This is a genomic window from Herbaspirillum sp. C9C3, from assembly GCF_013359625.1.
Lineage (GTDB): Bacteria > Pseudomonadota > Gammaproteobacteria > Burkholderiales > Burkholderiaceae_D > Herbaspirillum.
In genome coordinates this window covers 1-57,671 of the sequence record NZ_JABFMQ010000024.1, presented here as the reverse complement: position 1 = coordinate 57,671, position 57,671 = coordinate 1, and the positions used below count along the sequence as shown (strand labels likewise).

The window sequence follows — 57,671 nt, the reverse complement described above, 5'->3', positions numbered from 1 at the left end:
GCAGTGAACCGGCGATGTCGACCTGGGCCATGATCCAGCCACCGAAGACGTCGCCATAGACGTTGGCATCCGACGGCATGGGCATGACGCGCAATTGCGGCGCCTTGCCCGGCGGAAGTTGGGGAACGGTGGGTGACATGGAAGGCTCCTTTGCAGGTGAGCCCCGGCAGGGCGCCGGGATGGCTCTTATAATTCGGTTTTGCGCCCGCAGGCGCGGCAAGAGGCTAGTGTATCGGATGTTGCGCTTTTGCTGGTCTGTGGTGCACGACCTTCTTCCTTTGTGATCCGCCCCATGCGCCGCTATCCGAATTCCTCGTCCCCGACCCAAGCCCCCATCAAACGCCAGCGCGGCGACTGGGAAGTCGTGCGCACGCTGCTGCCCTACCTGTGGACCTACAAATGGCGCGTGATGCTGGCGCTGGCCTTCCTGGTCGGTGCCAAGCTGGCCAATGTAGGCGTGCCGCTGGTGTTGAAGAAGCTGGTCGATGCCATGACCATCACGCCCGCCCATCCGCAAGCCCTGCTGGTGTTGCCGCTCGGGCTGCTGGTGGCCTATGGCGCGCTGCGGCTGGCCACCGCACTCTTTACCGAATTGCGCGAACTGATGTTCGCCCGTGTCACCCAGCGCGCCGTGCGCACCATTGCGCTGCAGGTGTTCCGCCATCTGCATGCGCTGTCGCTGCGCTTCCACCTGAACCGCCAGACCGGCGGCATGACGCGCGACATCGAACGCGGTACGCGTGGCGTCTCTACGCTGGTGTCCTATACGCTCTTCTCGATCTTGCCCACCATCATCGAGATCGTGCTGGTGCTGGCCTATCTCATCACGCATTACGACATCTGGTTCTCATTGATCACCGCCGGTGCGCTGGTGCTCTACATCCTCTTCACCATCACGGTCACCGAGTGGCGCACGCATTTCCGCCGTACCATGAACGAGCTGGATTCGCACGCCAATACGCGCGCCATCGATTCGCTGCTCAACTACGAGACGGTGAAGTATTTCGGCAACGAGGAATTTGAGGCGCGCCGCTATGACGAAGGTCTGCAGCGCTATGAGCGCGCGGCGGTGAAATCGCAGAGTTCGCTCTCGCTGCTCAATACCGGGCAGTCCGCCATCATCGCCATTGCGGTCACGCTCATCCTGTGGCGCGCCATCGCCGGTGTCATCGATGGCAGCATGACTCTGGGGGACATGGTGCTGGTCAATGCCTTCATGATCCAGTTGTACATTCCACTCAATTTCCTCGGTGTGCTCTATCGTGAAATCAAGCAGAGTCTGGCGGACATGGAACGCCTGTTCTCGCTGCTGGAAGAAAACCGCGAAGTGGCCGACCGGCCCGGTGCGCAGCCGCTCAGGACGCAAGGTGCGGAACTGCATTTCGAGCATGTGGACTTCAGCTACGAGCGCAATCGCCAGATCCTCTTCGATGTCGATTTCAAGGTGCAGGCCGGCACCACCACCGCCGTGGTCGGCCACAGCGGTTCGGGCAAGTCGACGCTGTCGCGTTTGCTGTATCGCTTCTACGACGTCGACCAGGGCGCCATCCGTATCGACGCGCAGGATGTGCGCAATGTCACGCAAGCCTCGCTGCGCCAGGCCATCGGCATCGTCCCTCAGGACACGGTGCTGTTCAACGACACCATCGAGTACAACATCGCCTACGGCAAGCCCGGCGCCACGCGAGAGCAGATCGTGGCGGCGGCCAAGGCGGCCTATATCCACGACTTCATCGAATCACTGCCGGAAGGCTATGCGAGCATGGTCGGCGAGCGCGGACTGAAATTGTCGGGCGGTGAAAAGCAGCGCGTGGCGATTGCCCGCACCCTGCTCAAGGATCCGGCCATCCTCATCTTCGACGAAGCCACCTCGGCCCTCGACTCGCGCGCCGAGCAGGCCATCCAGCAACAGCTCGAAGAAATCGCCCGTGAGCGGACCACGCTGGTCATTGCGCATCGCCTGTCCACCATCGTCAATGCCCACCAGATCCTGGTGATGGATCACGGTCGCATCGTCGAACGTGGTACGCATGCAGGACTGTTGATGGCCAATGGTCTGTATGCGCAGATGTGGCTGCGCCAGCAGGCCGGGGCCGAGGACGAGGGTGGTTCGGCGCTGCCGCAACCCGAGGGCGCCGTGCCGGCAGGCGAGCCGGACGCCGAACCCACGGTGCTGATGCCGGCCGGACGGCGCTAAGACCTCCATACGCGCGTGCAGCTTGCGCCGGCGCGGGCGCAGCGGCACAATTCGCCCATTCGACCTGGAAAGGGAAGTGGGCGGGCAATGGAAAGCAAATGGCTTGAGGATTTCGTCTCCCTGGCGGAGACGCGCAGTTTCAGTCGCTCGGCGGAGTTGCGGCATGTGACGCAACCGGCCTTCTCGCGGCGCATCCAGTCGCTGGAAGCCTGGCTGGGCACCGACCTGATCGACCGCACCTCCTATCCCACGCGCCTGACGGCCGCCGGCGAAGTCTTCTATGAACAGGCCGTGGCCATGCTGGGCCAGATCAACAACACCCGCGCCCTGCTGCGCGGCAAGCGGCCCACGGCCCAGACCACTATCGACTTCGCCGTCCCCCATACGCTCTCGCTGACCTACATGCCCAAGTGGTTGAGCGCCCTGGAGTCGGGGTTCGGCTCCATCAATACCCGCCTGATCGCGCTCAACGTCCACGATGCCGTCATGACCATCGTCGAAGGCGGCTGCGACCTGCTGCTGTGCTATCACCATCCGCGTCAGCCGGTGCAGCTCGATGCCAGCCGCTACGACATGCTCACCATGGGCACCGAAACCCTGCGTCCGTATTCGCGCTGCGACCGCAATGGCAAGCCGGATTACGTCTTTCCGGGCAGTGCCAAGGCGCCCGTGCCGTTTCTTTCCTACACCAGCAATGCCTACCTGGGCCGCATGGTGGAACTGATGATGGCCGACACCAAGCGCCCGCTGCACCTGATGAAGCACTACGAGACCGACATGTCGGAAAGTCTCAAGATGATGGCGCTGGAGGGGCACGGGGTGGCCTTCCTGCCGGAATCCTCGGTGGTGCGCGAGGTGCGCAATCGCCAGCTCGCCCGCACTGATGGTCCGACCGGGGAGTGGGAAGTGGAGATGGAAATCCGCCTCTATCGTGAACGTCCGACCGCGCAGCGTACCGGCAAGGCGCTGGTGGCGCGGCTGTGGGAATACCTGGTGGATCTGGATGCGCAGCGGCAAGAAAAGACGGGGCGCAGCGAGCGTCCCAGGCCGGCTCCCGCCAGCCCCGCAAGGGCTGCGGGTGCAAAGTCGGCACGCACTACTGAAAAACGCGAATCCTGATCAAAAATTAACAGGCTAGAACGGCGCAATCCCTTTGTGACAGAGGGTTTCCAAAGGTTATGCAGGCGCTGCATAATTACATGCTCACAAAGCATTAGCCTTGTTTTGGCCGGCTGGCTACGATGGCGGCGCTGAATCGGACAGGCACGAATTTCCAGCTGGCGCACCAGGGCCGGGCTGGCAGGCGCGCCTCCGTCGCCGCCTTGGTGCGCGCCCTGCCGGCGCGACTTGCAGGCCGCTGCCGACGGAGTAACATGCCCTGGCGAACTTCGGAATTTGCAGGCCTCTCGTCTTGAACAGCACGGCTATCCAAAGGAGCGATTGCATCATGTCGAACGTACCTAATCACGAAGTGCCTTCCTATCTCGTCCCGCACGGCATCGGTCCGTGGGGCGTGTATCTCGAACAGATCGACCGCGTGACGCCCTACCTGGGCTCGCTGGCGCGCTGGGTGGAAACCCTGAAGCGACCCAAGCGCATCCTGGTGGTTGATGTCCCCATCGAACGTGACGATGGCACCATCGCCCACTTCGAAGGCTACCGCGTGCAGCACAACACCTCGCGCGGCCCCGGCAAGGGCGGCGTGCGTTTCCACCAGGATGTGACGCTCTCCGAAGTGATGGCGCTGTCGGCCTGGATGACCGTCAAGAATGCCGCCGTGAACGTGCCCTATGGTGGCGCCAAGGGCGGTATCCGCGTCGATCCCAAGACTCTCTCCCGTGGTGAGCTGCAGCGCGTCACGCGCCGCTATACCAGCGAGATCGGCATCATCATCGGCCCCAACAAGGACATTCCGGCTCCCGACGTCAACACTGATTCGCAGATCATGGCCTGGATGATGGATACCTATTCCATGAACCAGGGCAGCACCTCTTCGGGCGTGGTTACCGGCAAGCCCATCTCGCTGGGCGGTAGCCTCGGCCGTCATGAAGCCACCGGTCGCGGCGTCTTCGTGGTCGGTTGCGAAGCCGCTGTCAAGCGCGGCATGGACATCAAGGATGCCAAGGTCGCGGTGCAAGGTTTCGGCAACGTCGGCGGCATCGCTGCACGCCTGTTCGCTGAAGCCGGCGCCAAGGTGGTGGCCGTGCAGGATCACGTGACCACGGTCTTCAACGCCGCTGGCCTGGACGTGCCGGCACTGCAGGCGTACGTCGCCAGCAATGGCAGCGTCAAGGGTTTCCCTGGTGCGGACGAGATCACCGATCGTGCCCAATTCTGGTCGGTTGACTGCGACATTCTGGTGCCTGCCGCACTGGAACAGCAGATCACCGAAGCCAACGCCAATCAGATCAAGGCCAAGATCATCCTGGAAGGCGCCAACGGCCCGACCACGCCGGCTGCCGACGACATCCTGCGTGACAAGGGCGTGCTGATCGTGCCCGACGTGATTGCCAACGCCGGTGGCGTGACGGTGAGCTACTTCGAATGGGTGCAGGACTTCTCCAGCTTCTTCTGGACCGAAGACGAAATCAACCTGCGCCTGACCCGCATCATGCGCGAAGCCTTTGCCGCCGTCTGGCAACTGGCCGAAGAGAAGAAGGTGTCGCTGCGTACGGCGGCCTTCATCGTGGCCTGTACCCGCGTGCTGCAGGCGCGCGAGATGCGCGGTCTGTATCCGTGATGCAGTGATGCCTTGAAAGATCGGTCCGGCGAGCACCGGACCACCACGGCCCAAGACGGCGGCGCAGTGCGCCACAGATCGTCGGCCATGATTCCAGAACACTCTGGTTCGGAGGAGACGTGGTTGCAGTGCGCATGCGCACCGCAGGCCAACCAGCCTTGCGGCGCAATATCTTCAGTACGGGACCCGGCATCGACATGCCGGGCGCTGCCGCATGTGCGTCCGGTTCGGCGTCTGCCTCGCAGGGCGTGCCGGCCGATCTTGCACTCTGGACGAGGCGACGTGTTTTTGACACATCCCTTCACTCCTGCCGCACTCGCATTCGCCCCCAGGACGCTGCGCTCGCTCCTTCCTTGCACTTTTCTTCATATCGCCTCGCAAGCCGCCTCCACACGGGCTTGGCGCTGCCACTTCCGGATTCTCTCGAAGCCCTTGCCCGTCGCCTCGACAGAGCGTGTCGTCGGCTGCGCCCGCACGCTCGCGTGTGGCCTGCGCAGTTGGTTTCTGGCATGGATATTGCTGACCGGAACGGGGGTGCTGTCGTGGCGTCTGTGGCTGGGCCAGCGCTTCCTGCGTGGTGCGAAGCCGTCCTCAGCGCATCGGATCGTGGTGTTGCGGCCATGAGGGTTTTTGCGGATTGCCTGACCGGGCGGCATATGTCGTACAATGCGCCCGCCGCCAGTTGCGCTTGGGTAATTTGCCAGCCTGTGGATCACCGAGGGGGTGGTCGTTGCAAGACGTCGCCAGTGGTGCATCAAACAAAGCTGGCAAAGAACTGTGTTAGCACACAGAATAGGCGACACGGCAGAGAACAATAACAGGTTCGTCAATACGGCCGGCCAGCCCGATGTCGGGCTCCGCGCAAGCGGATCCGCCAGCGGGTCATTTGATACGTTACGTAAAAAATTTTTCCAGGAGGTCACACAATGAAGTTATTGAAGCTAGCAGGGGTTTTGGTTGGGGCAAGCGTACTGATGAGCTCGGTGCATGCTGAGGAATTCACCGGCCGTCTGAAGAAGATCAAGGACTCGGGTACCCTGACGCTGGGTGTGCGCGATTCGTCGATCCCCTTCTCCTATCTGGACGACAAGCAGTCCTATCAGGGCTACTCGATCGACCTGTGCCTGAAGGCCGCGACCGCGATCCAGAAGAAGCTGGGCCTGACCTCGCTGAACATCAAGATGGTGCCCGTGACGTCGGCCACCCGCATTCCGCTCATCGCCAACGGTACCACCGACATTTCCTGCGACTCCGCGACCAACAACCAGGAGCGCTGGAACCAGGTGGCCTTCTCGATGACCGAGTTCGTGACCGCCAACAAGTTCCTGTCCAAGAAGTCGGCCAACCTGAAGACGCTGGATGACCTCAAGGGCAAGACCATCGTGTCGACCTCCGGCACCTCCAACCTGAAGCAGATTACTGCGCTGAACGCCGAACGCAACCTGGGCATGAACATCCTGGCTGCCAAGGACCACGCCGAAGCCTTCCTGATGGTGGAAACCGGCCGTGCCGCTGCCTTCGTGATGGACGACATCCTGCTGTCCTCGCTGGCTGCCAACTCCAAGGCGCCGGGCGACTACCAGGTGTCCTCGGAAGCCCTGTCGGTCGAGCCGTACGGCCTGATCCTGCCCAAGGGTGACAAGGAGTTCAAGAAGGTCGTGGACGATGCGCTGACCGTGGTCTACAAGGGTGACGACATCAAGAAGATCTACGCCAAGTGGTTCCAGTCGCCGATCCCGCCCAAGGGTGTCAACCTGAACGTGCCGATGAGCCCGCAGCTGCAGGCCGTCATGGCCAAGCCTACCGACTCCTACGATCCGGCTGCTTATGCTGCCGTGCCGGAAGCGCAGAAGAACATGGGCAAGAAGAAGTAATCAGCACATTGCTTCGTGCAATTGGATGAAACGGGGGCCTGTCCCCCGTTTTGTTTAGCCGGAGCCGCCCCGCTTGCCCGGCAGCAAGGCAGGGGTGGCGCCGGTGCTGACCCAACAAGAAGCGGCGCGGCATTTGCCTGGTGACCGCGCCCGAGAACACAGACTTCGAACACAGACGAGGCCATTTATGCATTACAACTGGAATTGGGGAATCTTCTGGGAGATGTCTCCCGATGGCATCCCCTACATCGATACGCTGCTGGCGGGCCTGAAATGGACCCTGGCCACGGCCGCCTGCGCCTGGATCATGGCACTGGTCCTGGGCACCATCTTCGGTACCCTGCGTACCACCACCAAGCCCTGGGTCGTGCGCATTGCCAACGGCTACGTGGAACTGTTCCGCAACATCCCGCTGCTGGTGCAGATGTTCCTGTGGTATTTCGTGATACCGGAACTGCTGCCCAAGGCCCTCGGTGACTGGATCAAGAGCCTGCCGGATGCGTCCTTCGTGACCGCGACCCTGGCCCTGGGCTTCTTCACTTCCTCCCGTGTGGCCGTGCAGGTGACCACCGGCATCCAGGCGCTGCCGCGCGGCCAGCGCATGGCCGGCGCCGCACTGGGCCTGACGCCCACGCAGACCTACCGCTATGTGCTGTTGCCGATGGCTTTCCGCATCATCATTCCGGCGCTGACCAACGAATTTGCCGCCATCATCAAGAACAGCTCGGTGGCGCTGACCATCGGTCTGGTGGAACTGACTGCGGCGACCTACTCGATGCGCGAATTCACCTTCCAGACCTTCGAGGCTCTGACCGGCGCCACCATCATCTACGTGATCATTTCGGTCATCGCGCTGTTCCTGGCGCGTCTGCTGGAAAAAGTCACCGCCGTTCCCGGCTATATCACCGGCGGCAGCACCAGCGCAGGAGGGCATTGATCCATGTTCAGCAATTTCGATTTCGACGTCATCCAGCGTTCCTGGGTCTACCTGTTCACGACCGGCCTGAAGTTCACGCTCATCCTGACCTTCTCGGCCATGCTGGGCGGGATCATCCTGGGGACGCTCCTGGCCATGATGCGCCTGTCGTCCAACAAGCCGCTGTCATTCGTCGCCACGACTTACGTCAACCTGATCCGCTCCATTCCGCTGGTGCTGGTGATCTTCTGGTTCTACTTCCTGGTGCCTTTCATCGGCGCCTGGATCATCGGTGCCTCCGAGCCTATCCAGGTCGGCGCCTTCGAATCGGCCCTGATCACCTTCATCCTGTTCGAGGCGGCGTATTACTGCGAGATCATGCGTTCGGGCATCCAGTCCATCCCGCGTGGTCAGGTGTTCGCCGGCTATGCCATCGGCATGAACTACTGGCAGATGATGGGCAACGTGGTGCTGCCGCAGGCCTTCCGCAACATGACCCCGATTCTGCTCACGCAAACCATCGTGCTGTTCCAGGACGTGTCGCTGGTCTACGTGCTGGGTTCGGTGCCCGACTTCGTCACCAGCGCCTCCAAGATCGCGCAGCGTGATGGCCGTCTGGTGGAAATGTACCTGTTCGTGGCCGTGGTCTACTTCATCCTCAGCTTCGGCCTGTCGGCCTTGGTGAAGCGCTTCCAGAAGAAGATCGCCATCATCCGCTAATGCCTTTGACGGCCGCCGCCCGTGCGCTGTTGCGCTAGGTGGCGGCCAGTGAATCCAGAATTCAGAAATCCAGGAGAATCCAATGATTGAACTCAACAACGTCAGCAAGTGGTACGGCAGCTTCCAGGTCCTGACCGACTGCTCGACCTCCGTCAAGAAGGGCGATGTGGTGGTGGTGTGCGGCCCGTCCGGTTCGGGCAAGTCCACGCTGATCAAGACCGTCAATGGCCTGGAGCCGTTCCAGAAGGGCACCATCACGGTCGATGGTGTCTCGGTGGGCGACCCCAAGACCAACCTGTCCAAGCTGCGCGCACGCATCGGCATGGTGTTTCAGAATTTCGAGCTGTTCCCGCACCTCTCCATCCGCGAGAACCTGACCATCGGCCAGATCAAGGTGCTGGGTCGTTCCAAGGAAGAGGCTACCGAAAAGGGCCTGAAGTACCTGGACCGCGTGGGCCTGCTGGCACACAAGGACAAGTTCCCCGGCCAGCTCTCCGGCGGCCAGCAGCAGCGCGTGGCGATTGCCCGCGCACTGTCGATGGACCCGATCGCCATGCTCTTCGATGAACCGACCTCGGCGCTGGACCCGGAAATGATCAATGAAGTGCTCGACGTCATGGTCGGCCTGGCCCAGGAAGGCATGACCATGATGGTCGTGACCCACGAAATGGGCTTTGCCCGCAAGGTCGCCAACCGCGTGGTCTTCATGGACAAGGGCCTGGTGGTCGAAGATTGCGCCAAGGACGAGTTCTTCGCTTCGCCGCGCTCGGAACGCGCACGTGATTTCCTGGCCAAGATCATCACTCACTGATCGCCGTAGCCAGTGTCAATGCAAGGGCCGCTCCGGCAACGGGGCGGCCCTTGTCGTTTGTGCCAGGTCAAAAGCGGGTCAGGGCTTGCTCCCGGGGTGCTTGACGGCTACGGTAGAATGTCGCCCTTGAAGACATCGCGGCTGGCTCTCCACAGCCCGCATCCGCCGGGATGCCTTGCCAGACACTGAGACTGCCCCCCACTCCAAGACCGAAAGAGCATCGCAATGAGCAACGTATTGACCATCACCCGCCCGGACGACTGGCACCTGCACCTGCGCGACGGCGCCACCATGCAGGACGTGCTGCCCCATACTGCACGCCAGTTCGCCCGCGCCATCGTCATGCCCAACTTGAAGCCGCCGGTAACTACCACCGCGCAGGCCGGTGCGTATCGCGATCGCATCCTGGCAGCCTTGCCCGCCGGCATGGACTTCGAGCCGCTGATGGTGCTCTACCTGACCGACAATACCCCGCCCGAGGAAATCCGCCGTGCCAAGGAAAGCGGCTTCGTCAAGGCCGTGAAGCTCTATCCGGCCGGCGCCACCACCAATTCGGATGCCGGCGTGACCGATCTCTCCAAGTGCTACAAGACCCTGGAAGTGCTGCAGGAAGTGGGCATGCCCTTCCTGGTCCACGGTGAGGTGACCGACCCCGAGATCGACCTGTTCGACCGCGAAGCCGTCTTCATCGACCGTATCATGAAGCCGCTGCGTCAGGCCATGCCGGAGCTGAAGGTGGTCTTCGAGCACATCACCACCAAGGAAGCGGCCGACTACGTACTGGCCGGTGAGGGCCCGACGGCGGCCACCATCACCGCGCACCACCTCCTGTTCAACCGCAACGAGATCTTCAAGGGCGGCATTCGTCCGCACTACTACTGCCTGCCGGTCTTGAAGCGCGAGACCCATCGCAAGGCACTGGTGGCGGCAGCGACCTCGGGCAATGACAAGTTCTTCCTCGGTACCGATTCGGCTCCGCATGCCAAGGGCGCCAAGGAGCACGCCTGTGGCTGTGCCGGCTGCTACACCGCGCTGCACGCGCTGGAGCTGTATGCCGAGGCCTTCGACAGCGCCGGTGCGCTGGACAAGTTCGAGGCCTTCGCCAGCTTCAACGGTCCGGACTTCTACAACCTGCCGCGCAATACCGGCACCGTCACCCTGAAGCGCGAGACCTGGGCCATCCCGGCCGAGCTGCCCATGGGCGAGGCCACCGTCGTGCCGCTGTCGGCGGGCGAACAGATCCACTGGAAGATGGTCTGACAGAGTCTGGTCTGCTTCGCGGACCAGCCGTGTTGCTTCGTCCCCGGCCCCGGCTTCCGACTGCAAGGGCCGGGCTGTCCATCACAACGAAAGAAAGGCGAGCTGTATGCAATTCGTCGATGAACTGATTACCGATTTCGACAAGGCGCTGCGCGTGATCAACGGCGTGGTGTTCGAGAGCCGTCCCAACCCGGGGCGCGGCCTGCCGGACGGTGTCATGAACGAGGCCGAGAAGCGCCACGCGGCCGGGCTGATGCGGGTCAACAATGTGGGTGAGGTGTGTGCCCAGGCGCTCTACGATGCCCAGGGCCGGTTTGCCCAGACCGAGGATATCAAGCAAGCCTTCCGGCGCGCAGGCATTGAGGAAGAGGATCACCTGGCCTGGACTGCCGAACGCCTGCGTGAGCTGGGTTCACATACCAGTCTGCTCAATCCGCTGTGGTATGGCGGGGCCTATGTACTGGGCAGTATTGCCGCACGCCTGGGGGATGCGCGCAACCTGGGCTTCGTCTCCGAGACCGAGCGCCAGGTCGAGCACCACCTGCTGGGCCACCTGGACAAGCTGCCGGCCCAGGACAACCGCTCGCGCGCCATCGTCGACCAGATGCGCCTGGATGAAATCGAACACGGCCAGGCCGCACGTGATCTGGGCGCGGCCGAAGTGCCGGCCCCGGTGCGCGGGATGATGAAGGCCATGGCCAAGGTCATGACCACGGTCGCTTACCGGATCTGATATCGGATCGCCACAGGCGTGGCGGACATGAAAAAAGCGGCCTCGGCCGCTTTTTTTCTTGCTGCATCCAATACCGGACCTTACTGCTGCTGGGCGGCCGCCGAGGAGGTATCGGTCAGGTCGTCGATGATCTCGAAGGAGTGCGTGATCTCGGCCGTCTTCTCCAGCATGATCGAGGCCGAGCAGTACTTGTCGTGGGACAGCTTGATGGCGCGTTCGACCACATTGGTCTTCAGGTTGCGGCCACGCACGGTAAAGTGGAAATGAATCTTGGTGAAGACCTTGGGATCGGTCTCGGCACGTTCCGACTTCAGGGTCACGTCGCAGCCGCGCACGTCCTGGCCGCTCTTGCGCAGGATCACCACCACGTCATAGGCGGTGCAGCCGCCGGTGCCGGCCAGCACCACTTCCATCGGACGCGGCGCCAGGTTGCGGCCGCCGCCATCGGGCGCGCCATCCATCGTCAGCAGGTGGCCCGAACCGGTTTCCGCCGTGAAGGTCATGCCGGACAAGCCGGTCCAACGTACTGTGCATTCCATCTGTATCGCCCCAATCGGTTCCATGAAGCTGCGTATTGTAGCTTTTGATGCGCGCGCCCGCAGCCAGTGCAGGGGAGGGCATGTGAAGCTTCATGATTTTTGCGCTGCGGAAAAATTGTCGGATTATTATTCATCTATCGCATTTCCACTGCGCTTTCGGCAACTTGTAACTCAGTAGTGATGCCGCTTGCAGACAGTTACAAATTTATTCGCTGCGCGTTATTGCGTCGCACAAACCGCTTTGCTATATTGAATTCAACGGAAGTTTTTGCAGCACGTAACGATGTCTCCTCCACCCTCCTCATTGGTGTGGATTAAACCCGGAACCTCAGTGTCCGGGTTTTTTTTGTCTTTTTTCCGGCAAACTCGGTCAAAGCACGATGCAAAGTTGCTCCTGCGGCAACGAAATGCCGTCTTCCCGCGATAAAACCCGGGAAAATTGCCGGATCGCCGCCACAATCCCGCGAAACCTTTTGACGCTAAGTCCTTGAAAAGGCTATACTTGCCGGCTTTCCCATGCGCTCGGGAAGATAGAAGGATGAGTCCGCAAAGCGAAGCAGCAAGGACAGCAGGCATCGGCCGGCTGGCCCGCATGAGCGGAACCGCCATTTGAGCGTTTATATACTGATAGAGAAAGTCAAACATGAAGACCTTTTCCGCTAAAGCCCATGAGGTTCAGCGCGAGTGGTTCGTGATTGACGCGACGGACTTGGTCCTCGGACGTGTTGCCAGCGAAGTGGCACTCCGACTGCGCGGCAAGCACAAACCCGAATTCACTCCGCACGTCGATACCGGTGACTTCATCGTCGTCGTCAACGCAGGCAAGCTGCGCGTGACCGGCACCAAGGCCACTGAAAAGACCTATTTCCGCCACAGCGGTTATCCGGGCGGCATCTACGAAACCAACTTCCTGAAGATGCAGCAGCGTTTCCCCGGCCGTGCGCTGGAGAAGGCCGTCAAGGGCATGCTGCCCAAGGGTCCGCTGGGCTACGCCATGATCAAGAAGCTGAAGGTCTATGCAGATGGCAACCATCCGCACTCGGCCCAGCAACCGAAACCCCTCGCCCTCTAAGGAACAGACATGATCGGTAACTACAATTACGGAACCGGCCGTCGCAAGAGTGCAGTGGCGCGTGTTTTCATCAAGGCAGGTTCGGGCAACATCATCGTCAATGGCAAGCCCGCCGCTGAATACTTCTCCCGCGAAACCGGCCTGATGGTGATCCGTCAGCCGCTGGAACTGACCGGCAACGTCGAACGTTTCGACATCAAGGTGAACGTCCACGGTGGCGGCGAGTCCGGCCAGGCCGGCGCTGTTCGCCACGGCATCACCCGCGCTCTGATCGACTACGATGCCGGCCTGAAGTCGGCTCTGTCCAACGCAGGCTTCGTCACCCGTGACGCGCGTGAAGTCGAACGTAAGAAGGTTGGTCTGCGCAAGGCACGTCGCGCAAAGCAATTCTCGAAGCGTTAATCGTTTCCTGCATTACGGAAAGCCGTCGGCATGCTGCCGACGGCTTTTTGCTTTCTTGCCTGCCTGCTTTGCCGCAAGGGGCGGTACCGACAGCGCGTCTCGCATTGTGACGAGTATTCCGGCTATTTACGGAAATAACTTCCCAATGGGAAATCAGGGGGAAATATTCTCCTGCTAGAATTGAAAGCTTTCCGACGTGTGATGTCGCGATGGGGTCGATGCAGTCGATGCGCGTACCTGCAGCGCTCATCCGCCACGGCGTATTTCTTCGCTTTTTTTCGCAAGGAACAGACATGATCAAGGTAGGTATCGTTGGCGGAACCGGTTACACCGGTGTCGAATTGCTGCGTATTTTTGCCACGCACCCCCAGGCCCGGGTGGAAGCCGTGACATCGCGCAAGGAAGACGGCATGCCGGTGGCCGAGATGTATCCTTCCCTGCGCGGCCGCGTGGACGTGGCCTTCTCTTCGCCCGACAAGGCGCGCCTGACCGACTGTGACGTGGTTTTCTTCGCCACCCCGCACGGCGTGGCCATGGCCCAGGCCCCGGAACTGGTGGCCGCCGGTGTGAAGGTGATCGACCTTGCTGCCGACTTCCGCATGCAGGACGTGGCTGCCTTCGAGAAGTGGTACAAGCTGCCGCACAGCTGCACAGACCTGTTGAAGGAAGCCGCCTACGGCCTGCCCGAACTGAACCGCGAAGCCATCCGCAAGGCGCGCGTAGTGGGCAACCCGGGTTGCTATCCGACCACCATGCAGCTGGGCTTTGCCCCGCTCTTGAAGGCCGGCGTGATCGATGCCTCGCACCTGATCGCCGACTGCAAGTCCGGCGTTTCCGGCGCCGGCCGCAAGGCTGAACTGAGCCTGCTGTTCTCGGAAGCCTCCGACAACTTCAAGGCTTATGGCGTCTCCGGCCATCGCCACTCGCCCGAAACCATCGAACGCCTCTCGCACCTGACCAGTGACAAGGTGGGCCTGCTGTTCACTCCGCACCTGGTGCCGATGATCCGTGGCATGCACTCCACCCTCTACGCGCGTCTGAACAAGGACATCGACAACGCCGCCCTGCAGGCCCTGTTCGAGGAGGCTTACAAGGATGAGCCCTTCGTCGATGTGCTGCCCTTCGGATCGCATCCCGAGACCCGCACCACGCGCGCCTCCAACATGCTGCGCCTGGCCGTGCATCGTCCGGACAATGGCGATACCGTGGTGGTGCTGGTGGTCCAGGACAACCTGGTCAAGGGCGCTTCCGGTCAGGCCGTGCAGTGCATGAACCTGATGTTCGGGCTGGAAGAAACCACCGGCCTGCAGCAGGTCCCGGTCCTGCCGTGAAGTACCGCTTGTGGCGTCGGCGCATGACGATTTCAGCGCCGAAGATGACCATCAAGCGGCACCTGCCCTGGCCGCTGATGATCCTTCTGTGGGCTGCCGTGGTGGGCGTGGGTGCGGCGGCGGCGGTCTGGACCTACCAGCTCGGCCGCAACAACCTGCCGGGCCTGCACGCCGATGCCGGCGATGCCAGCGAGCAGATCGAGCAGTTGAGCGAGCAGGTCAAGAAGTTGAGCGCCGAAAATGAGCGCTTGCAATCCGCCGCCAACGCGTCGCAAAATGAATTGAAGATTGCCCAGACGGCGCAGGCCACCTTGGCGACCCAGGTCAAGAACCTGGAGGCGGAAAACAACCGTCAGAAGGAAGACCTGGCTTTCTTCGACAGCCTGCTGCCCACCAACCTGGGCGCGCCCGGCATCACCATCCAGCGCTTCAAGGCCGAACAGGCGGCGCCCAACCAGGTACGCTATCGCGTGCTGGTCATGCAGGGTGGTGGGGGAACGCAACAGTTTGCAGGAAACCTACAGCTTAGTGTCAATATGGTGCAGGGCGGCAAAGGTGTTACCATCAACTTTCCGGAAGGCAATGCCACTGACCAGGCGCGCTACCGGCTCGCATTCAAGTACTATCAGCGGGTCGAAGGCCTGCTGACCATTCCCGAGGGCGCCATCGTTAAATCGGTGGCGGTCCGAGTTCTCGACCGCGGCCAGGTGCGTGCCCAGCAGTCGGTAGATCTGTGAGGTGATTCCATGTTTACACGCAAGACCAAGAGCACGATCGACAGCCTCATCGGCATGTCCACCAGCATCACGGGCGACGTCGGTTTCAAGGGCGGCCTGCGCATTGACGGCGCCATTACCGGCAACATCAATGCCGAGAGCGGTCAGCCCAGCGTGCTGGTCATCTCGGAACACGCCAAGGTGATCGGCGAGGTGCGTGCCGCGCATCTGATCGTCAATGGCGAGATCATTGGCGACGTCCACTCCACCGAACTGCTGGAGCTGCAGCCCAAGGCTCGCATTACCGGCAACGTCTTCTACAAGGCTCTGGAGATGCACGGCGGGGCCTTGGTGTCGGGCAAGCTCAGCCATGACCAGCAGGCGGAGACGCCCATGCTGAAGCTGGCCGTATCGTCGGAAGCATGAAAATCCGCAAGCGCTTATAATGGCTTTATCGATCTAATGTATTGATCCGCCTCAAGCCCAGCAGGAGCCCGAAATGAATGCCGTAGCCGAACTGCAACAAACCGACATGCCCGCCCCGATCAACTTCAGCGACAGCGCAGCCGCCAAGGTGGCCCAGCTGATCGAGGAAGAAGGCAATCCCGACCTGAAACTGCGCGTTTTCGTGCAGGGTGGTGGTTGCTCGGGTTTCCAGTACGGTTTCACCTTCGATGAAATCGTCAACGAAGACGACACCACCATGAGCAAGAACGGCGTCCAGCTGTTGATCGACTCGATGAGCTACCAGTATCTGGTGGGCGCCGAGATCGACTACAAGGACGACCTGGAAGGCGCGCAATTCGTCATCAAGAATCCGAACGCCACGACCACTTGCGGTTGCGGCTCTTCCTTCTCGGTGTAAGTGCCGCCAGACTCCCCGTACCATGCTGGTTTGCGGGGAGATGAAGAAAAAGGACGCCGCGGCGTCCTTTTTTCATGTCTTGAATCTTCATATCGGCCTGGGGCCACCGTCCGGCGGGCCTTCCCGACGTCTGTTCCTGGACGCCGCAAAAGCCCTTGTTCGCCTTACCCCAAGTCAGTGAAGGCTTTTGCCGCAGCGGCGATGGTTTCCTCGATGATGGCATCGCTGTGCTGGGCCGATACGAAGCCAGCCTCGAAGGCCGACGGTGCAAAGTACACGCCCGCATCCAGCATCTTGTGGAAGAAGCGGTTGAAGCGCTCCTTGTCGCCCTGCATCACCTCGGCATAGCTGGTCGGCACCTTGGTATCGAAGTACAGGCCGAACATGCCGCCAATCGCATCGGCGGCAAAACGCACACCAGCCGCCTTGGCCGCCGCGCTCAGGCCATCGGTCAGCTTGCGGGTCTGTGCCGCCAGGAGTTCGTAGAAGTCGGGCTGCTGGATGATCTTCAGGGTCGCCATGCCGGCCGCCACGGTGACCGGGTTGCCCGACAGCGTACCTGCCTGATAGACCCCGCCCAGCGGCGCCAGATGCTTCATCACCTCGGCACGACCGCCGAAGGCCGCCACCGGCAGGCCGCCGCCGATCACCTTGCCCAGCGCCGTCAGGTCGGGGACGATGCCATTCAATTCCTGGGCGCCGCCACGGGCCACGCGGAAACCGGACATCACTTCATCGAAGATCAGGATGGCGCCGTATTCGGTGCACAGGCGGCGCATGGTGCGCAGGAATTCGTCGGTGGCCCGCACCAGGTTCATGTTGCCGGCCACCGGCTCCACGATCACGCAGGCGATCTCGTTGCCGGCAGTCTTGAAGGCTTCTTCCAGCTGCTGGGCATTGTTGTAGTCCAGCACCAGGGTGTGCTTGGCGAAATCTTCCGGCACCCCGGCCGAGGTCGGATTGCCGAAGGTCAGCAGGCCGCTGCCGGCCTTGACCAGCAGGGAATCGGCGTGGCCGTGATAGCAGCCTTCGAACTTGATGATCTTGTCGCGACCGGTGGCACCACGGGCCAGGCGCAGCGCGCTCATGGTGGCTTCGGTGCCGGAGGAGACCAGGCGGATCTGTTCGATGGAGGGGACCAGCTTGATGATTTCCTCGGCCATCTCGATCTCGGCCTCGGTCGGCGCGCCAAAGGACAGGCCGCGCGCGGCCGCCAGCTGCACCGCCTTGACCACTTCCGGATGGGCGTGGCCGACGATGGCCGGGCCCCAGGAGCCGATGTAGTCGATGTAGCGCTGGCCTTCGGCATCCCAGAACCAGGGGCCTTCGGCGCGTTCGATGAAGCGCGGGGTGCCGCCTACCGAGCGGAAGGCACGTACCGGGGAGTTGACGCCGCCCGGCGTACTTTGCTGGGCGCGGGCGAACAGGGTTGCATTGGTCTTGGTCATGAGCTTGCGGAGTCGAGTCCGGATTCGTGGATCAGATCAGTTGATGGAGGGCGGCGCGTCCAGATCGGCGGGATCCTCCGATTCGCGCGCCCAGAAATAGCGGTCGGGCAGCAGCTTGCCCATGCCGATGCGCTGGGCATTGGCCAGCGCGGCCAGGGTGAACTCCTGCGCCTCGGAGGCTGCCAGCGGCACTTCCAGGTCATTGGCCAGCATGGCCGCCATGGCGCCCGAGAGCGTGCTGCCGGCACCGACGAAGGAGCCGGGCAGGCGCGGCCAGGCATCCTGGCGCACCAGGCCGGATTCGTCGAAGAGCGAATTGGCTACTTCCTGCAGGTCGGTCTGGGTATTGGTCACCAGCAGGTATTCGCAGCCCATCTCGATGATGTGCATGGCGTCCAGTTCGAGCGCATCGCCCGGCACCGATTCGCGCCAGGTCTCGGCCAGGCGGGTAAGCTCGCCGGCCGAGCAGATCAGTACGGTGGCTTGCGGGATCAGCAGTTCGCGGATGGCAATCAGGCGGTCATCCTCGTCCTCCTGATTGGCCAGGGCGCTGATGAACGGGTCCAGGATCAGCGGAACGTCGGGGTAGTCGGAGACGATCTCGGCAATCACCGAGATGTTCTCGATACTGCCCAGGGCGCCCACCTTGAAGGCGGCCACGGCCATGTCTTCGAGGATCACGCGGGCCTGGTCGGCGACCCAGTCCACGTCGACCACCTGCACGTCTTCGACGCGGGCGGTGTCGCCGATGAGCAAAGCCGTCACCACCGACAAACCGTGGCAGCCCATGGCGGCGAAAGTGGCGAGATCGGCCTGCACGCCCGTGGCGCCGACCGGATCGGCGGCGCCGAAGCTGAGGATGAGGGGAGGAGTTTGGTTTTGCACGTCGAGTAGATTAAGATAGCTGACTTAGCATTTTACTTGATTGATTTTAGGGATAGTCAGCCGTGACGAATAGCAGCCAAACCGAATTCAAAACCTGGATGTGCCTGATCTGTGGTTGGATCTACGACGAAGAAGCAGGCCTGCCCGAAGAAGGCATCGCCCCAGGCACCCGCTGGGACGATGTGCCCATCAACTGGACCTGCCCGGAATGCGGCGCCCGCAAGGAAGATTTCGAGATGGTGGCGATCTGATCGCCGCCTGAACGCAATGACCGCCGCCGACGGTTTCGGCAACGCGCACCGGCGCCAGGTTCCTGGCGCTGCGTTGGCGGCGTCTCCTTCACCCGAAGAGGCGCCGTATACCCTCCCTTTTTTCCTGCCGGGCGGGATTTGATGTGGATCAAACTCTCCCAATCTCACGGGTTCGTCTCGTTTTCCCATCATTTTTTCTGCCTGGTGGTGCAGGCCCTTTGCCCGCTGGAAAAACGGTGAACTTTTCTGGGTAAAATCTCCTCCAGTACCAGCTTTGCCTGCGTGACCGGAAACAGGACGCACAGATGTCCGCCCGTCCGCCGTGAGGCAACCTCCCCCAACGGTCTTGTCATTGAGTCCAGCCACGCCATCGCGCCGCCGGAGCGGTATGGCGTGCGTGCGCATCGCCCATGCCGGGCGTGCCGGATGACATGGCCTTTTCCAACTGTCACATGAGGCTGGTATGCCACACACCAAGGATTTCGTCATCGATGCAGCCCCCGTCTGCGACTCGCCCGGCCTGCAGGAGCGCGAGGGGCTGGAGCAGTTCCAGGCCTCGCTGATCACGCGCATGGCCGCGTCCGACAATGAAAGCATGCGCTCGCGCCGCCTGGCGGTGGCCATGGGCGAGCAGCACTATCTGATACCGCTGGCCCAGGCCGGCGAGATCGTCCCGCTGGCCGGCCTGCCCGTCACGCCCGTCCCGGCCACGCAGGCGTGGTTTCTCGGTCTGCTCAACATCCGCGGCAGTCTCATCGGCCTGGCTGACCTCATGGGACTGGCCGAGGCCGCATTGCAGGAAATCGGGCGCGGTAGTCATGCCTTGCTGCTGGCCGATGGCCTGGCGCCCCATTGCGCTTTGCTGCTCTCACGCGTCCTGGGCCTGCGAGACATCACAGAAATGACGCGAATATCGAAAAACTTCGAGACGGAAATCGCGTTACCGGGCATCAACGGACGTTATAAAGACAACAGTGGTCAGCAATGGGATGAATTGGACCTGTCGCAGTTGATCCAGGATAGCCGTTTCCTGCAGATCGGCCGCTAGCAGCGGGCCGCCGGATCAGCAGTGCGCGCAATACGAATACCTGAAATACCTGAGAAATCCGAAAGATCTTCGAGATCTGCCAAGAGGGAATAGGAACACCGGCCATGGAACCGACCTTGCCGTCTCTGTCGAAAAAGAATGCCGTGGCCGAGGCCAGGCGGCCTGCCGTGCCGCCTGGCAGCGGTCTGCGCCTGCCCTGGCTGCATCGTTATTCACTGCGCACCCAGACCCGGGTGCTGCTGGGCGTGCTGGCGCTGTCGCTGGCCGCGCTGTGCCTGTTCATGTGGCTGGGAGCGCGCCTGTATCTGCTGGCCACCCTGCAGACCAACCTGGCATCGGACCTGGTGATGCACTCCCAGCGTATCGGCAAGGCCGTGCCCAATGCCATACAGGGCAATCCACAGGCCTTTGTGCAACTGGCGCAGAGCCGTCTCGAATTCAATCGCGGGCTGCTGTTGCTCAGCAGCGGCGGGCCCTACCAGGGACAAAATATCGGCCTGCCTGATCCTGCCCTCAAGCCGGCGCTGGAGAACGTGGCACGTCTGTGGCGCCGTACCGACCTGGCGGCCGAGACCATCCTCGGCATGGAAAGGGAACTGACCGGGTTCGGCACCACCCTGAAGCGGCTCAACGAACTGCTGCCGGTCATGCTGGACCTGAGCGAGCAGATCGCCATGCTGCAGTCCCAGGGCCGCCCGACCACGCGCGAGATGACCGCTGCCAGCCAGCTGGTGATGCTGACCCTGCGCCTGGGTCGCAGCTCCAATGAGTTCCTTACCTCCGATGGCGTCAACGCCGAAACCGCCTTCATGCTCGGCAAGGACATCACCGCCTTCGGCGATCTGCTCAAGAGTCTGTTGGAGGGCAACGACATGCTGCGCCTGCGGGCTGCCAGCGATCCCGACCTGCGTACCAAGCTGCAGGACCTCACGCGGGTCTTCGGCGATTACCAGCCGCAGGTCACCGGCATTCTGGGCAATCTGCAGAATTTCATCGCGGCCAAGCGTTCCGAGCAGCTGGTCTTCACTGAAAACGAGACCCTCAAGCGCCATCTGACCGACCTGCAGGAAGCCTACCGGGTGGCCCTGAAAGCGCGTTCCTGGACCTTCTGGGCGGTGCTCTGCGCGATGGCGCTGGCACTCTTGAGTGCCATCGGGATTGCCCTGGTGCAGTTGCAGAGCAGCCGCAACAACGCCGCCGCCGCCGAGCTGCGGCGCCAGGAGGCCGAGCTGCAGCGTCAGCTGGCCCAGCAGGAAGAAGAAAAGGCCATGCGCGCCAACCACCTGACCCAGGCTGCCGTGCTGCGCCTGATGACCGAGCTGCAGCGCGTGGCCGATGGCGACCTGACGGTGCATACCACGGTATCGGACGATGTCACCGGAGCCATCGCCGATTCCGTCAACTACACCGTCGAAGCCCTGCGCGGTCTGGTCGAGCAGGTCACGCAGATGGCCGCCAAGGTGGCGCACAGTTCCGAACATGTGCGCGGCACCACCACCGAGCTGGGCGCCGCCGCGCGGGCCCAGGCGCGGCGCATCCAGCGCATCGCCCAGGCCATGCTGGAAATGTCCAATCACATCACCGGTATCTCGGTCTCGGCCGACGAATCCGCCGATGTCGCCCGCCACGCCGTGGTGGTGGCCGAGCGTGGCGCGCGCGCGGTGGAAGATGCGGTCAAGGCCATGGACGGCATCGGAGAGCAGATCCGCGAGACCTCCGAGCGCATCAAGCGCTTGGGAGCCTCGTCGCAGATGATCGGGGAGATCACCGAGCTCATTTCCGACATTACCGAGCGCACCAATGTGCTCGCGCTCAATGCCGCCATCCAGGCCGCCTCGGCAGGCGAGGCCGGGCGCGGCTTCTCGGTGGTGGCCGAGGAAGTGCAGCACCTGGCCGAGCGCTCCAGTGCCGCCACGCGCGAAATCGGCGCGCTGGTCAGGATGATCCAGGCCGATACCCGCGACGTGGTGGTGGCGATGGAAAAATCCACCACCGGTGTCACTGATGGTGCCGTGCTGTCGGATGCAGCCGGCAGTGCCCTGGCCGATATCCGCAGCGTCTCCAAGCGCCTGGCCGAACTGATCCAGGGCATGGCCGTATCCACCCGCGGGCAGGCGGTGTCGGCCAATGGGGTGGCCCAGCAGATCCAGGGCATCCTGCGCGAGAACGACATCATCGAGCAGAGCCGCGAGCAGGTGTCCACGCTGTATGAAGAATTGTGGGATGCCGCCCGCCAGCTGGAAAGCTCGGTCTCGCGCTTCCGCATCAAGGTGACTTGACCCCGATTGCCGCCCATGATCACCGGACACGACATGCCAGCCGCCCAGTGCCCTGCCTCGATCGTCACCTCAGCCGACGTACGCCCGGGCGGCGTTGACGAACGCTTGCGCGAGACCTTGCGTCCGCTGCTGGTGATCGTGCGCCAGCAAAGCGCCGCCTGGGCCGCCCGCCTCGGTCAGGGAGACGGTGCGCCGCGACTGCCCGCCCTGGTCTTGCGTACGCTGGCGGCGCTGCGCGATTACGCCGCCAACAGCGGCGCCAGCGTCTTTGCCGAGTCGGCCTCGGGCCTGCTGCAACAGCTGCAGCACTGCAGCGAGGCTGGCGTGCAGGCGGGCCTGCAAGATCTCATCGAAGCCGGCATCCAGACCCTGTCAGCCCAGTTGGACGGAGCCTTGACGCCGGCGACCCGCTTGCCGCCCGAAGTCATCGATCCGGTGCTGCTGCCGGTGTTCCTGGAGGAGGCGCAAGAGCTCATCGCCGGCATCGGCGAGACCTTGCTGGTGCTGCCCGAGGGCGAGCATCCCGATGCCGTCGAGAGCAGTCTGCTGGCCGAACTGGCGCGTCCCCTGCATACGCTCAAGGGCAGCGCGCGCATGGTGGGGGCACTGCACCTGAGCCGCTGCCTGCATGACATGGAAGGCGCCTTGCAACGGCTGGGCAGCCCCGGTAGTCCTGCGCCGCGCAGCGTGGCTGCCTTGCTGGCCCTGTATGACCAGGCGGTAGAACATTTCAGCATCCTGGAACAGGGCCTGGTTGCCCTGCCCGGTGCTGCCACCAGCGCGATCATGCCCGCCCCCGCGCCGGGCAGCAAGGCCGCCGAGGGACGGCTGACTGCGCCGCTGGTACGTATCCGCACCACCGTGCTGGACAGGCTGCTGAACCAGGTGGGTGAAGTGTCGATCAGCCGCGCCCAGTTGGACAATGAAATAGGCGCCCTGCAGGGCGATGCCCGCGTACTGGGTGAAGAACTGGACTCCCTGGCCCGGCAGTTGCGGCGCTGGCAGCGCGGCTGGGAGCAGGGCAGCCTGGTCCCCCGAGGTGACGCCAGCGCAGGCCTGAGCGAGCTGGCCCAGGTCATGGAAGCAGCCCTGGCGGCCGCCATGGCGCGCCAGAAGCAGTTGTTGCAGCGGGTGATGAAAACCCGGGAAGGGCTGCGGCTGCAAGGTCGCACCACGCGTGAGCTGCAACAGGAGCTTATTCATGCACGCATGGTCAAGTTCAACAGCATGGAGCCTCGCATGCAGCACCTGGCGCGCCAGGTCGCGGCCGAAACCGGCAAGCCCCTGGCGCTGGACCTGTCGGACTGCCGCCTGCAGATCGACCGCGCCATCCTGGAGCGCCTCATGGGGCCATTGGAACACCTGCTGCGCAATGCCGCCGTACACGGCATCGAGGAGGCGCCCTTGCGCCGCGCGGCCGGCAAGCCGACCAGCGGCCACCTGCGCATCCAGGCCGGGCACGAAGGCAATGAAGCCGTCATTCGCGTGCGCGACGATGGCCACGGCCTGGACCTCGCCGCCATTCGCCGCAAGGCGCTGCAACGTGGTCTGCCCGGCGTGGAGCACTGGAGCGAGGCGCGCCTGGCCGAGCTGATCTTCGAACCCGGCTTCAGCACCAGCGCTCAGGTCTCGGCCCTGGCCGGGCGCGGCATCGGCATGGATGTGGTGCGCGCCGAAGTGGCCGCGCTGGGCGGGCGCATCACCGTGCATTCGTGGCCGGGGCAGGGCGTGCTCTTCACGCTCTATCTGCCGCTGTCGCTGGCGGTGCAGCAGGTCTGCCTGCTGCACCACGGGCAGCAGCAGTACGCCATCCCCTCCACCCTCATCGACAGCGTGATCCAGCTGCGCAGCCAACAGGCGCGCCAGGCGTTGGCGCAGCGCGCATTGGAGGTCAATGGCCGGCAACTGGCGCTGCATCCACTGCACAGCCTGCTGGACGAGCCGCCGCCGGTGTCGCCGCCAGGCAGTGGTGAAGCGGATTCGGCCTTTGCCTTGCTCATCAAGAACGGCGATGAACTGATGGTCATCATGGCCGATCACGTCAGCGGCAACCGCGAAGTGGTGGTCAAGCCGGTCGGGCCACAGGTGGCTACGCTGTCCGGCATGGTCGGTGCCACCGTGCTGGGAGACGGGCAGATCGTGCTCATCATCAACCCGCTGCTGCTGGCCGGCTCGCGCCGCGTCGATGACGGCGCGGCGGCTGCCAACGTACGATAGTGGTCTTGGGCTGGCCAGCGGCGCCTGCTTCGGCGTTCGCACCAGGCACACGTTCGCCAGGGACCGCTGGCTGCGCCTGTCAGTGGCCGGTGGCCACCGGGCGCTGCGGATCGGAACTCCATTCGCTCCACGAGCCAGGATACAAATGCGCCCCCGGCAAGCCCGCCACTTCCAGCGCCAGCAGGTTGTGGCAGGCTGTCACGCCCGAGCCGCACTGCATCACTGCGGCCTGCGGGTCACCCAGCACCGACAGCCATTCCTCGCGCAATTGCGCGGCACTCTTGAAGTGGCCATCGGCTTGCAGGTTGTCCTTGAAGAAGCGATTCTTCGCGCCCGGGATATGGCCGCCCACGGCATCGATGGTTTCGTTCTCGCCGCGGAAGCGGTCCGGTGCGCGTGCATCGACCACCTGCAGCGTCTGACTCTTGAGATTGTCCAGCAGGGTTTGCGCATCCACCGTCTTTACCAGCGATGAGAGATCCTGGATGTTGCCGGGCATCGCCGGTCCAGGTATCTCGCTGGTGAGGGTCTCGCCCAGTGCCTGCCAGGCCGCCATGCCGCCATCGAGTACGGCCACGTCGCTATGGCCGATCCAGCGCAGCAGCCACCACAGGCGCGCGGCATACATGCCGCCTTGGGCGTCATAGGCCACCACCTGGGTGTCGTTGTTGATGCCCAGCTCGCGCATGGCCTGCACGAACTGCTGACGGTCCGGCAGCGGATGGCGACCGTGGAAGCGCCCGGCGGCATCGGTCTTGGGACCGGAGAGCAACTCATCCAGATGGGCAAAGCGTGCCTGCGGCAGGTGGCCGGCAGCGTAGGCTTCGCGGCCGAAGGCGGGGTTGCTCAGGTCGTGACGGCAATCCACGACAACAATGTTCAGATATTGCGCGCGCGACTTCAGCTCGCTGGCGCTGATGAGGGTCTGATAGGTCATGAGGCTCTCCTTTTGTTCATAGGCCCTGCAGACGGGCAGGATTCGGTGATTCAGACTTCGGTGGCGATCGGGTCCACCTTGGGAACGTTCCTGGCCAGCGCCTGAGTCTTGCGCTGGTTGCGATAGGTGGCCAACATGCCGCTGGCCAGGATGATGGCCATGCCCAGCCAGCCGATCCAGCCCGGCGCGTCGCCCCAGATCAGCACCCCGAAGAGGCTGGAGAAGACGATGCCGGTGTATTGCAGGTTGGCGGTGACCAGCGTATTGCCGAGCCGGTAGGCGCGCGTCATGGCAATCTGCGCGGTGGTGGCCGTCAAGCCTATCATGAGCACCAGCAGTGCACCGATCCAGGAATGGCTGTGCCATAGCGGTACGCGGCCGGTCACCACGCTACCGATCAGACCGGCCAGAACGCCGGTGGCAGAAAAGTAGAACACCACGCGGTACTCCGGTTCCCCCAGCAGTCCCAGCTTGCGCACCTGCAGGTACACCAGTGCCGAGAGCACGCCGGAGGCCAGCGAGATGGCACCGCCCAGCAACTGCTCGGCATTGAGCGAAGGCCGCATCAAGAGTGCCACGCCCAGGAAGCTCAGCGCCACCGTGCCGGCCAGTCCCCATTCAAATTTCTTCTGTCCCTGCCACCAGCCGGCCACGAACAGCATCACCGCGATCCAGATCGAGGACATGTAGTTCAGCGTCGTCGCCGTCGCCACCGGCAGCAGGCTGAACGAGTAGAACCACATCCACAACGAGATCACGCCCACGCCGCCGCGGATGAAGTGATCGCGCGGGAAGGGGGTGCGCAGCGTGCCGCCGCGCACACGGATCAGACCGAGGATAAAGAGCACGCCGATCACGCCCCGGCAGAGCACGATCTCCGACGTCGAGTAGTAACTGCTGGCGAGCTTGACGCACGCACCCATGACGGCAAAGAGGAATGAGGCAACGAGCATCCAGAGCGATTGCATGGCGGCGGTTCAGTAGAGTGAGGGGAGAAGGAGCAAGGCACAGGCAGTAAGAGCCGGGCAGGCGCCGGTGCCAAAGAAAACGGCAGCCCCGGCGTGAACCGGGGCTGCCGTTGTGCAGCAGGAGCAGAGGTCGGGCGAGGGCGGCGGACAATGACGACGCAGATTGCGTCCGTCGTGAGCTTGCCGCGTTGCCTGCATCTGCTTTCCCCCTGCGCGGCCTGTGGGCCTGGTTATGGTGTGCTGGTTCCCTGCGGCACGTCCAGCTGCTGGCGATACCACTCGTGGAAGTGCTGCATGCCGTCTTCCATGGGCGACTGGTAGGGACCGACTTCGCTGGTGCCGCGATCCATCAGTATACGACGACCGGCATCCATGCGCTGGGCGATCTCGTCATCCTCGACGCAGGTCTCCATGTAGGCGGCGCGCTCGGCTTGCACCAGTTCGCGTTCGAAGAGGGCGATCTCTTCCGGATAGTAGAACTCCACCACATTGGTGGTCTTCTGCGGACCGGTCGGCCAGAGCGTGGACACCACCAGCACGTGCGGATACCACTCCACCATGATGTTGGGGTAGAGCGTCAACCAGATGGCGCCGTACTTGGGCGGCTTGCCGTTGGAGAACTGCAGCAGCTTTTCCTGCCACTTGGCGTAGGTGGGCGAGCCGGACTTGATCAGACCGTGGTTCACGCCCACGGTCTGGACGCTGTAGTCGCGGCCGAATTCCCACTTCAGATCGGAGCAGCTCACGAAGTTGCCCAGGCCAGGATGGAAGGGCTCGACGTGGTAATCCTCCAGATAGACCTCAATGAAGGTCTTCCAGTTGTAGTCGCACTCGTGCACTTCGGTGTGGTCGTACAGATAGCCCGAGAAATCCAGATCGCGCGTCACACCCAGGTGTTTGAGCTTGTCGGCGATGTTGACGCCGTTGTTCTCGAACAGCAGCCCGTTCCAGCTTTGCAGCGCAGTCTTGGACAGGTTCATGCACGGCGTCTCGCCGAAATGCGGCGCGCCGATCAGTTCGCCCTTCAGATCGTAGGTCCAGCGATGCAGGGGACAGACGATGTTGGCAGCATGGCCGCGACCATCGAGCATCTTGGCCTGGCGGTGACGGCACACGTTGGACAGCAGTTCAATACCCTGCGCATTGCGCACCAGCATGCGGCCTTCGTTTTCCCACGGCAGCGTGGCATAGTCACCCGCTTCGGGCACCATCAGCTCATGGCCGACGTAACGAGGTCCTTGCTGGAAGAGTTGTTTCAGTTCCCGCTGATGGAGCGGTTCGTCGAAGTAGACGTGGACTGGAAGTTGCGCGTTTGAACGCGCCAATTTGGCAAAAGTAGCAAGATCGGACATTTCCGCCCCCAAATTAATTTGCACCAACCTAAGGAAGAAAATCCGCAAAAACCTGTGTTCAAATAATATGAAGAGGAAATTTTGGACAGAACCGTGGATTATGCCATAAAACCCCCATAAGGGGCCGGGTTTTGTGGCCAAAATGCCAGTAAATTGGCCGAATTTACAAGCTCGGCTCGAAATGCACCGACATTTCCACGCCCTTCATTGACTTGGGGATCGCCGGTTTGTTCTAAAATACCCGGCTGAATTTTTGAATGGGTCGATATGCCTAGAACCTCTGCTGCTGCATCCTCTGCTGCTGCCTCTGCGGCGGCCGGGGCCCTGCCTGTCTCCTTCGAGGACGCGATGATGGAGCTGGAACAGCTCGTGGCCCGCATGGAAGCCGGCGAGCTGCCGCTGGAAGCTTCGGTGGCCGCCTACAAGCGCGGTTCCGAACTGGTCAAGTTCTGTGCCGGTCAGCTCGAGAAGGTGGACAGCCAGGTCAAGCTGCTCGAGGGCGACATGCTCAAGCCCTTCAACGCAGCGGACGCTTCCGCCGGGGACGATTGATGAATGCACAGATGCCGGCCGCCAGCGCGCAGGCCCCGCTAGCTTTTGCCGACTGGACTGGTCAGGTGCAGGGTGGCATGGAAGACGTGCTGGACCGCTTCCTGGCGCCGACTTCGGTAGTGCCGGCGCGCCTGCATGAAGCCATGCGCTACACTGCCATGGAGGGCGGCAAGCGGGTGCGCCCGCTGCTGGTCTACGCGGCCGGAGACATCTTCGCCACGCCGCGCGTGCTGCTGGACCGGGCTGCGGCTGCAGTCGAGATGATCCACGTCTATTCGCTGGTGCATGACGACATGCCCTGCATGGATGACGATGCCCTGCGCCGCGGCAAGCCTACCGTGCACGTGCAGTACGACGAAGCGACTGCGCTGCTGGTCGGTGATGCCCTGCAGGCACAGGCTTTCGAGACTCTGTCGGCGCCGCTGGAGGCCGAACTCGGCCAGCACGATCCCGGTCTTTCGGCGCGCCAGCTGCGCATGGTCAACCTGCTGGCCCAGGCGGCCGGTTCGGTGGGCATGTGCGGCGGCCAGGCGATTGACCTGGCCAGCGTCGGCATGACCCTGTCACTGGCCGAACTGGAACAGATGCACCGCCTCAAGACCGGTGCCCTGCTGCGCGCAGCCGTGCTGCTGGGCGCGCTGGGCGGCAAGGCCCTGACGGCCGACGAGAGCGCCGCGCTGGACGAGTATGCGCGCGCCATCGGCCTGGCTTTTCAGGTGGTTGATGACATCCTTGATGCCACCGCCGACTCGGCCACGCTGGGCAAGACGGCGGGCAAGGATGCGGCCGACAACAAGCCGACCTATGTCTCGATCCTGGGCCTGGCCGAATCTCAGGCGCTGGCCGAGAAACTGCGCGGCAACGCGCATGCGGCGCTGCTGCCCTTTGGCGAGAAGGCGCGCCGCCTGCGCGAGCTGGCCGACCTGATCGTGCAGAGAAAGACTTGAGCGACCCGATCACCGACACAACCCAGGCATGAAGACGGACCGCGCGGCATGTGCCAGGCGCGGGCTTCAGATCCCAACACGGTAAGAACAGATGCTCCTCACTACCATCAACGACCCGGCCGACCTGCGCCGTCTGTCCCGCCCTCAATTGAAGCCGCTGGCCGAAGAGCTGCGCGGTTTCCTGCTGGACTCGGTCTCCAAGACCGGCGGCCACTTGTCTTCGAACCTGGGCACGGTCGAGCTGACCATCGCGCTGCATTACGTCTTCAACACCCCTGAAGACCGCATCGTCTGGGACGTGGGTCATCAGACTTATCCGCACAAGATCCTCACCGGCCGTCGTGACCGCATGGATACGCTGCGCCAGCAGGAAGGCATCTCGGGCTTCCCGCGCCGTATCGAAAGCCAATACGACACCTTCGGCACGGCGCATTCCTCGACCTCCATCTCGGCCGCGCTGGGCATGGCGCTGGCGGCCAGGACGCAGGGTTCGGACCGCCATGCGATTGCCGTCATCGGCGACGGCGCCATGACCGCCGGCATGGCTTTCGAAGCGCTCAACAATGCGGGCGTGCATGAGGATATCAACCTGCTGGTGATCCTCAACGACAATGACATGTCGATCTCGCCGCCGGTGGGCGCGCTCAATCGCTACCTGGCGCGCCTGATGTCGGGCAAGTTCTACGCAAAGGCGCGCGACGTGGGCAAGTCGGTGCTGCCCGGCCCGGTGCTGGAGCTGGCCAAGCGTCTGGAAGAACACGCCAAGGGCATGGTGGTTCCGGCCACCATGTTCGAGGAATTCGGCTTCAACTACATCGGCCCCATCGATGGCCATGATCTCGATTCGCTCATCCCCACGCTGCAGAACCTGAAGCAGCTCAAGGGACCGCAGTTCCTGCACGTGGTCACCAAGAAGGGACAAGGCTACAAGCTGGCCGAGGCCGATCCGGTGCTCTATCACGGTCCCGGCAAATTCAATCCCAGCGAAGGCATCAAGCCCAGCGCGGGCGGCAAGCTGACCTATACCCAGGTCTTCGGTCAATGGCTGTGCGACATGGCCGCCGCCGATGAAAAACTGGTCGGCATCACCCCGGCCATGCGCGAGGGCTCGGGCATGGTGGGCTTTGAGAAGACCTTCCCGAAACGTTATTACGACGTCGGCATCGCCGAACAGCACGCCGTCACCTTCGCCGCCGGCATGGCCTGCGAGGGCATGAAGCCGGTGGTGGCGATCTACTCGACCTTCCTGCAACGCGCCTACGACCAGTTGATCCATGACGTGGCCCTGCAGAACCTGGACGTGACCTTCGCCCTGGACCGCGCCGGTCTGGTCGGTGCCGATGGTGCTACCCACGCCGGCAACTATGACCTGGCCTTCCTGCGCTGCATTCCCAACATGGTGGTGATGGCCGCTTCCGACGAGAACGAGTGCCGCAAGATGCTCTCCACGGCCTATCAGTATCCCGGCCCGGCCGCAGTGCGTTATCCGCGCGGTGCAGGCGTGGGTGCGGCAGTGGAGAAGACCTTGGAGACCCTGCCGCTGGGCCGTGGCGAAATTCGCCGCCAGGGCCAGGATGTCGCCATCCTGGCTTTCGGCAGCCTGCTGGCACCCGCCCTGAGCGCGGGCGACAAGCTCAATGCCACGGTGGCCAACATGCGCTTCATCAAGCCGCTGGACGTGGAGCTGGTCAAACAACTGGCCGCCTCCCACGATGCGCTGGTCACGGTGGAAGAGGGCTGCATCATGGGCGGCGCCGGTGCGGCAGTCTCCGAAGCACTGGCCGCAGCCGGCATCAACAAGCCGGTGCTGCACCTGGGCCTGCCGGACCGCTTCATCGATCACGGTGATGCCGCACAACTGCTGGCGCAATGCGGGCTGGATGCCGATGGCATTGCCCAGTCCATCGTGCAGCGTTTCGGCAAGGACCAGACCCGGCTGGTCGTCAACAACGGCTGACGCTTCTTTCCCCGCCAGCCGCATCCCTCGGCAGCCGAGGGATGCGGCGCATTTTCTCATCGGTTGAACATCCTGTAGCCGCACCGGTCAAAGACCTCGTTCATTCAAATAATTTCCTTGTGGAAATATTTTTCATGAAGGGGTGACCGGCGGCTGTGCGCGCTCGCTCCTGAAATCTTCCTGCAAGAATTCAAATGAGGAGAGGCCCATGAGATGGGTGTTGACGATAGTCGGCGGTATAGCGGGCATCGTGCTGGCCTTGGCTGGTGATTGGTCCATCGGCCCCACGATGATCCTGGTAGCGGGGCTGGGTTTCTGGCTCGGCAACGTGCTGTTTGCACCCGTCGAGGAAGAGGCGCCGCCGGCCGCCTTCACCGGGACGGCACCGACGGCCTCGCTGGCCGCACGCGTGAGACAGCTGGAAGACCGGGTGAACATGCTCAGTGAAGAGGTGGAGCGGCTACGCCGGGAATCCCCTCATTACCTGCCACAACCTGAACCGCCCATCGCGGCGGATCTCCCTGAAGACGTCCGGCCCCGTCGTGCCGACAGCAAGCCTGTCGCTCTCACTGCGTCCTCCGTGTCCGAATCGCTTGCACCAGCGCCTGACCCGGCCATCGTCCCGTCCCTTGCGCAGCCCGAGCATCCACCTGCGGTCCAGGCGAGCACGACTGCCCAGCGCAAAGCTGAGGTGCCGCCTGCCATGCCTGCCGCACCGGACCTGCTGGAGCGTGCTTTCCATGCAGCGCGGGACTGGCTGCTGGGCGGCAATACAGTGGTCCGCGTGGGGATCATCGTGCTGTTCTTCGGCGTCGCCTTCCTGCTCAAGTACGCTGCCAGCAACAGCCTGCTGCCCATCGAATTGCGTCTGGCCGGGACCGCCCTGGGCGCAGCCGTTCTGCTGGGGCTGGGCTGGCGCCTGCGTGAGCGTCGCACCGTGTACGGACTCCTGCTGCAAGGCGGCGGGGTAGGGGTGCTGTATCTCACGGTCTTTGCGGCCGTCAAACTGTATGCGCTCATTGCCCCCGGCATGGCCTTGCCTCTGATGGTGGTGATCTGCGCCCTGAGCGCCTTTCTGGCGATCCGGCAGGATGCGGCTGCCCTGGCCTTCATGGGCAGCGCGGGCGGCTTTCTGGCGCCGGTGCTGGTCAGCAGCGGCGGCGGCAGCCATGTCGCACTCTTCAGCTATTACGCCTTGCTCAACGCCGGCATCTTTGCCATCGCCTGGTTCAAGGCCTGGCGCGCGCTCAACCTGCTGGGATTTTCCTTCACCTTCGTGATCGGTTCGATCTGGGGCGCGACCGCCTATGCTCCGGAGCATTTCGCCAGCACCGAAGCCTTCCTGGTGCTGTTCCTGCTCATGTATGTCGGGATATCCCTCCTGTATGCCCTGCGCCGCGAGTGCGTCGTACAGCATTATGTGGATGGGACGCTGGTGTTCGGTACGCCCATTGCCGCCACGGCGCTGCAGGCGGCAATGGTCAAGTCCATGCCTTTCGGCCTGGCCTGGAGCGCCGTGGCCTTGTCGGCTTTCTATCTGCTGGTCGCAGCGGGACTGATGCGCTGGCGGCAGCGGCTGGGCTTGCTGTTCGATGCCATGCTCGCGCTCGGTGCCATCTTTGCCACCCTGGCGCTACCCTTCGCATTCTCCGGGCAGACCACCGGTGCCGCCTGGGCGATCGAGGGAGCCGCCCTGGTCTGGATGTCGGTGCGCCAGCGCCGGCTGCTGGCACTGCTGTCCGGCTTGCTGATGCAGGGTGCGGCGGCAGTGGCCTTCCTGGCTTCCTGGGGCGAGCCGGTCGGCATCTCGGCGCTGCCCGTGGCCAATGCCGGCTTCCTGTCCATGCTGATGATCGCGCTGGCGGGGCTCTTCATCGGATGGTGGTTGCAGGTGCGCAGCGATGCGGGGCGCTGGCACGTCTGGCTGCCCGAAGCGGGACTGGCCGCTGCGCTCTGGGGCCTGTGCTGGTGGGCGGCTGCCGGAGTGCGGGAGATCCAGTCCCACGCCGCCCCGCTGGCTTACCCCGAGGCGGTGTCCTTCATCCTGCCGGCGCTGGTGCTGTGGGCCATTCTCACGGCCTGGCTGGCACATGCTGCACGTTGCCTGCTGGCCTGGCCGCTGGCCAGATGCGTTGAGCAGGCGTTGGCACCGCTGCTGGCGCTGCTGACACTGGGCCTGTTCCTCACATCTGCGGCGCCGCTGACCGCTTGGGGATGGTTGGCCTGGCCGCTGGCCGTGGTGTCGACCTACGCCATCCTGTGGCGCCTGGAGAAGGGGCAAGAGCGCGAAGAGACGTCACGCTGGTCGCCCCATGCCCTGCAGCACCTGCTCAGTTTCTGGATGTTGTGTGCCTTGCTGGCCTTCGAGGGCTACTGGCGCCTGCGCCAATTCGTCCCCGAAGGCGCGTGGAGCTGGAGCGCCTGGGCCTATGGACTGGGACTGTGCCTGCTGGCGGTGGCTACCCTGGGTTCCCGACTGCGCTGGCCGGTGGCCGCGCATGCCTGGCCTTACCAGGTCTGGGGCGCAGCACCACTGGCGCTGCTGTTGTGGGTCTGGAGCATCGGCAGTGTCGCCAGCGAGGGCGACGCCGCACCACTGTTCTGGCTGCCCCTGCTCAACCCCCTGGACGTAGCGCAATTACTGGCCTTTGTCGCAGTGGCCGCATGGATAGGGCGTTTGCGCCAACTGAAGGTGAGTGAACCGCCGGTGGAAATGAATTATCTGGCATTCGCCACGGTGTTCCTGTGGTTCAACGCGCTGCTGCTGCGGACTTTGCATCACTATTTCGATGTTGAATATGAAGTGGGTGCCGTACTGGCGTCCTTCCGCTGGCAACAGGTCTTCATGCTGGGCTGGGCTGCCTTCGCCTGTGCCGCGCTGTGGTTCGTCCGTGGTGAGCGACTGCACAAGCTTTGCGTGCTGGCCTGCCTGCCGCTGATGCTGGTGCTGTGGCTGTGGACGATCAATGTCAACCTTACTCAAGCGGGGGGCCACTGGATGCGCCTGCCCTTGTTCAATCCGCTCGATGCGATCCTGCTGGCGATCTACGCCCTGATTGCTTTCTGGTTCTCGCGTCTGGGCAGCCTGGCTGACCTGCTTGCGCCTTATCGCACCGTGTTGCTGGCGGCGATGGGGGCGACGCTCTTCCTCTGGCTCAATGCCATGCTGCTGCGCACCCTGCATCACTGGACCGGGCTGCCCTACACGCTGGCCGACATTTCGCATTCCACGCTGGCCCAGGCGGCGCTGACGGTGTTTTGGGCCTTGTGCGCGCTCACCATGCAGGTCATTGCCACGCGCGGCGGCATGCGCATGCTGTGGTTCGCCGGTGGCGCCCTGCTGGGGGGGACGGTGATCAAGCTGTTCCTGTTCGACCTCTCGCGCATCCAGGGCCTGGAACGGATTGTGGCCTTCATCGGGGTCGGGGTGCTGCTGTTGCTGGTGGGGTATTTCTCGCCCTTGCCACCCAGGCAGGCTACGCCAGAGGAGGTCAAGCCATGAAGCGGATGATGATGGGTTTCTGCGCCAGTCTGCTGGCGTTGGTGGCGCAGGCCGGTGAGGCGCCGCCGCCGGCCGTGACGCAATGGTATGGGCTCACCGTGAGCGGCACCGGTCCGTATTACCGCATGCGCTTGCCGCCGGAGATTTATGCGGCCAGCCAGCGCCGCGACCTGGGTGATGTACGCATCCTCAACGGGGCCGGAGAGCAGGTACCGTTCTCGCTGGAGGCGGCCACCGTTCCCGCCCCGATCCAGCGCGCGGTGCTGGCGCCGGTGAACTGGTTTGCCGTGCCCATGGCGGCCAGGCCGGCTGGCCAGGGCCGGCTGGGGGTCTTGCTGGGGGCCGATGGTAGCTTGCGCGCCGAGCTTGGTGCGCCCGCCGCGCCGCGCGCCTCTGACGATACCGTCCTGGTCGATCTGGGCCGGGAGGCAGCCGTCAGCGCCTTGCGTATTCATCTGCGTGGGGCGCAATATCAGGGCCGCGTCCGGGTGGAAAGCAGCGCGGACCTGACGCAGTGGCACGCCGTGGGGGAGGCCGAGCTGCTCAACGCCTCCGCGAACGGCAAGCAGTTGCGCCAGGAGCGCGTGGCGCTGGAAGGATTGCGACAACGCTACCTGCGGCTGAGCTGGCCCGATGGCATGCCCGAAATCGCCGAGATCGCATCCGAGACCCTGCTGGCGGAGCCAGTCGCCGGGAGCGGCGCCACCCCCTTGCGCTGGCAGGCCGCAGCGCAGGTCCGAGCCGGCAGCCAGGCGGGAGAATATGTGTTCGCCAGTGGCGGCGTCTATCCGGTAGAAAGCCTGCGCATCGATTTGCCGCAGCCCAATACCATCGCCAAGGTCAGCTTGCAGAGCCGCGATGATGCCAAGGCAGCCTGGCGCGGCATCGCCACGGGAACCGTGTTCCGCTTGCAAGGAAAGTCAGGAGAGGAGCATTCGGCACCGTTGCAATTCGAGGCCACGTCCGCGCGTGACTGGCGCATCTTGGTGGACATGCGCAACGGCGGCCTCGGCAGTGGCTTGCCTCAGGTGAGCCTGGGCTGGCGCCCGGCGCAGCTGACCTTCGTAGCACGCGGATCAGCGCCGTTCAGGATCGGCGCGGGCAATGCCGCGCTCACGGCGGTGGCGCAGCCGACCGGGGAATTGCTGATGGGCACGCATCCCGAGACGGGCATCGCCACGCTGGGTGCACGGCTGCCGATGACGCAGGAAAAGGAGCCGCGCATTGCGGCCAGTACCCGCCACATCGTGCTCTGGATGACCTTGATCCTCGCCGTCGCCACCCTGGGCGGGATCGCCTGGCGTCTGGCGCGCAGCAAACCGACCGACGCGTCGCAGTAGCCTTCGTCCTCGCCTCGCAGCGGGAGTGCGCTCAGCGCTCCCGCCCCTTCTCCCACAACACGTCCTGCCCGCCCGCTTCGCGATTGAGTACGCGCGCCAGTACGAAGCACAGGTCGGAGAGGCGATTCAGATACTGCCGTGCCGGGGCATTCACCCCCGCCTCCGATTTTTCCAGCATCACCACGCTGCGCTCGGCGCGGCGGCACACGGTGCGGCATACATGTGCCAGCGCCGCCGTGCGTGATCCGCCCGGCAGGATGAATTCCTTCAGCGGGGGCAGGGTGGCGTTGTATTTCTCCAGCAGCGCATCCAACCGCGCCAGGTGCGCATCGGCCAGCACCGTATAACCGGGAATGCAGAGCTCTCCGCCCAGGTCGAACAGGTCGTGCTGGATCGAGACCAGTTCCTCCCGCAGCGTAGCCGGCAGCGTCTCGCACAGCAGCAGGCCCAGCTGCGAATTCAATTCATCCACATCACCCAGTGCCTGGATGCGCAGGCTGTCCTTGCCCACGCGACTGCCATCGCCCAGGCCGGTGCTGCCATCGTCGCCCGTGCGGGTGGCGATCTTGGAAAGTCGGTTGCCCATCATGCTCCTTGTTGATTCGCCGGGCAGCTTAAGCGCAAGCAAGGGCCAAGGCAAGTATTTCCCACACCTTGCGAGGCGCGCCGCGCCTGCTGGAAAAATTGCGTAAACAATTCACTTGATTTGTCTGACTGCGCGGCTTGGGCGCCGACATTTGCGCAAATTCGCGCCCGCAAGAGAGTAAAATTCACCGATTGGATCAGTGGTCAGTCCACTGGAGCGGCGAGCGATGCCGCTTCACCGGCCCCTGCATCCTTCCCGCACAAGACCATAACAAGAACCGAGACACCAGACCCCTGAGAGAACCTGCATGAATCACCTAGTTGACGCCCGGAAACTGAAACGCCCCGTGCCCCAGGCCCTGCTCGACGAGCTCAAGGCCCTCTTCGGCGAGCGCTGCTCCACCACCCTGGCCATGCGCGAGCACCACGGCCGCGATGAATCCTCTTACGATCCCATGCTGCCCGATGCCGTGGTCTTCGCCCACAGCACCGAGGAAGTCGCCGCCTTCGTCAAGCTCTGCAGCCAGTACGACACTCCCATCATCCCCTACGGTGCCGGCACCTCGCTGGAGGGCCACGTGCTGGCCCTGCAGGGCGGCGTGACGGTGGACCTGTCGCAGATGAACCAGGTCCTGGCCGTCAATGCCGAAGACCTGACCGCCACCGTCCAGGCCGGTGTCACCCGCAAGCAGTTGAACCAGGAGATCAAGGATACGGGCCTGTTCTTCCCCATCGACCCCGGTGCCGATGCCTCGCTGGGCGGCATGGCTTCCACCCGCGCATCGGGCACCAATGCCGTGCGCTACGGCACGATGAAGGAAAACACCCTGACCCTGACGGTGGTGACCGCCCAGGGCGAGATCATCAAGACCGGTACCCGCGCCAAGAAGTCCTCGGCCGGCTACGACCTGACCCGCATCTATGTCGGCAGCGAAGGCACGCTGGGCATCATCACCGAAGTGACCGTGCGTCTGTATCCCCAGCCCGAGGCCATTTCGGCGGCGATCTGTTCCTTCCCCAGCGTGGCCGACGCCGTCAACACCGTCATCCAGACCATCCAGATGGGCGTGCCCCTGGCGCGCGTGGAGCTGCTCGATGAAAACGGCGTACGCGCCATCAATGCCCACGACAAGCTGAGCCTGCCGGTCAATCCGCTGCTGCTGTTTGAATTCCATGGCAGCGACAATGGTGTCAAGGAACAGGCCGAACTGGTCCAGGACATCGCCCGCGAATTTCATGCCCTCGGCTTCGAATGGGCGACCCGTCCCGAAGACCGCACGCGCCTGTGGACCGCCCGTCACAACGCCTACTTCGCGCTGCTGCAATTGCGTCCGGGGGCGCGCGCGATTTCTACCGACTGCTGCGTACCAATCTCGCGCCTGGCCGAATGCGTGCTGGCCACCAAGGCCGATTGCGAAGAGCAGGGCCTGATCCACGCCATCATCGGCCATGTCGGCGATGGCAATTTCCACGTGCAGATGATGGTGGATCCGAATGACCCCGCCGACATCGCCCGCGCCGAAGGCGTCAACGCCCGCATGGTGGCGCGTGCCCTCGACATGGATGGCACCTGCACCGGAGAACACGGCGTGGGCCTGCACAAGATGGACTTCCTGATCCAGGAGCATGGCGACGGCGCCATTGCCGTCATGCGCGCCATCAAGCATGCGCTCGATCCGAAGAACATCATGAACCCCGGCAAGATCCTGCGCTGGGAGCAGTGAGGTCGATGTGTCAGCCAGGCCAGGGAAGAAAAACCTGGTTTCATGCTCTTGGCCTTTTAGTTTTTCGGTAACGCAATGTTAGTTTTCATCAGTTTTGCTTGAACCGCTGCAGGAATCCACCATCCATGGCTACCCGCCTCCCCCCCGTCCATGCCCTGTCCGCCTTCGAGGCTGCAGCCCGCCACAACTCCTTCGCGATTGCCGCCGAGGAGTTGTGCATTACCCCCTCGGCGCTGTCGCACCGGATCCGTCTGCTGGAAGAATTCGTCGGCGAGCGCCTGTTCTATCGCGATGGACGCTCCATCGGGCTGTCCGAATTCGGTCGGCGCTATCTGGACGTGGTCCGCAGCGCCTTGCGTACGCTGACCGATTTCCCGATGCCCCATCGCAATGCCGCCGTGCAGCCCAAGATCAAGGTGATGCTGCCGCCCACCTTCGCGCGCCACCTGCTCATGCCGCGCATTGCCGACTTCACCCAGCGTCATCCGGAGATCGTGGTCGAGCTTTACCTGTCGGTGCCGCTGTATGACCTGTCGCTGTCGGAGAGTGACGTCGAGATCCGTTTCGGGGCCGGCAACTATCCCAACATCATCACCGAGAAGCTGTTCGAAGAACCGGCCTTTGCCGTGGCCAGCCCCGGCTACCTGAAGACCCTGCCGCCGATGAAGTCGCCCGCCGACTTGCAGCATGCGACCCTGCTGCGTTCGGCACTGGAACCCTGGCAGCCCTGGTTCGAGGCGGCCGGTCTGAAAGACTGGGTGGAACCCTCGGCGGGGTTGCGCGTGGATGACCTGGGCCTGTTGCTGGAAGCCGTGCGCCATGGCTACGGCATCGGCCTCACGCGCCAGCATTTCGCCGAAGAACTGCTGGCCCGGGGCGAGATCGTGGAACTGTTCGACGTGCGCCTGCGCACCCCGCCGCATGCGTATTACGTGGTCTACGAACGCGCCGTGCGCGAGCGGCCCGAGGTCGATACCTTCATCAGCTGGATGCAGAACGCCTTCCGCAACATCTGACTCGCCTTTGCATCACCCCTCCGGTCCGGCCGCCCTGAAAATAATTCACGGCGGCCGGAAATTCTTTTCAGTGGGCCGTCAGACAACAGGGGACCGTGCAGAGCGGCAAAATTCGTTACACTTGTCGGACTGAAAAAGCCCGCCCCATGCGGGTCGACAACAAACGAGACAGCGTGAGCCGCAGCACCGGATGCAAGAAGAGGGACATCCAGCGCCGCACGCCTGCCTAGCTTACCGCCGAGGTCCAGCATGAATGCTCCCGCCCAACCGTCCTTCGCGCCGGCCCGCCAGCGCGAAGTCGTCGATGCGCTACGCCGGGTCGTCCCCGCGCACTGCGTGCTGTTCGACGAGGAAGATACCCGCCCCTACGAATGCGACGGCCTGGCCGCCTATCGCCAGCTGCCCATGGTGGTGGTGCTGCCCGAGAACGAGGCGCAGGTCGTCGCCATCATGAAGACCTGCCACCAACTGCAGGTGCAGATCGTGCCGCGTGGTGCCGGCACCGGCCTCTCTGGTGGGGCCATGCCCATTGCCGATGGCGTGGTGGTCTCCACTGCCAAATTCAACCAGATCCTCAAGATGGACAAGTACTCGCGCACCGCCGTGGTCCAGCCCGGCGTGCGCAACCTGGCCATCTCCGAAGCGGCGGCCCCGCACGGCCTGTATTACGCGCCGGATCCGTCCTCGCAGATCGCCTGTTCCATCGGCGGCAACGTGGCGGAGAATTCGGGCGGCGTGCACTGCCTGAAATACGGCCTGACGGTGCATAACGTGCTGCGCGTACGCATGGTCACCATCGAGGGCGAAGTGGTGGAACTGGGCAGCGGCGCCTTGGATGCCCCGGGCCTGGACCTGCTGGCCGTCTTCATCGGTTCCGAAGGCATGCTGGGCGTGGTCACCGAAGTGACCGTCAAGCTGGTGCCCAAGCCGCAGGCGGCGCGCGTGATCATGGCCTCCTTCGACGACGTGGTCAAAGGCGGCAATGCGGTGGCCAACGTGATCGCCGCCGGCATCATCCCCGCCGGTCTGGAGATGATGGACAAGACCAGCTCGCGCATGGTCGAGCCGTTCGTGAAAGCCGGCTATGACATCGATGCCGAAGCCATCCTGCTGTGCGAATCCGACGGCACCGTGGAAGAAGTGGAAGAAGAAATCGGCCGCATGACCGACGTGCTCAACGCCAGCGGCGCGACGGCGATTGCCTGTTCGCAGTCGGAAGCCGAGCGCCTGCGCTTCTGGTCCGGCCGCAAGAATGCCTTCCCGGCGGCGGGCCGCATCTCGCCCGACTACTACTGCATGGATGGCACCATCCCGCGCAAGAAGCTGGCGCAGGTGTTGCTGGGCATCGCCGAGATGGAAAAGAAATACGGTCTGCGCTGCGCCAACGTTTTCCATGCGGGCGATGGCAACCTGCATCCGCTGATCCTCTTCGATGCCAACATCGCCGACGAATTCCACCGTGCCGAACTGTTCGGCGCCGAGATCCTGGAGTTGTGCGTGGAAGTGGGCGGCACCATCACCGGCGAACATGGCGTGGGCATCGAGAAGATCAACTCCATGTGCGTACAGTTTTCTCCCGCCGAGCGCGAGGCCTTCTTCAAGTTGAAGCGTGCCTTCGACCCGGCCTTCCTGCTCAATCCGGATAAAGCCATTCCCACCCTGCATCGCTGTGCCGAGTACGGCAAGATGCACGTGCAGCGCGGCCAGCTGCGCTTCCCCGATCTGCCGAGATTCTGACCATGCAAGCACAACAAGACATGGAGGCCGTGCTGGCCTCCTTCCGCGAACGCATCCTCTCCGGTCGCCCTCTGCAGATCCGTGGTGGCGGCACCAAGGACTGGTACGGACAAGAGCCCACCGGTGACGTGCTCGACACGCGCGCCTACCGCGGCATCATCGACTACGAGCCGACCGAGCTGGTCATCACCGCCCGCTGCGGCACATCGCTGGCCGAGATCGATGCCGCCCTGGCCGAGCACAATCAGATGCTGGCCTGGGAGCCGCCGCGCTTCGGCGGTGAGGCCACCCTCGGCGGCATGGTGGCTGCGGGTCTGTCCGGTCCCTCGCGCGCCAGTGCCGGCGCCGTGCGTGATTTCGTGCTGGGCGCCGTGCTGATGGATGCGCAGGGCGAGCAACTGCACTTTGGCGGACAGGTCATGAAGAACGTCGCCGGTTACGACATCTCGCGCCTGCTGGCCGGTTCGCTGGGCACGCTGGGCCTGATCCTGCAGGTCTCGCTGAAAGTATTGCCGCGACCGATTGCCAGCAGCACCCGCGTCTTCGAGATCAACCAGGAGGGCGCGCTGCGCCTGCTGAACCAGAGCGCAGGACAACCGCTGCCGCTGGTGGCCAGCGCCTGGGTCAACAATGTGCTCACCATCCGGTTGTCGGGCGCACAGGCCGCCGTGGATTCAGCAATCAAAAAGATGGGTGGCACCGAATTAAGCAATCCGGAAGATTACTGGACCGACCTGCGCGAGCAGACGCATCCCTTCTTCGCCGACCTGCAAGCCCCGCTGTGGCGTCTGTCCGTGCCGTCGGTGGCCCCGCCTATCGACCTGCCGGGCCGCCAGCTGATCGAGTGGGGCGGGGCACAGCGCTGGCTGCGTCCGGAATCCAATGTGGATGCCGTCGCCATCCGTGCCGCCGCACTGGCCGTCGGTGGTCACGCCAGCCTGCATCGCGGCGGTGACAAGGGCATCGGTGTCTTCCATCCCTTGCAGCCCGCGGTGGAAATGATTCATCGCCGTCTCAAGCAGCAATTCGACCCGCAGGGCATCTTCAATCCCGGCCGCCTGTACGCCAGCCTGTAAGCGCCTCTTTTCCAAGCGATCATCATGCAGACCAACTTGGCTGATTTCATCCGCAACACCCAGGCCGGCGAGGAAGCCGACAGCATCCTGCGTTCCTGCGTGCATTGCGGTTTCTGTACCGCCACTTGTCCCACCTATCAATTGCTGGGTGATGAACTGGACGGGCCACGCGGCCGCATCTATCTCATCAAGCAGGTGCTCGAAGGCAAGCCCGCCACGGCCGCCACGCAATCGCACCTGGACCGTTGCCTGACCTGCCGCAACTGCGAATCGACTTGCCCGTCCGGGGTGCAGTATGGACGACTGGTCGACATCGGCCGCAAGGTGGTGGAAGATCAGGTGCAGCGTCCCTTCGGCGAGCGCGTCTTGCGCACCGCCCTGAAGGAACTGGTGCCGCGCAAGTGGATCTTCCGTCCGGCCATGAAGGCGGGGCAGATGGTGCGCCCGCTGCTGCCCAAGCTGCTGCAGAACAAGGTGCCACTGCCGCAGGAGGCCGGAACCTGGCCCACGCGCACCCATGCGCGCCAGATGCTGCTGCTTGAAGGTTGCGTGCAGCCGTCGATGGCCCCCAACATCAACAGCGCCACTGCGCGCGTGCTCGATGCGCTCGGCGTGCAATTGTTCGCGCCGCCCAAGGCCGGCTGCTGCGGTGCCATCCGTTATCACCTCAATGATCAGGATGGCGGCCTGGACGACATGCGCCGCAATATCGACGCCTGGTGGCCCTACATCGAAGGCCGCGATGGTATCCGTGCCGATACCATCGTCATGAATGCCTCGGGCTGCGGTGCCACCGTCAAGGAATACGGCCACCTGCTGCAACACGATCCGGACTATGCCGAGAAGGCGCGCCGCATCTCCCACATGACGCGCGACATCAGCGAGATCCTGCCCGAGTTCGAACAGCAGCTGCAGCACAAGCTCAGGGATTTCAACGGCAAGCGCGTGGCCTATCATCCGCCCTGTACCCTGCAGCATGGCCAGAAGATCCGCGGCAAGGTCGAAGGCATCCTGCGCGCGGCCGGCGTGGATGTACAACTTTGTGCCGACAGCCATCTCTGCTGCGGTTCGGCGGGGACTTATTCGGTATTGCAACCGGAGCTGTCCTATCGTCTGCGCGACAACAAGATCAGCAAGCTGCAGGCCACCGATCCGGACATGATCGTCACCGGCAACATCGGTTGCGTCACGCACCTGCAATCCGGTACCGAGACCCCGGTGCGACACTGGATCGAATTGCTGGACGCCGCCCTGCAAGCACCTTCCTGACGATGCGCTGACACTCGTCCGGTCCGAGTGAAGTTTCCCGCAACACAACACCAGCCCCGCTTTGCGGGGTTTTTTTGTGCCTGTTTGTGGGCTTTTTGATCACCCCCGAGGCATTTTGACCCTATTTATTCGATGCGGCTTGACGGCAAGGGGCATAAGTCAATAAGCTTCGTCCTTTTTTCCGCGCGGCGGGAAAAAACGGTCAGAGTTTCTCATCAGAAACTGACGATTTCTGACCATCCAAAAGCATGGCGCCCCTGTCACCGCACCGGCCGGCGCCGCCCGCAAGCCATACATCATCGTCCTCTCACCGGTACCTGGTGCCGGTGGCGAGCGAGGGCAGGAGAACACATGAACAAACGCATTCCACAAGCCGCCTACATTTTTGCAGCCATGCTGCTGGGCATCCTGGTCGGCTATCTGATTTTCAACCACTACGGCAAGGATGAGGCCAAGGAGTTGGCCGGCTACGTCTCGATTGCCTCGGACCTGTTCCTGCGCCTCATCAAGATGGTCATTGCACCGCTGGTGTTCTCGACCCTGGTGGTGGGCATCGCCCATATGGGGGATGCCAAGTCGGTGGGCCGCATCTTCGGCAAGTCGCTGGCCTGGTTCTTCATCGCCTCGCTGGTCTCGCTGGCGCTGGGCATGATCATGGCCAACCTGCTGCAACCGGGTGCCGGCGTGGCGCTGCCTTCGCCGGATGCTGCCGGTGCGGGCTTGGCCACCGGCAAGTTCACGGTCAAGGAATTCTTCAACCACCTGGTACCCAAGTCGATTGTGGAAGCCATGGCGCAGAACGAAATCCTGCAGGTGGTGGTGTTCTCGATGTTCTTCGGCATCGCCCTGGCGGCCCTGGGGGAGCGTGGCAAGCACCTGCTGGCCGTCATCGACGACCTCTCGCACACCATGCTCAAGATCACGGTCTACGTCATGAAGTTCGCACCCGTGGCCGTGTTTGCCGCCATGGCGGCAACGGTTGCCGTCAATGGTCTCGACATCCTGGTCAGTTTCGCGGTCTTCATGCGTGACTTCTATTTCTCGCTGGTGCTGCTGTGGTTGCTGCTCATTGCGGTGGGCTTCGTGTTCCTGAAGAAGCGCATCTTCCATCTGCTGGCCCTGATCAAGGAAGCCTTCCTGCTGGCCTTTGCCACCGCCAGCTCGGAAGCGGCCTATCCCAAGCTGCTGGATGCGCTGGATCGCTTCGGTGTCAAGCGCAAGATTTCCAGCTTTGTCATGCCGATGGGGTATTCCTTCAACCTCGATGGTTCGATGATCTACTGCACCTTCGCCACGCTCTTCATCGCCCAGGCCTATGGCATCCACATGCCCATCTCCACCCAGATCACCATGATGCTGGTGCTCATGCTGACCTCCAAGGGCATTGCCGGCGTGCCGCGCGCTTCGCTGGTGGTGATTGCCGCGACCCTGCACCAGTTCAACATTCCGGAAGCGGGCCTCTTGGTGATCCTGGGCATCGATACCTTCCTCGACATGGGCCGTTCGGCCACCAACGCAGTGGGCAACTCGATCGCTTCGGCCGTGGTCGCCAAGTGGGAAGGCGGGCTGCTGAGCGAAGAAGAAGCAGCGCGCGCCGAAGTCGAGATCGAACAGGAAGCCGAAGCCACGCTGCATACGGAAGCCTGATTCGGTAGTTAGTTCAAGAATTGAACAATGCCGCCCGCTGATGAGCCGGGCGGCATTTTTCATGGGAGCAAGGAAAGTGATTCAGGCCGGCAGCGCTTCGGATTGCTTGACCGCAATCCATTCCTGCAAGGTGATCTCGATGGTGATGAAAGAGAGATTGGCACCGCGCACGAAGCGACCGGCAAAGATGCGCCCCTCCGTATCGGCCACCACGCCTTGCAGCGGATGCGCGCTGGCAGGTCCATCGGCAAATCCGATTTCGCCGAACACATTGAGGATTTCCACCCCCGGCCCGTTGATCTCCATCTCGCGCAGACCGGTCGGCGTGGCGTATTGCAGATGGGCATCGATGAGGCTGCCGATGGCACCCCGCACGATGGCCTTGTCCATGCCGTGCTGGCGGCACAGCGCTTCCACGCTTTCGGTGAGGTCCTGGTTGGGTTTGAGGCGGGCCATCACCAGCTTGCCGAGCTGGCCCTGTTCTACGTGGATGTGGTCGTCAAGGGAGTCGCTGTCATGGGCGGGGTGCGTCATCATCATTCCATGGGTGTCGGATGCAATAGACTGAAGTGCGTCTCTTCATCGCTGTTGACGACGAAGGCGCTGCGGGAGAACAGGCACAGGCGCAGGATGAGCGGATCGTCGCCCACCTCCACCGTGTCGAGCAGCAGATGGCCGCCATGCAGCGTGCCATCGCCATCGATGAAACCTGAGTGGCAATGCAGTAAAACTTTTCCGTCGGCGTTCTGGCCGATGGTGATGGCGCCGGTCACGAAGCTGATGACGCCTTCCAATACATGCGGTGGTCCATAGTCATAAGGCCGGCTGGGGTCGCCGGTCTGTTCGATGCGGTGGTAATGCAGGCGTCGCGCGGTCCCGCCGCACAGCCGCCCGACGCCGCCGCGCTGGCCATAGCGTGCCAGCACGCGGCGCAAGGCCGGGCCGACCGGGGTGCCGGGTTGCAGGGTGATACGAAGTTCCTCGGCGGGGTCGGCCTCCAGGTCCAGCGTGCGCGGATAGCTCGGCTGGCCTGCATGAAGGAATTTGCGCACCGCCAGGAAACCGGCGCTGGCCGTGGTCTCGCCAGGTTTGCTGGAGAGTTTCATAGACGGTAGTCGCCCTGCTCTTCCAGCAGCGCCTTGATCTGTTTCTTGACGATCTTGCCGTAGCCCGACTTGGGCATGCTGTCCCAGTAGACGAAACGGCGTGGCCACTTGTACTTGCCGATGCGCGTCTCCAGATGCGCCAGCAAGGCTTCGCCATCGACCTGCTGACCTGCCTTGCAGACGATCACCGCCAGCCCGCTTTCGCCCCACTTGGGATCGGGTACGCCCAGCACGGCCACTTCGGAGACCGCCGGGTGCGTCAGCAGGGCTTCCTCGATCTCGCGCGGATAGACGTTGGAGCCGCCCGAGATGTACATGTCCGAAGAGCGTCCGGTGATGTAGAGGAAGCCATCCCGGTCCACATGCCCGAGGTCGCCGGTATGGAACCAGTCATGCTTGAAGGCCTTGGCATTGGCCTCGGGATTGTTGTGATAGCCCATGAAGACGGCCGGTCCGCGCACGCAGATTTCGCCGGTCTCGAAGGGGGCCAGTTCCTGACCGTCGTCATTGAGGATGGCGATCTGCATGCCGGTGCGCGGCATGCCGCAGGTCCCTACGCGCGCCTGCGGATGGGCGTCATCCTCGAAGTGCAGGTAAGGCGGCAGGAAGGTGATGTTGCCGGTCACTTCGCCCAGGCCGTAATACTGCACCAGCACCTTGCCCAGCTTCTTCAATGCGTGGACCTGGTCGGCGCGATACATGGGCGCACCGGCATAGATGACGTGTTTCAGCGAGCTGTGGTCGTAGCGGTCGACGGACTCATCCTCGACCAGGATCTTGACGATGGTGGGCACCGTGAAGAGATTGTCCACCTTGTATTTCTCCACCAGCTGCCAGGCTTCCTCGACCACCAGCCGTTCGGACGAGAGCAGGATGCTGGCCGCACCGCGCGCGGTATTGACCACGGCATGCACGCCTGCGCCGTGCGACAGCGGTGCCACTACCAGCGAGCGCGATTGATGCGTGAGGCCCGGCATCAGGTCGGCCAGGTGATTGGTGACCACGAAGGCCATCTGGCCATGCGAGAGCATCCCCGCCTTGGGATGACCCGTGGTGCCGGAGGTGTAGAAGAACCACAGCGGATCGTCGTAATCGACTTCGGCCTCGGGGAAGGACTCGCCGCTGCCATCGGCCACCAGCGCTTCGTAATCGAGTTCGCCCGGCCGTGCGTCGGCCAGGGCCACCACGTGTTCGAGTGCCGGCGAGGCGGATTTCACCGCGTCGACATACTGCGCGAAACCACGGTCATACAGCATCACGCAGGCGCCGCTGGACTGGCCCAGATAAGCGGCCTCGGGCGGCGTGATGCGGAAATTGGTCGGCACCCAGACCACGCCCATCTTGAAGGCGGCCCAGGCACTCTCGAAGATCTGCTGGTTGTTGCGTGAGTGGACCAGCATCTTGTCGCCCTTCTTGACGCCACGACGGGTGAGGGCGTGCGCCAGCGCATCGACGCGGGCATTGATCTCGCGCCAGCAGATCAGGCGGTCACTGCCATCGGCGGCGCCTTGTGCCAGGATCAGTCCCGGCTCTTCCGGAAAGCGGCGCGCCACATCCGAGAGCAGGCGGCCCAGGTTCATCACTTTGCTTAACATCGTCTCACTCGTCCCGATTTTTCTAAAGGAAATTGGCGTGCTGTCTTGTTCTCGTTTTTTTGCACATTACTTCATGCGGCGCGCCGCCAGCTCACGGCTGGACGGCGCGCCGGCGCATCACATGCGCTTTTAGTTCACACGCTCCAGAATGCTCACATAGTTGGCCACGGCCGCACCGCCCATGTTGAACACACCGGCATAGCGCGCATTGGCAATCTGCATGTCACCCGCATCATGGGACGCCTGCATGGCTGCCATCACGTGCATCGACACCCCGGTAGCGCCGACCGGATGGCCCTTGGACTTCAGCCCGCCCGAGGGATTGACCGGCAGCTTGCCATCCTTGGCGGTGATGCCTTCGGCAATCACGCGCGCGCCCTGGCCGTGCGGGGCCAGGCCCATGGCTTCGTATTCCAGCAACTCGGCCACGGTGAAGCAGTCGTGCGTTTCCACCAGCGACAGATCATTGAGGCTCAGGCTGGCCTCACCCAGCGCTTTTTTCCAGGCCAGCTCGGCGGCCTCGAAGCGGGTCGGGTCGCGACGCGACAGCGGCAGGAAATCATTGACATGCACCGCTGCCCGGAACTGCACGGCACGCGGCATGGACCTGGCCACATCGGCGGCGCTGATGACCAGAGCGGCGGCACCATCGGAAATGAGCGAGCAGTCGGTGCGCTTGAGCGGTCCGGCCACGAAGGGATTTTTCTCGGAGACCGTGCGGCAGAACTCGAAGCCGAAATCCTTGCGCATGTGGGCGTAGGGATTGACCATGCCGTTCTTGTGATTCTTGGCCGCGATCTGCGCCAGCGCGTCGGACTGGTCGCCGAAGCGGTCAAAGTAGCTCTGCGCGATCTTGCCGAAAACGCCCGCAAAACCGCCCGGGATGCCCGCTTCTTCCTTGGCGTAGCAGGCCTTGAGCAGCACCTCGCCCACCTGCGGTGTGGCCAGCTCGGTCATCTTCTCGAAGCCGATCACCAGCACGTGCTTCGATTGCCCGGCCTTGATCGCCTGCAGGCCCGAATGGATGGCCGCCGATCCGGTGGCGCAGGCATTCTCCAGGCGCGTGGCCGGCTTGAAGCGCAGTTGCGGCAGCGTGTTCATGACCAGCGAGGAAGGAAAGTCCTGGTACAGGAAACCGGCATTGAAGGTGCCGAAGTGGATCGAATCGATGTCTTCCGGTTGCAGTCCCGCGTGCTCGATGGCGGCCTTGGCGACCTGGCCGATCAGCACTTCCGGATCGATGCCGTCGAGCTTGCCGAATTGCGAATGGTTCCAGCCGGTGATGCAGGGTGAGGATGCAGAAACAGTCATGGGGTGTCCTTGTTTCCGTCTTGGACGGGGTCGATGGAGCAGGGGCGCTCCGTTGTTACACACAGGGGCAATATGCAAAATCGGTGCCACGCGCAGGACCGCTCGCTTCACCGCATGCAGCCGGTGTCGAGCATCCCTGGCCTGGGCATCGCACAACCGTTGCCGGCCAAACCGCTGCCATGCGCCGGCCTGCATCTTGCCCGTCTCCTGGGCGGTCCGGCGCAAAGCCGCGCCGGGTCTCGCTTTGTTGTTGATGTTGATGGGGGCTGAGGTGTCCGTCAGGCCCTCCCTGTCATTCCCGACATGCGGGAAAAACCGGAGCGGACAGGGCAGCCTCCACCGACCGCATGAAGATAGCACGTACTTTACGTTAACGTAAATCATTGCGCTGCAGCAGCCAGGCAGAAGCGTTTGTTGCCGGTGGGCAGCATGCACAGGTGTCGACGGTTGCGACACTGTAGCGACAGTCCTGCGACAGGTGTCGCAGCAAGGATGCGTACAAATAAATGTTGGCCAGCGTGATTGCGTGCTTGTACTGGGCCGCCCTTATCGCAGAGAATACAGGCGCAGTGCCGATGAGGAGGGAACACTGCCACGCCGCCGCGGGAGCATCGGGGGGCTTGGCATCCAACTTGCTCTATCGCTGCACAGGCAGTGTTGACCACCCGGCACAGGGAGCTGCACGCCCGATCTGGCGGCCCTGTGTGGTCGTGCCGGATTCAGCAATGTTCAAAATTACAAACAGACAAACAGGAGACAAGCAGATGGAACAATCCACTGGCAAGTTCACGCGCCGCCATTTTTTGAAGACCGCCTCGGTCGCTTCGGCGGCTGCCGCTACCGGCCTGGTATCGACGTCGGCCCATGCGGCCGAGTTCACCTTCAAGTACGCCAACAATCTGCCGGTCACTCACCCGATGAATGCGCGCGCCAAGGAAATGGCCGCCGCCATCGCGGAACAATCCAAGGGCCGCATCGAACTGCAGCTTTACCCCAACAACCAGCTGGGTACCGACACCGACATGCTCTCGCAGGTGCGTGCCGGTGCCATTGATTTCTTCACGCTCTCGCCGCTGATTCTGGGTACGCTGGTGCCTGCTGCGCAGATTTCCGGCATCGGTTTTGCCTTCAAGGATTACAGCCAGGTCTGGCCCGCCATGGATGGCGAACTGGGCGCACACGTACGCAAGCAGATCGAAGCCCGCTCCACGCTGTTCGCCTTCGAGAAGATCTGGGACAACGGCTATCGCCAGATCACCAACAGCACCAAGCCCATCAAGACCGCCGACGACCTCAAGGGCATGAAACTGCGGGTACCGCCGAGCCCGCTGTGGACCTCGATGTTCAAGGCCTTCGATGCGGCGCCGACCTCGATCAACTTCGCCGAAGTCTATTCGGCCCTGCAGACCAAGATCGTGGAAGGCCAGGAAAACCCCATGGCCATCATCTCCACCGCCAAGCTCTACGAAGTACAGAAGTACTGCTCCATCACCAACCACATGTGGGATGGTTTCTGGTTCCTGGGCAACAAGAAATCCTTCGAACGTCTGCCCAAGGATCTGCAGGAGATGATGGCGCGCGTCATCAACGAAGCCGGCATGAACCAGCGCGTCGACGTGCGCAAGCTCAATGATTCGCTGGTCGACGAAATGAAGGGCAAAGGCTTGGCCTTCAACAATGCCGATGCCGATTCCTTCCGCGCCAAGCTGCGCGCGGCCGGCTTCTATGCCGAGTGGAAGAAGAAGTTCGGCGACGAGCCCTGGGCCCTGCTGGAGAAGTACACCGGCAAGCTGGCCTGACCGGCCCGTTCGCCGGGGCTCGTGAAGGCATGAGCCCCGGTGCGATGGGGGCGGCATCGTCGATGCTGTCCCTGTCGCCCTGAATCCATTTCGCTGGAGCTTGATGATGGAAGCTGCAATGACTTACCGCGCCCCGGTCAACATGAACCCGGCAGCGCGCGCCCTGGTCGCATTCAATCGCATGGTGATGCACGTGGTCGGCGCGGTGGCGGCGGCCCTGGTGCTGGCCGAGACCGTGGTGCTGCTCACGGGCGTGATCTACCGCTATGCCCTGCATGATCCCCTGGTATGGTCCGATGAACTGGCCTCGATTCTCTTCATCTGGTTGTCGATGCTGGGCGCGGTGCTGGCGCTGGATCGCGGCGAGCACATGCGGCTCACCGCCATCATCAACAAATGTTCCGAGAAGGGCCGCATCTGGCTGGAAACGGTGGCCGCGCTGGTGGTCTGCATCTTCGTGCTGATGGTGATCCATCCCGCCGTGGACCACGCGGTGGAACAGATGCCCATCACCACACCGGCCCTGGAAATTCCCGACGGCTTGCGTGCGGCAGCCTTGCCGGTTGGCGCCATCCTGATGCTGCTGGCGGCGGTCTCGCGCATGGCGGCCATGACCACGATGCGCCTGCTGCTGTCGGCGCTGGCCGTGGTGGCCGTGATCGGTGGCGCACTGTGGCTGGCCAAGCCCATGCTGCTGGGCATGGGCAATTACAACCTGATCGTGTTCTTCGTGTTGCTCATCGGTGTATGCGTGGCCGGTGGCATCCCCATTGCCTTTGCCTTCGGCACGGCCACCATGGCGTACCTGGCGCTGGCCACGACGGCACCGCTGATGATCGTGGTCAGCCGCATGGACGAAGGCATGTCCAGCCTGATCCTGTTGTCGGTGCCGCTGTTCGTGCTGCTCGGGTCGTTGCTGGAAATGTCGGGCCTGGCCAAGACCCTGATCGACTTCATGGCCGCGCTGCTGGGCCACGTGCGCGGCGGCCTGCAATACGTGCTGCTGGGCGCGATGTTCCTGGTCTCCGGCATTTCCGGTTCCAAGGCGGCAGACATGGCGGCCATTGCTCCGGCGCTGTTCCCCGAGATGAAGAAGCGCGGCTCCAAGCCGGAAGAACTGGTGGCACTGCTCTCGTCCTCCGGCGCCATGACCGAGACCATTCCGCCCAGCCTGGTGTTGATCACCATCGGCGCGGTCTGCAGCGTATCGATCACGGCACTGTTCATCGGTGGCCTCATGCCGGCGGCCATCGCCACCATCGCCATCGCCGTGGTGTGCTGGATGCGTGCGCGCCGCGAGCCGATGCCGGATGTCAAGCGCGCCCCGGTCTCGCTCATCCTCAAGACCCTGATCACCGCGCTGCCGGCGCTGGCGCTGCCCATGTTGATCCGCGTGGCCGTCATCGAGGGGGTCGCCACGGCCACCGAAGTGGCCACCATCGGCGTGGCCTATACGGTAGTGGTCGGGCTGATCATGCACCTGTTCTTGAAGCACCTGAACTTCAGGCGTCTCTATCCGATGCTGGTCGAGTCCGCCGCCTTGTCGGGTGCGATCCTGCTCATCATCGGCATGGCTACCGCGATGGCCTGGGCGCTCACGCAGTCGGGCTTCTCGGCCAAGTTGGTGGGTCTGATGCAGGGCGTGCCGGGAGGCGGGGTCGGGTTCCTCTTGATCACCATCGTCATCTTCATCGTGCTGGGCAGTTTGCTGGAAGGCATTCCCGCCATCGTGCTGTTCGGGCCGCTGCTGTTCCCGGTGGCACGTTCGCTGGGGGTGCATGACGTGCACTACGCGATGGTGGTGATCCTGTCCATGGGCATCGGCCTGTTCGCACCGCCCTTCGGTGTGGGCTTCTATGCCGCCTGCGCCATCGGCAAGGTGTCGCCGGACGGCGTCTTCAACCGGGTCTGGGGCTATCTGGCCGCGCTGGTGGTGGCGCTTCTGGTGGTGGCCTTCGTGCCCTGGATTTCCATCGGTTTCCTCTGATCCCCTCACCAGTCGTCCGAGCGATCGGGAAGCTTCCATGATTGACCTGCCCTAATTAAAAACGGCGGCCCCACCTCCTTGCGGGGCCGTCCCAATCCACGGAGACAATATGAATCGCAATGAGAGCGGCGCCCGCGTGGCGCTCGTGACGGGCGGAGCCATGGGCATCGGCGCCAGCATTTCGCAACAACTGGCGGCCAAAGGGCACATCGTCCTGGTCGCTGACATCAACCTGGAGGCGGCCACCCAGACCGCCGACGCACTGGTGGCCGCCGGCCATCGGGCGGCCCCGCTGCAAATGGATCTCGGCAGCCCCGAGTCGATTGCGCAGGCCTTCGCCCACATCGAGAAGGACTATGGGCGCTGCGACGTGCTGGTCAACAATGCCGGCGTGGCACGCACCTATTCCTTCCTCGACTATCCGCTGGAGAACTGGTTGCAGACCATGAACGTCAACGTCACCGGCGTGCTGCTGGCAGGCCAGCAGGCGGCGCGTCTGATGCTCAGGCAAGGATGGGGACGCATCGTCAATATCTCGTCCATCTCGGGCATTCGTGCGGGCGCCGGGCGCACCGCCTATGGCACCTCCAAGGCCGCCGTCATCGGACTGACGCGCCAGATGGCCATCGAGCTGGCGCAATACGGCATCACCGTCAACAGCGTTGCGCCCGGTCCGGTCGATACGCCCATGACCCAGGCCATGCACTCGGAGCAGACGCGCCAGAGCTACTATCGCCTGGTCCCCATGCGCCGTTATGGCACCACCGATGAGATCGCCTCGGCCGTCTGTTATCTGGCCGCTGAAGAATCAGCCTATATCACCGGCCACGTGATACCGGTCGATGGGGGCTTCGTCGCCGGCGGCGTACTGGAAATCTGAGGGGACGTGCATGGACAAGCTCATGCAAGGCAAGGCCATCATCGTCACCGGCGCCGGTTCGGTCGGCGCGGGCTGGGGCAATGGCAAGGCTGCCGCCGTGCTGTATGCGCGCGAGGGCGGGCGGGTGCTGGCGGTGGACCGCAGCATCGAGGCCGCCATGCAGACGCAGGACATCATCCGCAGCGAGGGGGGCGTGTGTGAAGTGCTGGCCGCCGATGTCTCGCGCAGTGCTGATGTGAAGGCCATGGCGGAGGCGGCCATGGATCATTTCGGTCGGGTCGACGTGCTGCACAACAATGTGGGCATCGCCGAGGTGGGCGGCCCGGTGGAAACCAGTGAAGAGAGCTGGAACCGGCTGGTGGCGGTCAACCAGACCAGCCTGTTCCTGACGCACAAGCATGTGCTGCCGATCATGGAGCGGCAGGGCAAGGGGGCCATCGTCAATATCTCGTCGCTGGCGGCCTTGCGCTGGATCGGTTTTCCCTACCTGGGTTATACCGCGACCAAGGCGGCCATCCTCGCCTTCACCAAGAACGTGGCGATGCAGTATGCGCCCATGGGCATCCGCGCCAATTGCGTGCTGCCCGGCATGATGGATACGCCCATGATCCGCGAACCGCTCAAGGCCTCCTATGGCGGCGATGTCGAAGAGATGCGCGCCAGGCGCAATGCACAGTGTCCGATGGGCTTCATGGGGGATGCCTGGGATGTGGCGCATGCCGCGCTGTTCCTCGCTTCCGACAACGCGCGCTACATCACGGGGCTGGACATGATCGTCGATGGTGGCCTGTCGCTGCGCTGTGCGGGGTGAGCCGCCGGGTGCGACATTTGTTTGTTGACCACGGACAGGCGGGCGTGGAAGCCGACCTGCCGCGGTTTGATGCCCGGGCGTCCAAGAGCGTCCGGGTTTTTTTCTTCTGAGCATATTGGCCGACTGCGTGTGCTCAACATTAAATGCTTGGGATTTCTCGTAGTATTTCAACAGACGTGAGCATGTCGTCATGCAAACATCTGCGTTTTTCTTTTCAGCCTGTACTGGTCAAGTGCCGGAGGGACTGATGATTCAACAGGAACGCAGCGATGTTGACATGCAGTTATTGCGACAAAAAAGGCTTGCTGATCTATCCGGTCCGCTATGCCGTGGCCAGTCCGTATGGCGCGCAGGCTGTGCCTGCGATTTCCGGCAATTTCAGAATCGAAGGCGCGCCCCGGCAGATCGGCGAAGCACGTTATACCTTGCGGGCTCCAAGGCCCGGCTATCTCTATGCCTACGACGAGTGTCGCGCACGGCTCAAGGCCTACGTCGTGATGCCTACCGGGCATCTGTGGAATTTTCCGCTGGAATACAACCCTCCCCATCCGGGGCGCATACCCTTCTCCTGCGTGGACCCCGGAGAAATCGTACGGGCTTATTGCGTCGACATCGCCCATACGCCCCACGATCCTGCTACCCGGCTATGGATAGGCTGGTCCAATACGGCTTGGACCAAGGCTTTGCAAAAGAAAGTCAGCGAAACGGGCTGGCGCAGGAAGCACATGCAGTGCATCGATGTGGCGGCCATGCTGGCTGGTACGGCACCGCATGCGGGAGAGTTCAACGCCTGCAAGGAACAGGTGGCTCATTTTGCCGCTGATACGGGCGAGATGGCGCGGGCCTTTTCGTTCAGCAACACGCCGCCGGCAGAGGAGAACAAGCGTCACGCATGGGCTGGCAAGATGGCCGACATCATGGCCGCCCAGGCCCCGCATCACAAGGGTTACGTGGTCGCCATCAATGATCCGGTGGGCCTCGTCAATGACCTGAGCGAACTGTGCGTTCCGGGCCTTGCGGCCGGTTTCGATGAAAAGCTCTACCAGGCCAAGACCATCGCCGACCTGCTGGCGATGACCGAACAAGGGGTACGGCGTGAAGCACGCAATGCTGTCGTGTTTGACGCCAAGGTGGCGCAGATGGCGGAGAACCATCCTGACGGCGATACTTATGGCAGCCTCAAGACTGTATGGCGCGTCGTCCAGGCTGGCGGCCCTGCAAGCTACGCCCGCAAGCAGAGCGAGAAGCGCAAGAAATATGGCGTTGATCAGGCAGCGCGCCAACAGGCGGCCGAAGATGAGGCCTGGCATGAATTGACCCATGATGATGGCAAGCCGACGCTGGACCAACAAAAGCTCAGAGCGTTTCCCGCCATCTATGACGCTGCATTGAAGGCATTCGAGCCCCGCTTTCTCAAGCTGGTGACAGCCCATGTCGCATGGCTCAAGAGCGAGCAACTGGCCAACTGGATGGAGGGCGTACATGATGTCAACGACATTCGCAGCGGTCACGCCTACAGCGAGTCGCTGGCGCAATGTATCGGCAAGGCGGTTGCGTCGCAAGCTTGTCAGGATCAGCTGGCGCTTTGGCTGTCCCGGAGCAGTCTCTCCGATCCGGCCAATCTGTATGGACGCGCGCTCCTCTACAACCAGGAAGACCTGATTGCAGCCACCGAGTCGCAACTCAAGGGCAGCGATATCCAGTTCGAAAATATCCTCAATCTCTACAAGGGGGCCGTAGCCCGGCTTGACGCCACCCCGTACGCACCGCAGCTGATCGACCGCCTTGCACTGACGACGGCCAATGTGATCGGCAAGCGTCTCAATGACGCCAGCCGGGGCGTGGCGCATTCTCTGGCGATGATCCACGTGCATCTGCTGGCGGGAGTGACGATCAAGGCCAGCAACATGAGTGCTGCTGATGTGTCGCGCTGGGCGATTGAACAGGCTAAAGCCCAAGGCATCGAACTGAAGACGAATCGGCAGCAGACCAGGAGTGATGCCTATCACCAGGCCAAGGGAGCAGTCAGGAGTTCGGCAATGGGGCGGCGCATGATTGCCTATGAACTCGACATCGCCAGCTTGGAACGGGAGGGGCGCATCGCCGCAGGGAGCATCAAGGGTATCGCCATTCCCGATATCGCGCTGGCGCAGAAGTGGCTGGGATCCTCGGTGCCAGCTGAATTCAAGCTGGGGGTGGCGACCACGCTCGTGCAGATGCTGGCGTTGAACTTCGCGATGGATGATCTGGCCCACAATGACCAGTTCAATGAACGGGAGACCCAGGTCAAGGCAGCATTGGCGGCTGTCAGCCTGACTGCCACGCTTGTTGAGACGGTGGCGACCAGTGTGCAGAAATCGGGGGAACATCCGCTGGGGGCGTTCATCCTCAGGCAATGGGCGGTCAGCGATACGTTGGTTCGGGCGGGTATTCAGGCGGCCCGCTTTATAGGGATGTTTGCGGGTGTGTTGGCTGGTGCTTACGATATTGTTTTCAGCGCGCGTGCTGCTTTTGGAGAGCAGAAGCAATTCCTTGGTTGGCTGTATCTGGCCAACGGTGCGCTCGGCAGCGTAATTGCCATTGCAGCCTACAACGCCATCGGATCCATTTTTTGGCCACTTCTGATTGCATCTTTCTTGGTGGCGATTGCGATAGCGTTGGTAAACGACAGTGCGCTAAAAACTTGGATATCTCATTGTGAATTTGGACGTGGAGAAAAATATGGATCATTCGACGCGCAGTTAAAGGCATATCGAAATGCAGTTGGGGGCTAGAAATGGATGAACGCATCTTTCAGTTTAAAGCTGGTCGCCCCATTCCCGAATGGGATCTGAAGCATCGCTTACCCATCAACAACCCTGTTGGTCCGGAGTGCCAAGATACAAGTACCGTCTTCCGGATCAATTCGACTTTTATGGATGTAACAGACCAGCCATACAGAGAAAGGCAGTGGCTGGCCGGAGGCGTCCTGGTCTCTTGTTTAGGGGTGGCCGGGGGAATGTGGAGCTACTACCTGACGAGAGTGCTGTATCCGGATGCCGGTGGAATTCTGGGTGACCTGTATTGCCTGGTCATTACGTTTCTGTTCGGCTACTTCGCTTTCCGGCACGGAAGAGACGAATTTTTTTCACTTAAGCGCCGTCCCATCCGTTTCAATCGTAAAGAGAAAAAACTCTACGCCATTCGGCGTCGCCGGTTCTTCGCCAAGCCTGGTCAAGGCGATATCACATGGGAAGTCCCTTGGGATGAAAACGCCATATTCTGCATTC

Annotated in this window: 48 protein-coding genes (1 of these 48 running past the window's edge); 36 read left to right on the top strand and 12 right to left on the bottom strand. The window is 62.9% G+C overall.

Annotated features, from left to right (window positions below; all coding sequences use genetic code 11):
• Positions 1–139, bottom strand: the 5' portion of a protein-coding gene (locus HNO82_RS18490) for an acyl-CoA thioesterase (RefSeq protein WP_175344704.1). Its footprint begins 296 nt before the window's first position; 139 of the gene's 435 nt are visible here — the first part of the coding sequence; its start codon is at positions 137–139; its stop codon lies beyond the left edge, outside the window.
• 153 nt (positions 140–292) lie between these two features.
• Between HNO82_RS18490 and HNO82_RS18485 the strand changes: the two genes are divergently transcribed.
• The 9 genes from HNO82_RS18485 (at position 293) to coq7 (ending at position 11,251) form a co-directional block, all read left to right on the top strand.
• Positions 293–2,197: an ABCB family ABC transporter ATP-binding protein/permease gene (locus tag HNO82_RS18485; protein ID WP_175344703.1), complete on the top strand. Its 1,905-nt coding sequence runs from the start codon at positions 293–295 to the stop codon at positions 2,195–2,197.
• A gap of 87 nt (positions 2,198–2,284) precedes the next feature.
• The gene (locus tag HNO82_RS18480) at positions 2,285–3,316 is read left to right on the top strand and encodes a LysR family transcriptional regulator (protein ID WP_175344702.1); all 1,032 of its coding nucleotides are present in this window, start codon (positions 2,285–2,287) and stop codon (positions 3,314–3,316) included.
• A 328-nt stretch (positions 3,317–3,644) separates the two neighbouring features.
• Positions 3,645–4,937: a Glu/Leu/Phe/Val family dehydrogenase gene (locus HNO82_RS18475; protein ID WP_008331915.1), complete on the top strand. Its 1,293-nt coding sequence runs from the start codon at positions 3,645–3,647 to the stop codon at positions 4,935–4,937.
• Between the two features lie 926 nt (positions 4,938–5,863).
• Positions 5,864–6,811 (top strand): amino acid ABC transporter substrate-binding protein, encoded by a 948-nt coding sequence (locus HNO82_RS18470; RefSeq protein WP_175344701.1) that lies wholly within the window; start codon positions 5,864–5,866, stop codon positions 6,809–6,811.
• 187 nt (positions 6,812–6,998) lie between these two features.
• Complete coding sequence (locus tag HNO82_RS18465) at positions 6,999–7,748, top strand: amino acid ABC transporter permease (RefSeq protein ID WP_175344700.1); 750 nt, start codon at positions 6,999–7,001, stop codon at positions 7,746–7,748.
• 3 nt (positions 7,749–7,751) lie between these two features.
• Positions 7,752–8,447, top strand: a complete 696-nt coding sequence (locus HNO82_RS18460; protein ID WP_175344699.1) for an amino acid ABC transporter permease — start codon at positions 7,752–7,754, stop codon at positions 8,445–8,447.
• Positions 8,448–8,529: 82 nt separating this feature from the next.
• Positions 8,530–9,258 (top strand): amino acid ABC transporter ATP-binding protein, encoded by a 729-nt coding sequence (locus HNO82_RS18455; RefSeq protein ID WP_008331909.1) that lies wholly within the window; start codon positions 8,530–8,532, stop codon positions 9,256–9,258.
• Positions 9,259–9,483: 225 nt separating this feature from the next.
• Positions 9,484–10,518, top strand: a complete 1,035-nt coding sequence (gene pyrC, locus HNO82_RS18450) for a dihydroorotase (RefSeq protein WP_175344698.1) — start codon at positions 9,484–9,486, stop codon at positions 10,516–10,518.
• 106 nt (positions 10,519–10,624) lie between these two features.
• Positions 10,625–11,251, top strand: coding sequence for a 2-polyprenyl-3-methyl-6-methoxy-1,4-benzoquinone monooxygenase (coq7, locus tag HNO82_RS18445; RefSeq protein ID WP_008331904.1), 627 nt, complete (start codon positions 10,625–10,627; stop codon positions 11,249–11,251).
• 80 nt (positions 11,252–11,331) lie between these two features.
• Here the strand turns inward: coq7 and HNO82_RS18440 are convergent, their stop codons facing one another.
• Complete coding sequence (locus HNO82_RS18440) at positions 11,332–11,790, bottom strand: OsmC family protein (RefSeq protein ID WP_034350979.1); 459 nt, start codon at positions 11,788–11,790, stop codon at positions 11,332–11,334.
• Between the two features lie 643 nt (positions 11,791–12,433).
• On the opposite strand from HNO82_RS18440, the gene rplM reads away from it, so the two are divergent.
• From rplM to erpA, 6 genes are all read left to right on the top strand, one after another.
• Positions 12,434–12,862, top strand: coding sequence for a 50S ribosomal protein L13 (gene rplM, locus HNO82_RS18435; RefSeq protein WP_006461967.1), 429 nt, complete (start codon positions 12,434–12,436; stop codon positions 12,860–12,862).
• A gap of 9 nt (positions 12,863–12,871) precedes the next feature.
• Positions 12,872–13,264 (top strand): 30S ribosomal protein S9, encoded by a 393-nt coding sequence (gene rpsI, locus HNO82_RS18430; RefSeq protein WP_006461968.1) that lies wholly within the window; start codon positions 12,872–12,874, stop codon positions 13,262–13,264.
• Between the two features lie 293 nt (positions 13,265–13,557).
• A complete protein-coding gene (gene argC / locus HNO82_RS18425; protein ID WP_008331901.1) occupies positions 13,558–14,595 on the top strand; it encodes an N-acetyl-gamma-glutamyl-phosphate reductase in 1,038 nt (345 codons plus the stop codon).
• 23 nt (positions 14,596–14,618) lie between these two features.
• Complete coding sequence (locus tag HNO82_RS18420; RefSeq protein WP_175344697.1) at positions 14,619–15,332, top strand: DUF6776 family protein; 714 nt, start codon at positions 14,619–14,621, stop codon at positions 15,330–15,332.
• 9 nt (positions 15,333–15,341) lie between these two features.
• The gene (locus HNO82_RS18415; protein WP_175344696.1) at positions 15,342–15,737 is read left to right on the top strand and encodes a bactofilin family protein; all 396 of its coding nucleotides are present in this window, start codon (positions 15,342–15,344) and stop codon (positions 15,735–15,737) included.
• A gap of 73 nt (positions 15,738–15,810) precedes the next feature.
• Positions 15,811–16,176 carry an iron-sulfur cluster insertion protein ErpA gene (gene erpA, locus HNO82_RS18410; RefSeq protein WP_008331898.1) on the top strand — a complete coding sequence of 122 codons (366 nt, stop codon included), beginning with the start codon at positions 15,811–15,813 and terminating at the stop codon, positions 16,174–16,176.
• A 164-nt stretch (positions 16,177–16,340) separates the two neighbouring features.
• Here the strand turns inward: erpA and hemL are convergent, their stop codons facing one another.
• Complete coding sequence (gene hemL, locus HNO82_RS18405; RefSeq protein ID WP_175344695.1) at positions 16,341–17,624, bottom strand: glutamate-1-semialdehyde 2,1-aminomutase; 1,284 nt, start codon at positions 17,622–17,624, stop codon at positions 16,341–16,343.
• A gap of 36 nt (positions 17,625–17,660) precedes the next feature.
• Positions 17,661–18,509 carry a bifunctional hydroxymethylpyrimidine kinase/phosphomethylpyrimidine kinase gene (gene thiD, locus HNO82_RS18400; RefSeq protein WP_175344694.1) on the bottom strand — a complete coding sequence of 283 codons (849 nt, stop codon included), beginning with the start codon at positions 18,507–18,509 and terminating at the stop codon, positions 17,661–17,663.
• 98 nt (positions 18,510–18,607) lie between these two features.
• Between thiD and HNO82_RS18395 the strand changes: the two genes are divergently transcribed.
• From HNO82_RS18395 to HNO82_RS18380, 4 genes are all read left to right on the top strand, one after another.
• Complete coding sequence (locus HNO82_RS18395; protein WP_006461975.1) at positions 18,608–18,760, top strand: rubredoxin; 153 nt, start codon at positions 18,608–18,610, stop codon at positions 18,758–18,760.
• A gap of 463 nt (positions 18,761–19,223) precedes the next feature.
• Positions 19,224–19,808 carry a chemotaxis protein CheW gene (locus tag HNO82_RS18390; RefSeq protein WP_008331889.1) on the top strand — a complete coding sequence of 195 codons (585 nt, stop codon included), beginning with the start codon at positions 19,224–19,226 and terminating at the stop codon, positions 19,806–19,808.
• Between the two features lie 104 nt (positions 19,809–19,912).
• Positions 19,913–22,087 (top strand): methyl-accepting chemotaxis protein, encoded by a 2,175-nt coding sequence (locus HNO82_RS18385; protein ID WP_175344693.1) that lies wholly within the window; start codon positions 19,913–19,915, stop codon positions 22,085–22,087.
• A gap of 33 nt (positions 22,088–22,120) precedes the next feature.
• On the top strand, positions 22,121–24,304 hold the full coding sequence (locus tag HNO82_RS18380; protein ID WP_249777044.1) for a chemotaxis protein CheA: 2,184 nt from the start codon (positions 22,121–22,123) through the stop codon (positions 24,302–24,304).
• 79 nt (positions 24,305–24,383) lie between these two features.
• Here the strand turns inward: HNO82_RS18380 and HNO82_RS18375 are convergent, their stop codons facing one another.
• The 3 genes from HNO82_RS18375 to HNO82_RS18365 all read right to left on the bottom strand — a co-directional run bounded on the left by HNO82_RS18375 (position 24,384) and on the right by HNO82_RS18365 (position 27,561).
• Positions 24,384–25,241, bottom strand: a complete 858-nt coding sequence (locus HNO82_RS18375; RefSeq protein ID WP_175344692.1) for a sulfurtransferase — start codon at positions 25,239–25,241, stop codon at positions 24,384–24,386.
• Positions 25,242–25,291: 50 nt separating this feature from the next.
• Positions 25,292–26,209 (bottom strand): DMT family transporter, encoded by a 918-nt coding sequence (locus HNO82_RS18370; RefSeq protein ID WP_008331881.1) that lies wholly within the window; start codon positions 26,207–26,209, stop codon positions 25,292–25,294.
• 230 nt (positions 26,210–26,439) lie between these two features.
• Positions 26,440–27,561: an aromatic ring-hydroxylating oxygenase subunit alpha gene (locus HNO82_RS18365; protein ID WP_034350972.1), complete on the bottom strand. Its 1,122-nt coding sequence runs from the start codon at positions 27,559–27,561 to the stop codon at positions 26,440–26,442.
• A gap of 267 nt (positions 27,562–27,828) precedes the next feature.
• On the opposite strand from HNO82_RS18365, the gene HNO82_RS18360 reads away from it, so the two are divergent.
• The 5 genes from HNO82_RS18360 (at position 27,829) to HNO82_RS18340 (ending at position 35,859) form a co-directional block, all read left to right on the top strand.
• Positions 27,829–28,113, top strand: a complete 285-nt coding sequence (locus HNO82_RS18360) for an exodeoxyribonuclease VII small subunit (RefSeq protein ID WP_175344691.1) — start codon at positions 27,829–27,831, stop codon at positions 28,111–28,113.
• Positions 28,113–29,060: a polyprenyl synthetase family protein gene (locus tag HNO82_RS18355; RefSeq protein ID WP_034350971.1), complete on the top strand. Its 948-nt coding sequence runs from the start codon at positions 28,113–28,115 to the stop codon at positions 29,058–29,060. Before HNO82_RS18360 ends, HNO82_RS18355 begins: the two co-directional genes overlap by 1 nt.
• A 91-nt stretch (positions 29,061–29,151) precedes the next feature.
• Positions 29,152–31,017 (top strand): 1-deoxy-D-xylulose-5-phosphate synthase, encoded by a 1,866-nt coding sequence (dxs, locus tag HNO82_RS18350; RefSeq protein WP_175344690.1) that lies wholly within the window; start codon positions 29,152–29,154, stop codon positions 31,015–31,017.
• Positions 31,018–31,225: 208 nt separating this feature from the next.
• Positions 31,226–34,519, top strand: a complete 3,294-nt coding sequence (locus HNO82_RS18345; RefSeq protein ID WP_175344689.1) for a DUF2339 domain-containing protein — start codon at positions 31,226–31,228, stop codon at positions 34,517–34,519.
• Positions 34,516–35,859 carry a DUF3999 domain-containing protein gene (locus HNO82_RS18340; protein WP_175344688.1) on the top strand — a complete coding sequence of 448 codons (1,344 nt, stop codon included), beginning with the start codon at positions 34,516–34,518 and terminating at the stop codon, positions 35,857–35,859. Before HNO82_RS18345 ends, HNO82_RS18340 begins: the two co-directional genes overlap by 4 nt.
• A 31-nt stretch (positions 35,860–35,890) precedes the next feature.
• On the opposite strand, the gene HNO82_RS18335 is transcribed toward HNO82_RS18340, so the two are convergent.
• Positions 35,891–36,445 (bottom strand): cob(I)yrinic acid a,c-diamide adenosyltransferase, encoded by a 555-nt coding sequence (locus tag HNO82_RS18335; protein ID WP_175344687.1) that lies wholly within the window; start codon positions 36,443–36,445, stop codon positions 35,891–35,893.
• Between the two features lie 307 nt (positions 36,446–36,752).
• Here HNO82_RS18335 and HNO82_RS18330 point away from each other — a divergent pair, with 307 nt between their 5' ends.
• From HNO82_RS18330 to HNO82_RS18305, 6 genes are all read left to right on the top strand, one after another.
• On the top strand, positions 36,753–38,168 hold the full coding sequence (locus HNO82_RS18330; protein WP_175344686.1) for an FAD-binding oxidoreductase: 1,416 nt from the start codon (positions 36,753–36,755) through the stop codon (positions 38,166–38,168).
• Positions 38,169–38,293: 125 nt separating this feature from the next.
• Positions 38,294–39,184 (top strand): LysR substrate-binding domain-containing protein, encoded by an 891-nt coding sequence (locus HNO82_RS18325; RefSeq protein WP_175344685.1) that lies wholly within the window; start codon positions 38,294–38,296, stop codon positions 39,182–39,184.
• 249 nt (positions 39,185–39,433) lie between these two features.
• Positions 39,434–40,921 (top strand): FAD-linked oxidase C-terminal domain-containing protein, encoded by a 1,488-nt coding sequence (locus tag HNO82_RS18320; protein WP_175344684.1) that lies wholly within the window; start codon positions 39,434–39,436, stop codon positions 40,919–40,921.
• 2 nt (positions 40,922–40,923) lie between these two features.
• Positions 40,924–41,997: a glycolate oxidase subunit GlcE gene (gene glcE, locus HNO82_RS18315; protein ID WP_249777043.1), complete on the top strand. Its 1,074-nt coding sequence runs from the start codon at positions 40,924–40,926 to the stop codon at positions 41,995–41,997.
• Between the two features lie 24 nt (positions 41,998–42,021).
• Positions 42,022–43,266, top strand: a complete 1,245-nt coding sequence (gene glcF, locus HNO82_RS18310; protein ID WP_175344683.1) for a glycolate oxidase subunit GlcF — start codon at positions 42,022–42,024, stop codon at positions 43,264–43,266.
• A 351-nt stretch (positions 43,267–43,617) separates the two neighbouring features.
• On the top strand, positions 43,618–44,913 hold the full coding sequence (locus HNO82_RS18305) for a dicarboxylate/amino acid:cation symporter (RefSeq protein WP_008331851.1): 1,296 nt from the start codon (positions 43,618–43,620) through the stop codon (positions 44,911–44,913).
• Between the two features lie 81 nt (positions 44,914–44,994).
• Here HNO82_RS18305 and HNO82_RS18300 read toward each other — a convergent pair whose 3' ends face one another.
• The 4 genes from HNO82_RS18300 to HNO82_RS18285 form a co-directional block, all read right to left on the bottom strand.
• On the bottom strand, positions 44,995–45,447 hold the full coding sequence (locus tag HNO82_RS18300) for a PPC domain-containing DNA-binding protein (RefSeq protein WP_249777042.1): 453 nt from the start codon (positions 45,445–45,447) through the stop codon (positions 44,995–44,997).
• 2 nt (positions 45,448–45,449) lie between these two features.
• Entirely contained in the window at positions 45,450–46,019 is a 570-nt protein-coding gene (locus tag HNO82_RS18295; protein WP_175344681.1) for a PPC domain-containing DNA-binding protein, read from the bottom strand.
• Positions 46,016–47,632 (bottom strand): acyl-CoA synthetase, encoded by a 1,617-nt coding sequence (locus tag HNO82_RS18290; RefSeq protein ID WP_299530510.1) that lies wholly within the window; start codon positions 47,630–47,632, stop codon positions 46,016–46,018. The genes HNO82_RS18295 and HNO82_RS18290 overlap by 4 nt, the downstream gene beginning before the upstream one ends.
• Before the next feature lie 111 nt (positions 47,633–47,743).
• A complete protein-coding gene (locus HNO82_RS18285; RefSeq protein ID WP_008331847.1) occupies positions 47,744–48,925 on the bottom strand; it encodes an acetyl-CoA acetyltransferase in 1,182 nt (393 codons plus the stop codon).
• Between the two features lie 764 nt (positions 48,926–49,689).
• Between HNO82_RS18285 and HNO82_RS18280 the strand changes: the two genes are divergently transcribed.
• From HNO82_RS18280 to HNO82_RS18255, 6 genes are all read left to right on the top strand, one after another.
• Positions 49,690–50,724 carry a TRAP transporter substrate-binding protein gene (locus HNO82_RS18280; protein ID WP_034350964.1) on the top strand — a complete coding sequence of 345 codons (1,035 nt, stop codon included), beginning with the start codon at positions 49,690–49,692 and terminating at the stop codon, positions 50,722–50,724.
• A gap of 103 nt (positions 50,725–50,827) precedes the next feature.
• Complete coding sequence (locus tag HNO82_RS18275; RefSeq protein ID WP_175344680.1) at positions 50,828–52,711, top strand: TRAP transporter large permease; 1,884 nt, start codon at positions 50,828–50,830, stop codon at positions 52,709–52,711.
• Between the two features lie 109 nt (positions 52,712–52,820).
• A complete protein-coding gene (locus HNO82_RS18270; protein ID WP_008331842.1) occupies positions 52,821–53,591 on the top strand; it encodes an SDR family NAD(P)-dependent oxidoreductase in 771 nt (256 codons plus the stop codon).
• Between the two features lie 10 nt (positions 53,592–53,601).
• The gene (locus HNO82_RS18265; protein ID WP_008331835.1) at positions 53,602–54,402 is read left to right on the top strand and encodes an SDR family NAD(P)-dependent oxidoreductase; all 801 of its coding nucleotides are present in this window, start codon (positions 53,602–53,604) and stop codon (positions 54,400–54,402) included.
• A gap of 269 nt (positions 54,403–54,671) precedes the next feature.
• Positions 54,672–57,176, top strand: coding sequence for a T6SS effector BTH_I2691 family protein (locus HNO82_RS18260; RefSeq protein WP_175344679.1), 2,505 nt, complete (start codon positions 54,672–54,674; stop codon positions 57,174–57,176).
• A 2-nt stretch (positions 57,177–57,178) separates the two neighbouring features.
• The coding region (locus HNO82_RS18255) for a DUF6708 domain-containing protein (RefSeq protein ID WP_349627577.1) at positions 57,179–57,671 on the top strand (493 nt) is incomplete at its 3' end.

Bases quoted from the DNA above. Each gene is read 5' to 3' on its own strand.
- HNO82_RS18485 (WP_175344703.1), top strand. From the start codon at position 293: ATGCGCCGCTATCCGAATTCCTCGTCCCCGACCCAAGCCCCCATCAAA.
- HNO82_RS18480 (WP_175344702.1), top strand. From the start codon at position 2,285: ATGGAAAGCAAATGGCTTGAGGATTTCGTCTCCCTGGCGGAGACGCGC.
- HNO82_RS18475 (WP_008331915.1), top strand. From the start codon at position 3,645: ATGTCGAACGTACCTAATCACGAAGTGCCTTCCTATCTCGTCCCGCAC.
- HNO82_RS18470 (WP_175344701.1), top strand. From the start codon at position 5,864: ATGAAGTTATTGAAGCTAGCAGGGGTTTTGGTTGGGGCAAGCGTACTG.
- HNO82_RS18465 (WP_175344700.1), top strand. From the start codon at position 6,999: ATGCATTACAACTGGAATTGGGGAATCTTCTGGGAGATGTCTCCCGAT.
- HNO82_RS18460 (WP_175344699.1), top strand. From the start codon at position 7,752: ATGTTCAGCAATTTCGATTTCGACGTCATCCAGCGTTCCTGGGTCTAC.
- HNO82_RS18455 (WP_008331909.1), top strand. From the start codon at position 8,530: ATGATTGAACTCAACAACGTCAGCAAGTGGTACGGCAGCTTCCAGGTC.
- pyrC (WP_175344698.1), top strand. From the start codon at position 9,484: ATGAGCAACGTATTGACCATCACCCGCCCGGACGACTGGCACCTGCAC.
- coq7 (WP_008331904.1), top strand. From the start codon at position 10,625: ATGCAATTCGTCGATGAACTGATTACCGATTTCGACAAGGCGCTGCGC.
- HNO82_RS18440 (WP_034350979.1), bottom strand. From the start codon at position 11,790: ATGGAATGCACAGTACGTTGGACCGGCTTGTCCGGCATGACCTTCACG.
- rplM (WP_006461967.1), top strand. From the start codon at position 12,434: ATGAAGACCTTTTCCGCTAAAGCCCATGAGGTTCAGCGCGAGTGGTTC.
- rpsI (WP_006461968.1), top strand. From the start codon at position 12,872: ATGATCGGTAACTACAATTACGGAACCGGCCGTCGCAAGAGTGCAGTG.
- argC (WP_008331901.1), top strand. From the start codon at position 13,558: ATGATCAAGGTAGGTATCGTTGGCGGAACCGGTTACACCGGTGTCGAA.
- HNO82_RS18420 (WP_175344697.1), top strand. From the start codon at position 14,619: ATGACGATTTCAGCGCCGAAGATGACCATCAAGCGGCACCTGCCCTGG.
- HNO82_RS18415 (WP_175344696.1), top strand. From the start codon at position 15,342: ATGTTTACACGCAAGACCAAGAGCACGATCGACAGCCTCATCGGCATG.
- erpA (WP_008331898.1), top strand. From the start codon at position 15,811: ATGAATGCCGTAGCCGAACTGCAACAAACCGACATGCCCGCCCCGATC.
- hemL (WP_175344695.1), bottom strand. From the start codon at position 17,624: ATGACCAAGACCAATGCAACCCTGTTCGCCCGCGCCCAGCAAAGTACG.
- HNO82_RS18395 (WP_006461975.1), top strand. From the start codon at position 18,608: ATGTGCCTGATCTGTGGTTGGATCTACGACGAAGAAGCAGGCCTGCCC.
- HNO82_RS18390 (WP_008331889.1), top strand. From the start codon at position 19,224: ATGCCACACACCAAGGATTTCGTCATCGATGCAGCCCCCGTCTGCGAC.
- HNO82_RS18385 (WP_175344693.1), top strand. From the start codon at position 19,913: ATGGAACCGACCTTGCCGTCTCTGTCGAAAAAGAATGCCGTGGCCGAG.
- HNO82_RS18380 (WP_249777044.1), top strand. From the start codon at position 22,121: ATGCCAGCCGCCCAGTGCCCTGCCTCGATCGTCACCTCAGCCGACGTA.
- HNO82_RS18375 (WP_175344692.1), bottom strand. From the start codon at position 25,241: ATGACCTATCAGACCCTCATCAGCGCCAGCGAGCTGAAGTCGCGCGCG.
- HNO82_RS18370 (WP_008331881.1), bottom strand. From the start codon at position 26,209: ATGCAATCGCTCTGGATGCTCGTTGCCTCATTCCTCTTTGCCGTCATG.
- HNO82_RS18365 (WP_034350972.1), bottom strand. From the start codon at position 27,561: ATGTCCGATCTTGCTACTTTTGCCAAATTGGCGCGTTCAAACGCGCAA.
- HNO82_RS18360 (WP_175344691.1), top strand. From the start codon at position 27,829: ATGCCTAGAACCTCTGCTGCTGCATCCTCTGCTGCTGCCTCTGCGGCG.
- HNO82_RS18355 (WP_034350971.1), top strand. From the start codon at position 28,113: ATGAATGCACAGATGCCGGCCGCCAGCGCGCAGGCCCCGCTAGCTTTT.
- dxs (WP_175344690.1), top strand. From the start codon at position 29,152: ATGCTCCTCACTACCATCAACGACCCGGCCGACCTGCGCCGTCTGTCC.
- HNO82_RS18345 (WP_175344689.1), top strand. From the start codon at position 31,226: ATGAGATGGGTGTTGACGATAGTCGGCGGTATAGCGGGCATCGTGCTG.
- HNO82_RS18340 (WP_175344688.1), top strand. From the start codon at position 34,516: ATGAAGCGGATGATGATGGGTTTCTGCGCCAGTCTGCTGGCGTTGGTG.
- HNO82_RS18335 (WP_175344687.1), bottom strand. From the start codon at position 36,445: ATGGGCAACCGACTTTCCAAGATCGCCACCCGCACGGGCGACGATGGC.
- HNO82_RS18330 (WP_175344686.1), top strand. From the start codon at position 36,753: ATGAATCACCTAGTTGACGCCCGGAAACTGAAACGCCCCGTGCCCCAG.
- HNO82_RS18325 (WP_175344685.1), top strand. From the start codon at position 38,294: ATGGCTACCCGCCTCCCCCCCGTCCATGCCCTGTCCGCCTTCGAGGCT.
- HNO82_RS18320 (WP_175344684.1), top strand. From the start codon at position 39,434: ATGAATGCTCCCGCCCAACCGTCCTTCGCGCCGGCCCGCCAGCGCGAA.
- glcE (WP_249777043.1), top strand. From the start codon at position 40,924: ATGCAAGCACAACAAGACATGGAGGCCGTGCTGGCCTCCTTCCGCGAA.
- glcF (WP_175344683.1), top strand. From the start codon at position 42,022: ATGCAGACCAACTTGGCTGATTTCATCCGCAACACCCAGGCCGGCGAG.
- HNO82_RS18305 (WP_008331851.1), top strand. From the start codon at position 43,618: ATGAACAAACGCATTCCACAAGCCGCCTACATTTTTGCAGCCATGCTG.
- HNO82_RS18300 (WP_249777042.1), bottom strand. From the start codon at position 45,447: ATGACGCACCCCGCCCATGACAGCGACTCCCTTGACGACCACATCCAC.
- HNO82_RS18295 (WP_175344681.1), bottom strand. From the start codon at position 46,019: ATGAAACTCTCCAGCAAACCTGGCGAGACCACGGCCAGCGCCGGTTTC.
- HNO82_RS18285 (WP_008331847.1), bottom strand. From the start codon at position 48,925: ATGACTGTTTCTGCATCCTCACCCTGCATCACCGGCTGGAACCATTCG.
- HNO82_RS18280 (WP_034350964.1), top strand. From the start codon at position 49,690: ATGGAACAATCCACTGGCAAGTTCACGCGCCGCCATTTTTTGAAGACC.
- HNO82_RS18275 (WP_175344680.1), top strand. From the start codon at position 50,828: ATGATGGAAGCTGCAATGACTTACCGCGCCCCGGTCAACATGAACCCG.
- HNO82_RS18270 (WP_008331842.1), top strand. From the start codon at position 52,821: ATGAATCGCAATGAGAGCGGCGCCCGCGTGGCGCTCGTGACGGGCGGA.
- HNO82_RS18265 (WP_008331835.1), top strand. From the start codon at position 53,602: ATGGACAAGCTCATGCAAGGCAAGGCCATCATCGTCACCGGCGCCGGT.
- HNO82_RS18260 (WP_175344679.1), top strand. From the start codon at position 54,672: ATGTTGACATGCAGTTATTGCGACAAAAAAGGCTTGCTGATCTATCCG.